This window comes from Collinsella sp. LCP19S3_H3 (genome assembly GCF_052119145.1).
In the GTDB taxonomy this organism is placed as follows: Bacteria; Actinomycetota; Coriobacteriia; order Coriobacteriales; family Coriobacteriaceae; genus Collinsella.
On record NZ_JBQKFW010000014.1, the window covers coordinates 1 to 46,887 of the forward strand.

Sequence of the window (46,887 nt, forward strand, 5' to 3'; positions counted from 1 at the left end):
CCGACAGCTCTCCCGCCCACCACTAGGTCAGGTTCTCGGAGGTGGACTTTTCGATGAAGATGGTGCTCCGTGTTTCTGACTTTCTCGTTGTTGGTTACGGGCGTTTCCCTTACCCTGTAACTATAGTATAGGTGATATGGTGGTGTAAGTCAAGTAAAAAACGAAAAACACTTAAACTTTTTTCCGAACCGCCCTACTGATACCCGCCCGGCGACCACTTCTGATCCATGAACCGGCAGTAATGCAGCACCGGCGTAAGCTCCACGCTTCCCAGCTGACCACTGCGGTTCTTCGCCAGATCAACCGTCAAATCACCACCATCACTCCGCGACAGCAACAGGACCTTATCCGCGTCCTGCTCCAGCGCGCCCGACTCACGGAGGTGGTGCAGCCGCGGCGCGCCATTCATCTCCGCCTGCCGGGACAACTGCACGACCACCACAACCGGACAGTCCAGTTCCTTCGCGAGCATTTTCAGCGCCCGGCTGTACTGCGCAATCTCAATCTGCCGCGACTCAACCTTTCCCACAGCGCTAATCAATCCGATGTAGTCCACGACCATCAACCCCAGGGGGCGCTCGCGAGCTAACCGCCGAGCCTTCGCCCGAATCTCCGCCATTGTGATCCCCGGCGCATCATCCACCCACAAGTGAAGGTTGCTCATATCGTCGGCGTGATCCGCGAGCCGCTGCGCTTCATCATCCATCAGCGTCGAGTGCGTGAACCGCCCGAGGTCGATGGAGCACTCGGCGCTGATCGCCCGTGCTGTCACTTCCTGCTTGCTCATTTCTAGGGAGAACATCAACGCCGCCCGGTCGGTGCGGGCGACGTTGCGGGCGAAGTCCAGGGCGAGGGTCGATTTACCGATACCGGGCCGGGCCGCGACGATGATCATTTGCCCCGCCCTGAGCCCGCCCGTGATGGAGTCCAGGGACTCGAAGCCCGACCATGTGATCCGCCCGGTGTCCTGTCGGTAGTAGTCCCGCGTCGCTTCGAGCATGTCGCCCACCATTGACGGGGCATCGGACACGCTGACCGTCCCTAGGTTGTCGAGCTCGGCGCGGGCCTGCTCCACAACCTCGATCGGTTCGACTTCGGGCGATTCCGATAGCTGCTTGATCTTCGCCGCGGCGGCGTACGATTCCCGGCGTAGGTAACCCGCCCGCACGCGCTCGGCGTGGTACATCGCGGAAATCGGAGTTGGGGCCTTTGAGATCAGGTCGAAGATCAGTTGGGCGACATCTCCGATCGTTCGCCCGGAAGCGGCGTTGATCCGGTCGGCGAGGAACACAGGGTCAATCTGCGCCCCCTCCGCTTCCATCTGCTCGATTGTCTCGAAAACGAGTTGGTGATCCGGGCGGTAGAACATCTGCCGGTTCATACCCGAGGACAGAATCTCGGCGGTAGCATCGCGCGACTGGATCATCGCGCCGAGGACGAACATTTCCGACTCAACCGGTGTGAAAACGTTGTCCGATTTACTTGTCCGCTGCATTCGTGTCCTCGCTTCCGGTGGTGGTGATTTCGAGCCACATTCGCGGCTTCTGGCCTTTCTCGTGGTGATGGATCCTGGGCATGATCTTGGTCATGTACTCGCTCGTATCGTCCGGGACGATGCCCGCATCGACAAGCCCGTCCCAGCACGCTTTCGCCGTGGCGACGAGGTTGTCCTCGTCTCTGCGGCGGTTATCCGGCGGTAGGTAGTGGAGCCGGGTGGTGATGTGGCCGAGGTTCCGGGGGACGGTCGCGCGGGCGCGGTAGGCTGCTTCCTTCCGCACCGCCGCCACCGCCGCCGCCTTCTTCGCCCAGTGACCCCGGTCGTTGAGCGACAGTGGGGGGCGGGTGAACGACATGGGGAGGTTCCAGGACCGCATCAGAACGGCGGCTCGTCGCTGTCGAACCCAGCCGCGCCGGTTCCCCCGCCGGTGTTGCCGGACGGGGTGGAGCCCCACGGGTCGCCCATGTCCGCGCCGGGGGCCGCGCCCGCGCCGTCGCGGGTCTTACGGCACTTGACTCCGATGGATGATGCGCGGCACTCCAGGCGGCTCCGGCGCTCGCCCTGCTCGGTCGTCCACGACCGCTGAACGAGGTTGCCGAACACCATGACGACTGTTCCCTTCCGCACCTGCTGGCCAACTGCTTCCGCGCCGTTGCCGAACAGCGCGACGGGAATCCACGTCGTGGTTCCGTCCACCCACTCGTTCGCTTCCTTGTCGAACCGGCGGGACGTGCTGGCTACGTCGAGGGTGACCCACGGCTTGTTGTCCTGTGTGTACCGGACTTGCGGGTCTTCCTTGACTCCGCCCTCGAAAAATAGGGGGTTCTCTCCCTGCTTCATGTCTACTGCTCCTTGTCGGTTGTGACGGTCTCGCCGTCGATGATGGTGGTGTCCTCGGCGGGCTGCTCGGCCTGCTCCGGGGCCTTGTCGGCTGGTTGCTGCCCGTTCTTGTCATTATCGCCGCTGAACCGGCGCGTGGCGATTTGCGAAATGCGGTTCATCTCACCCACCTGCCGGGCCGCGTTCGCCCGCTTCCACGCCGCCTGCAGTTCCTCGCGAGTGCACGTCTCCGGGTCGAACCCCTCCGGGTGGAGGGAATCGGTACGCGGCGCGGCGGGACGCTCCGGCTCCACAATGTCGGCCTGAACCTCGTCGTTGGTGTAGACACCGGATAGGTCGAGGGGGAACGCGGACCGGAGGGCGAGGGCTGCGGCGCACTTCTGCAGCATCAGGGCGGGCTTCTCCTGCCACATCGTGTTCGGCACCTTCTTGCCAAGCTTCTTATCCCACCGGGTTCCGACGTACTCGCGGAACAGGGCGACGGCGGGGAACCGCTCGCCGTTACGGACCACGACGGACTTCGATGCCACCGGCGGCTCGTCCGCGACCCACACGTCATGCCACACTCCGTCCGGTCCGCACCACAATGGGTCCTCGTATCCGAGCGTTCCGTGCGTCCGCTCGGTGGTGCGCTGCGCGACGAGTCGGAAGCCGTCGATGCCGGTCTGGATCGTCCAGTTGCCCTGGCGGTTGATCATGTAGATCTGCCGGGCGAAGGGGTCCAGGCCGGTCCGCTTGCACGTGTGGAAGAACACCTGAATCTCGGCGGGGGCTGCGCCTTGTAGGCCGATGGATCGGAGTGCTTCGATCTGCACCGGTGTGAAAGTGTCCTGCTCGGCGGCGATGGTGAGGGATCGGCTGCTGTACTGGTCAGTCATGGTTAGCTGTCCTCCGTGTTTTCGACTTCGTCGGCTAGGCGGTGGAGTGAGTCACCGGTGACGCGGGCGAAGCGGGCGAAGTCTTCGGGGCTGTCGAACATGGCTGCGGTGTAGACCATTGCTCGCATGATTTCGTTGCGGCACTGTAGGTCTTCGGTGTTGGTGCCGAGTCCGTTGTCGGCCATAATGTCGGGGAGGTTGTTCCTGACGGTCCCCTCGGGGTCGAGGATGTAGGGGTGGTTGTCTGGGTAGCGCTCGTATGGCGCTTCGGGGTTGAGCATGTTTGCCTTTCTATGCTGGTCACGGTGTTCACCATAAACACCTACTTAAAGTTTACCGGATAGTTGTGGGGAAATCAACCTCAACGCTGCCACTGCTTCGGAACCGGCTTAAACCGCCACCGATCGCCCGACCGCGTCGCCACGACACGACCATCCGCCGTGATGCACTCGCCATCCACACCGGCGACGATGACCCGCGACCGAGCTGCATCCAACTCCGCCGCCGCTTCCTTCTCGCGCAGCTTCGCAGCCGCGTACTCGAAATACACATCGCCCACCTCAACCGCCTGCACCGTCGCCGGGGTCATAGCAGCCAACACCGGCCACTCCGAGGACGGATTCGTCCGCTCCGGCTCCCGCTCGCACACACCCCCCGGAAGCGTCGCGACGAACTCCCCGATCGTGTCCACCGTCATTTCGATATCGAAATCAGTGTAGGTGACCCAATACTCGGTGAGCTCCAGGAACGGGCCGAGGACCACGAACACGACATCGCGCAGCCCAGTGACAGCGCACTGCCACAAGCCCTGGAGCCAGTAGTGCAGCGGGACACCGTTGGTTTCCGGCGTTCCCCATCCGCTCGTGTCGGCCTGGGTCTTGATCTCCATGAGCGCGACGCGGCTCGTGGTTGCCAGCAGCCGGTCGGGGGTTGCGTAGGCCCATGTCCACCGGCGCGACTGGAACGTTCCGCACGTTGTGACGGTCCATTCCGGGTTGTCCTCGGCCCACCAATCAGCGACACCGGCTTCGAGGTGCCGACCGCGCCGGGTCGCCTCGGTATCCGCTTCGGGCGCGTCGAAATGACCGGCGAGCTGGTGCCACATGATCCACGGGGTTCCGCCCCACGGGTCGCAGTCCATGATGCCCGCAATCTTCGACGCGGTGACCCTGCGCCGCCATTCCGCCGTTCCGGGCTCCACGCCCTCCGCGACGGTCGCATGCTCACTGATGATCGCTTGCACATCTACCACATCTGCCATGCCACGTTTCCTTCATCGTCCAGAAGCACAGCCCCGCCGTAGCGGGGAAGCCGTGCCGGTGTTTCCTCGGGTCGCTGGTTCGCTTTCAGCAGCAGCCCATTGTCGTGCGCCCATCCGCGCCGGGACTCCACCCGGTCGTGACAGGCCGCGCATAGAACCAGCCCGTTCGACGGGCGGTTCACGTCCGCATCAGCGTCGCCATGAACCCCGCCCATCCTGCGGGGCTTCCGGTGGTGGTAGTGCCCGCCCGGCTTTTTGTTGCATAGCTCGCACACGCCGTATGACCGGCGGCTCATGATGCGCTTGTCCTCGACGCTGAACCCCTCCTTCACCACACGCCCCCAATGAGGTTGTCGGGGACGAACACCAGCGTGATCGCGTTCGGGGCCGCGTCGCGGGCCATGATCTGCGGGATGGTGTCCGGGGCCGCGTCGCCGGTGATGGTCTGCCCAGAGTCGGGGTTAATGATCACGTACTCGACGCGGTCGTACACGTCGTTGGGGTAGATCATGACGCTGTCGTGCTGCACTAGTTCCCGAGCTCGTTCGAGTTTATCTGGGAACACTGTCGGCATGATTTTGGTGAGATCGGTCAGGGCGATGTCCAGCTCTAATCCGTCATACACGCTGTACTCCGCGCACACCTCATTCACCGCGTCCATCGTGAACGGGCGGGGTGTGACCTCGAACGTCGCCGTCGTGAACGGCCCTCCCTCTATCTCGACTTCCGCCGTCCAGCGGATAATGGTCTGCCCGTCGGTGATCCGAACCTGGTCGGTTCCGAGTAGGCCACGGCACCGGGCCGCGAGCGCTTCGGTGAAATTACGCATAAGCGGGTTCCTCAATCTCGGTAAATGACAATTCGGTTGGGGTGGTGACACCGCTCGTCCGAGACGGGATGATCGTGTCAATCACCCGCCCGCCGCTGCCGCCCCTGCGGATCGCCCGGATGCGCCACAACCACGACATTCGACGCGCCGACAGGCCGACCGCGACGTGCCGGACAGCTCCGATGGCGTACAAGCCACCACCGCCGGATGCCGCGGCTTCCTCGATCAGGTGCAGCGGAACCTCCCCCGTGGCGACGAGGGGGGCGATGCCGTCGAGGAACATGTTCATGATCCTGCCCTCAACCGGGCCGCACTTGCCGACGACGATGGTGCGAGCCACCGACCGCCAATCACCCTCCGGGTCCAGCGTCCACTCACCGGAGCGGATCGTCCGAGGGAGCGGGGACAGGTCCGTGACGATCTGATACTGGTTCGCCCGCTGCGCCGTCTGCTCCACGATGGTGCGCAGTGGCACCCCTTCGTCCTCCATCGCCGTGATGCCAGCTTCGGCGGCGGCGTGAGCCGTCCGCTCGTCAATCCACCCTGCCGACGTGTCCTTCGGTTCTTCGTGGAAGACATCCTCCGACGGGCGCGGAGCGCCGCCCGTGTTGTTAGATGATTTTTTATTAGTTAATTCTTTATTTGGGGTTAAATCCTTACCCCCCGTTTCGAGCAGGGATTTACCCGCCCCCCCGGCTACAGGTTTAACCCCCTTCATGGTCGCCAGGGGGACTGTGAAAACACTCGTTGTCGCTTCCCGGTGCTCGACGCTGATCACTCCGAGCTCGTCAAGACGGCGGAGCGCGTTCTTCACCGACGCGCGGCTCAATCCGGTTTCCTTCGCGATGTACGCCGCGGACGGCCAGCACCGCCCGGATGATCCGTTAGCCATTGATGCGAGGATGTCGAAGACAGTCCACACGCTCCCAGGTTCGCCCCATAGTTTCCGGCGATCTCGGTCGTAAGTTGCGGTCCATGCGGACGTTGGTGTATAGTCGTTCATAGCAGAACGCCTTTCTGTGAGTTGGGACCCCTCGTTAGCGCGGGGGGTCTTTTTAATGCTTCAGGGTGGGGATGACGACGGGGGTCAGTCGGATAACCGATGGGTAGGGGCCACGTCGTTCGCGGGTGATCAGGCCGAGCTGTTCGAGTAGCTGGAGTGGCTGCTGGATCATCGCAATAGTCACGTTGAATACCTTAGTCAGTTGTGACATCGAGACTTCCACGACTCCGTTGTCGTCGGCGTGGTTGATGATCCAATCGAGAATGCTGTAGACGCGCTTGTTCGCGTCGGCTTCGGATAGTCGGTGAAGGGCGGCGGAGCCGATCACGGGGGCTTGCATGGTGCTTGTACTGCCTTTCCTGTGGATATGAATCTTACACGTATAGTTTACCAGAAGTTTCTGGTCTGGTACAACACTCACGACACCTGCCGACGAACATCATCCAACAACCGCTCCGGAAGCGGCGGAAGCAGATCCGCGACCGTCTTGTCCTGATGCGCACGCCGGATGAACCCGATCGCCAGATCATACTTGCTGCTAATCACGCGGAGCTGCTCGCCCTGCTCCGCCACGACACGCTGCACGTCCTCCAGCTTCGCGGTTAGCACCTTGATTTTCTTATCCTGCTCCGCAGCTTTATTGCTCGCGAAGTCCTGAATATCGTCCACCAGGGCTTGATACTGGTCCGCGACCGATTTCCGGTTATCGAATAGGCCGGTGATAAATGCGGTCAGCACGGCACCGGCGAGGCCCACCAGACCGACGACGACCGCGGCTAGGCTTTCGCTCATTCGGAATCTCCCTCACCCTCGCAGTGCGTTGATTTGACGATGATCTGCTCCACCGGGGGGGCGCGAGAACGCCCAGAAGATCGTCGCAGCTACCAGTAGGTACACCACAGACGCCATCGACCCGAGTGGGTAGTTACCGTAGACCTCGGCGATTAGGTACATACCTCCCCATATCAGGTAGATAAAGAACAGGCCCCCGGCGGCGATAGCTCCGCATCGGCGGGTCAGCACCGCGCAGATTGCGAACGCACCGACGATGATCCACACAAATGCCCACAGGTTCGGACCGCCCCACTGCTCGACGGCGGGGAGCCGACTCGGGTTCCCCAGCATCGGCAGGTAGAACAGGCCTTTAATGAGCGTGCCGACTCCGTAGATTCCCAGCCCCGTCCAGGGCGACCCGAGCCCACGGCGGAGCCGGACCAGTGGTGGCTCCTTCTCCTTCTCCAGCAGGGTCATGCCGCCCCCTCCGCCCCGGGGGTGTTCCCGGTGAGGTTTACCCGGTAGCCGCGAGCACAGTAGTCAATCGTCCGTCCATCCCACTGCCGCCAGGACGATAGATGAAGGTAGGCATCCTCCAGCGACGGGGACCACGGATGGATGCTCGGCGCGTACATCGACGGTTCCTGTAGGCGGGTGACGATCTCCCGCGACTTCGTCCACAGCGCATCCGGGCGATCCGCCAGGCGAACAATCACGCCACGCTTCTCGTCGCAGTACGTGAGCACCACCTTCCCGTGGATGTACTGCGCATTGATTTCACCGATCGCGCCTTCGGGCGTGTCGGGGAGAAGGATGGGGGTCGGGTTGATGTGCCGTCCCCACTCCCACCGTGTACCGGTCCAGCCCCAGAACTCCCACGACGCGTCGTTGCATAGGTGCCGCCAGTTCGCCCGGCGGAGGTAGATACCGCTATCCGGGCCGCGCTTCCGCCCCTCCGGCGTGCCGAACACATAGACGTTCTCGTCGCCCGGCAGCATCACCATAGTGTTGTTCTGGAAGTAATGATCGCGTCCGCGATTCACCCACTCGTATAGGGTGCCCAGGTTGTTCTCGTGACGGCATACGTCCCACACCTCGGCGTGCGGTTCATTCGACCAGAACCAGGCTGCGGATAGGGTCCAGCACATCCGCTGCACACCGCCCTGGCCCCACCGCTTCACACGGAAGCCGTTGCCGAGGTAGTTCCCATCGGGGAGCTGAATCACATCATTCGGGATGATGGTAAATGCGTCGAAGTTCCTGCCGTTCACCGTCCCGGACTCGCCCACGTGCCGGTAGGGCCACATCTGGTTCGCGTAGTTGATTCCGTGGATTGCGTTGTCCCACACGATGCCGCGCGTGGTGACATCCCGGTTTGACGAGCGGAGCCCCACGGGCGAGCGCCAATCACCCTGGCCCGGTGTCCCGCCGGTGAAGGTATCGCCGAAGACCCCGCCGACCCATAGTGCCTTCCCGCCATTGACGGACTTGCCGCCCTCGAACAAAAAGCCGAGGTCTGTCCCGCCGATGCCGAACCGCTGCGTGGGCTGGTCAGTCCCGCCGTTGCCCGCCGAGGTGTGGATGAACGTGCCAACCGGCACGTCGGGGACGATGGATGCTGGGATGATCTTCCGCGCCCAGCTGAATACCTGATTAATGAATGACATCATTTCTGCTCCTATCCGGGGTAGATGGAACCGTGCTGCGAACCAGCACGATCAACACTCACCGGGGCTGCGTGCTGACCGTACTCCGCCGACTCGTCCATCGGAGGGTTACTGTCCGCAGCGCCGACCGACTGGTATGGCTGCTTCTTCTCGTTGATGGTGTCGAGCAGTTCCCGGCTCATTTGGTACATCCGCTCCATCGCGGCCACGGTGGCTGCGGTCTGCGCGGCCTGAACATCGTCCTCGGTCGCCGTCGAGTTCGACCCGCGGTTCAGCTTCACCAGCGCTAGACCACCGGCGACCATGCCAGCGAGCTCCGGGGCATAATCCAGCCACGCCTGCGCCTGATCACTCGTCGCTTTACCCGACAGCAGCATCGCGGCCGAGAACACGAACGCCGCGGCGTAGATCACCCCGCGAACGATGATGGACACGTCAATTCCCTTGATTTTCACTTACTTCTCACCCTTCTTGATTCGGTTGATCAGATCTTCGTTAGCGAGGAACAGCAGCTCGACGGGCGTGCACGCGCCCGTGTCCGCTAGCTTCTTCTTCGCGGACGCGATGACCGACTCGGCATCCCACCCGGCGAAGTCGGGGAGCCCGTCCTGCCGGTACTTGTACCCGGCGAGCTGCTCGAACGACAGTCGGGCGTAGTCCTCGGCGGTCAGCTTCGACGCGAAGACTGGAGGGCCGACTTCCGCCCCGGGCGGGGTGGTGTTCCCCTCGCCCTGAAACAGGGCGCGGAGCTTATCCATCCCGCCGCGGAAGGCGTTCGCGTCCACCTTCATCCCGGCGACGACGGCCCGGTCGGTGAACTGCCACATCGCCACCTCCAGACCGCCGTAACCAGCCCAGCCAGCGTCCCCTGCGGTCGAGTACAGCGCCGAAGCGTAACCCGGGGTCGTGGACGGGTAGTTCGAGGACCACAGCGGCGGGAGCCCGGACAGGTCAGGCTTCCCGGCCTTCGTCCAGTACCACCGGGGGAGGTAGGTCAGGATCACCCGGTAGCCCCGCCCGCGAAGCGCGGACACGATGCCGTGCCACAGGCCCGGGTCGTAGCCGCTCTTGTCCTCGATGTCGAGTGCGACGGGAACGTCCTTCTCGGGTAGCTGCGCTTCCAGCGCGGCGGCGTGATCCTCCGGCGATGTTTCCTCGCGCACGTAGATGTAAGCAGCGGCCAGCACGCCGTTAGCCTTCGCGTCGTCCAGGTGCGACCGGAACACCGGGTCGCGCCACGTCCCCTCGGTCGCCTTGATGATGGTGAACGCGAAGCCTTCCTCCTTCACCCGGCGCAACGAGAAGCCGTTCTGATGGTTCGAGATGTCCACGCCGAAGAGCACATCGCCCCCGGCTGGTGATTCGCCGGTGACGGGGGCGCGACCACCACCGGGCGGTGGGTAGGCCGCGTCCTGGAGCCAGGTTTCCGGGTCCACGCGCTTCCCGCCGTAGCCACGTTCCCACACCGTGACGTGGAGGTGCGGGCCCGTGGACTGGCCATTCGACCCGACGTAGCCGAGCAGCTGCCCGACCTCCACCCGGTCGCCCAGTTTCAGCCCCGTGGCGAAGGCGTTCCACATGTGCCCGTACTCGACGCAGCCCCCGCCGTCCGCGTCGGACGAGTCCACGACGATCCACTGCCCATAGCCCGAAGCGGGTCCGATGTACTGCACAGTTCCAGACTGGACGGCGTAGAACGGGGTGCCGTCCGGGGCGGCTAAATCTGTTCCGGAGTGTGATTCTGGTCGGCCCGTCACGGGGTTGATCCTGCCCGCGAACCGGGATGTGATGGTGAATGTGTTCTTCGGCATCGGCCACTGTCTGCTCATAGGTTGAGTCTAACCGGCGCGACCGCCCCGTCCCCTATACATGAGGAAGCCCCCTCGCCATAGCTGCCCACTAGGCGAGGGGGAGGTCGTAGCAACACGGGCCTTAATCCCTTCGGAACCGGCCCCCAATCTGCTGTCTGGAGGTCAGCGGGGACTGGTCCTGCTTGCGGTCTAGAATACCACGCCCCACCCGCTCCGCTTCGTCCCCCGCGTCAGCGACTCCGCAGACTGATATAGCCCCATAACCTCGGAATCTCCGAGCAGCGCTTCCTGGATGATCAGCTCGTCCACCACAACCGCCCCGGCGGACACGCCGACGGTCATGGTACGGGGACGGTCGAAGTTCACGAGGTTGAACAGCCCGCCGCTATACGACTGCACGGCAACCAGCGTGCCGTTGATATACATGCGGGCGCGGCACCCGCCCCATATCGTCGTCCCCTCGACGGTGAGGGTCACGAGGTGCCACCGATCCGGTGATAACTGCTCCGACCGGGCGCGGAGCGCGAACCCGCCCGAGGACAACCGCACCCACCCCTCGACCGTGCCTGGAGGATAAACCGAATTGGCGCCGTACACCCGCGCACCCATGCCGGGAATGTTGCCCCACTGAAACAGCTCCGCGGTCGCGGAACTCGCAGAGTACCGGAACCACAGTGATACCGACACCGGGTAGCCTGCAGCAGCAGCGGACGACACCGGGATAGTCGCACCAGCGTTCGCGGGAATCGACAGCGCCTGACCATCCACGCCCTGCACGTACACCGGGGAGCCAATCATCGCCCCGCCCGTGTTGAGCCGCCCGTCGAATGACTCATGTGTCTGAACCGCCCGCGCCGTCCTGACCCAGTCCTTGATACTCATGCTAGGACTCCTGCACCCGAAGCGTAACCGTCACACCCGCCGAGGACGCGGACGAGATCGCAACCCGCACCGGGCCCGTGATGGGGACGGACATCGCCGACTGCTTCGACACCACCCCATCCCCCACGGTAATAGACCCGGTCGCCCCACCGCGCAGCGTCACAGTCACCGCCGAGCCGGGGGTGCCGACCGCGACACCGATATGCGTGATCTTCAACCCCGCCGCGCCCGTGCCGATCAGTAGGGGCGGGGACACTTCCTCGCCGTTGATCGTGCCCGGCACGCTGAACGGGATAACGTAGGCGGGCTTCGCTTCCGCCTTCGTCGCGTAGGTCGCCCCGGCTTCGGCCTTCGTCAGCAGCGGGGCGATCGCTTCCGCGAGCTGCTTCGGGGTCGTCGCAGCCGCCGCGAGCCGGATGTACTCGTTCGTTTCATCCGACAGGCGGAGTGTCACATCCTGCTCCAGCGTCCCACCCCCGGCGAGCCCGTCCCCGGCGATGATTTTCCGACCGAGGACTTCCGCCGACGCGGTGGCCTGCAACTCGCGGAGCCGCTGCACCAGCCGCTCCACCGTCGCGGAGTCCGCCGAATCGTCATTCTTGATCTGCTCGATGATCTCATTGAGTAGATCGTCGTAGTTAATTTCAGCCATCGTTACGCTCCTGCTAGGAAGATCATGCGGAATTGTGATTCCATTCCTCGGATGTTGCCAGTCGCCCCGGCGTTACCCTCGGTCGTCCAAATCCACGGGTACAACCTTGTCCCTGCGGTGAGGAACTCCACGCCGGTCGCCATACTGATCTGACCGAAGCCAATATCGTTCCACAACACGAGCCCCCGATCACCCGCGTTAATGTCCGTTGTCAGGCCGCAGCCCTTAGCGCCGGGGATGGTGGCGAAACCTTGCCGGGCGTACAGGTTGTACCACCCATCAACCGGGGCGACGAGGTACGGATCATTCGTGGATGCGTTCGCCACGCCACCGTAGTTCTTGCCGACAACGAGCTTCCCGTCCGAGTAGGCGCGCATACGGGTAAACCGTGCTGCTGGCGGGTCGTACTGCGGCCCGGTCCAGCGGAGCACACCGTAGGGCTTCGTGCGGAACGACGGCGCGCCAAACAGCGCGGTCGCCTGGTCAGCCGATAGGGTGCCAGCCGGGCCAGCCGGGCCCTGCGGACCCTGCGGGCCAGTATCGCCGCGGAGTCCCCTATCACCCTGCGGTCCCTGCGGACCGACGAACGCAAACGGGTCCGACCACGACGTACCATTCCACATCACAGCTTTACCGCTATCGGTCATGACGTAGGTGTCACCCACCGCCGCCGATGGGGGCAGTGATGCCGAGGATGCGACCTCCCCGCGAACGATCAACGACCGACCGTCCTTACCGGGTAGGCCGGTATCGCCCTTCGGACCCTGCACACCTTGAAGCCCGGTATCACCCTTCGGACCGGTCGGCCCAACATCGCCCTTCGGACCCTGCGGACCCATCGGACCCTGCGGGCCAGTATCGCCCTTCGGGCCCTGCGTGCCTTGGATGCCCTGCGGGCCGCGCGGACCAGTCTCGCCCTGCGGGCCACGGAACAATGGTGCAGCGCCCTCGGGCGGGAACTTCGCCCCATCCCACACGTAAATCCGACCATCAGCGGTGACAACCCAGCCCTTGCCCTTATCAGACGAGGACAAACCCTTCGGGAGATCAGCGTAAGTCGCGACCATCGACTCGTACGACACCGAAGCGCCGTCCTTACCGTCCTTACCCGCCGCACCAGTGTCGCCCTTCGGGCCCTGCGGACCCTGCGGACCCTGCGGACCCTGCGGACCCTGCGGACCCATCGGCCCCTCCGGCCCGCGTGGACCCTCCGGCCCGGCGACCGTGCCGATGGACTCGACCTGTCGCGTCGCTTCCTCCGCCGCCGTGACGGAACGCTCCGCAGCAGCAGCAGCGAGCGCAGCGTACTGCTCCGCTTCCACCGACACCTGATCCGCCGCGACCTGCGCCGCGTCCTTCACCAGGTTCATCACCTGCTCCACAGCCATTTCCGACCGAAGCGCAGCCGTCTCCGCCTGCTCAACCTGCGCCGACAAATCACCGAACTGTGGAATCACCGCCCGGACTTCGCGGGACGTTTCCAAGTCCCGGCCTACCCGCATCACCAGCGCATCCCCATCCACGCGGATGCCCAGCACCGACTCGCCGGGCAGCGTCTTAGCCCGGTCCTCGATCATCTGGAACACCTCCGCCATAGTGGGGAAGTACTGCGCCGCCGCGGGGAACTCAATGTAGTCGATCAGATCGACCCACCCTTCCTCCAGCAACTGCTTGATGTGCGGGGTGAACCGCACCATCATCTGCTCGTTGTGTCGGAGGAACGGGGTCGGCTTCCCATCCCGGTCGGCGGTGAGGACGGCGTGAGTGCCCTGGATGCGCACCACCACACCGAACTCGGGAACGTTATCCGCCGGGACGGGGATGCGTCCGTAATCCTGTTCAAGTGCCATTGTTGTGTGTCCTATCTAGTCGAGCTATACGGGGTCGGGGAAGGCGAAGAATCGCATGGTGTTCGAGAATGCCCAGACGAACGCGGTCGGCCTACCATCGCGCGGGTGAGCATCGCCCCACGGCACCCGGACGTAAGCGTTCGTCACCAGTGAGACGCGGAACCGAACGTCCAGCGATTGTCCCGCTGGAACGCGAATCTGGTCCAGCGTCGAGGTGGCTTCCGGGGTGGACTGCCACGTCGTAATCGGGGGCCACTCGTCCCCACCCATCCCATTGAACGGTGCGAACAGGCCCGCGCCCCACTCCGTGTTCCACGTCGGCTCCGTCGTCGGCTCCGGGGCCATGATTTGCGTAAGCCCATCGGTCCCGACCCGCGTCGTGTACGACTCTCGGAGAAACACAGTGTGCGGACACGTCGTGCTCATGGTTCGGCGAGCGCGTTGGATCTGAACCTGAACCGTCACAGGAACTCCGAAGTCGTTCTTCCAGTGCCCGCGCTGCTCAATCAGAATCTTCTGGTTATCAATCGGCGAGTGCTCTTTAATCTCCCCGTCATTAACCGAGGGCGTGCGAGTCTCCAGCACCACGCGGGGCATCGCGGCCCGTGATAGATGCAGCACCCCGTTCTCGGTCGAGAACTGACGGGATGTGCAAATGGTGTTAGCCATAACCTCTATGTCTCCTTCTTACCCTGCGGCTCCGACTCACGCCGGGCTACAACGGTTCTCACTCCGGTGTCCAGATTATCGGCGACGAGGTCCCCATACCGGCCCACACTCAACTGCCACGGCCCCAGAGCGCGCTCCAGCCGCCTGACACGCCGCTCCAACTCCGCGATGTACTCCGCATCCGTCCGCGCTGTCCTACCCATGATCCTGCTCTCCTATAACGGCGTTCCGGGCTTGACCCAGTCCGCATCGTCGGCCTTATCCTTCTGCGAAGCGTTGGCCTTACCGGCCTGCTCCTTCTCCCACGGCGACTTGAAGTCGTTCGTCAACGGCGGCGGGAACTCCTCGCGAGCCTCCCACGACACCGACGGAGGAACGAGGGACAGTTTGATCCCATCCGGTGAGAACGCAACCTTTTCGATCATCAGGTCGCAGCCGACCCGCACGCCGGTCTGAACCGACGAGACAGGCACACGCACGCCGGGAACGAGCTCATGCAACGACACCGGCGCGTCGGCGCGTAACCCAGCCCCGCCGACACTCACCGCCACCGGGGCGACCGCGAACTGGTCCAACGTCGCCTGCGCCTTCGTCTCGCACTCCTGAACCGTCACGAGCTTGTTCCCCTTCACGATGGACTGGAGGACGATCCGGTCATCCTCAATCGCCCGCTGCGCCCACACACCCTCACCCTTGACGAGCACGTCAGTAACCACATCCTTGCCAACCTTCGTCACAACGACATCATCGCCGAGGTGCCGATCCGACAGTGGTGCGGTACGATGCCGAGCCCCGACCGGTCCGACCATCAACGACCCGCCGACAAACGTCCACTCCAACCCAACCTCGGTCAGATCATCGACCACATCATCCACGAGGACACTGTTAGCCGTCTCGTTCACCACGACCCAGATTCGGGAGTCCAGGGCGTGAATGTGATCAGCGATGTGCAGCGGGTCGGACGGGCCCATCCCATCCACCACGAGCTGCTGCATCACCTGCGATGCGTCGCGTTGATCCCAGAACCGCCCGGACGGGAGCCGACGGCGCTTGAACAGACAGGCACCATCCGACGCGGTGACGGTCAGCGACCCCTTCGCCGCCTTCGTCTCCGTCACCAGACCGTGCCACGCGACCTCGCTACCCGCCCAGAATGTGAGGGTGTGCAGCCACGGCTCCACGCGGGAGCACAACACCGGCGATGCCGCGATTTTGATACTCGCCTTCGAGATGTCGCACAGCACCCGGTCGAAGTCCCAGTCGCTAATGTCCTCACCGGACTGCCAGATGATCCGCCCGGAAGGCTCCGCGATGGTCGCGCCCCACCTCGGTTGTCCCAACGTCGGCATGGCTACACCTCCCACGTCACGCCGGTGACTTCCACCGTCGCGATCGTGTCCTGCCCAGCATCAACCACGAGGGTGTAGGGAGCGCCGCACGTCATCACCGGGGGTCGCCACGGCCCACCGGCACGCCCGACCATCACCGGCGTGGCATCAACACGCCGACCATCCGGAAGGTCAGCCCACGCCGCCCCGGAACGCCCGTCGAGGGTGAGGACACTATCCGCGGGGAGGTACGTTGCCATAGCTTCGCCGACGGTCTGGCAGTCCAGCGCCGCCCCATCATCGACCACAAGCCCACGCGCCCAGCGGATGCGGATGTTCCTTTCTTCCCGCCCCGTGGAGCGGACCACGACGGTCGGCAGCATCTCACCGGTCAGGGGGATAGCGCCCTCCCTGATTGTGAACACGGATCGTCGCGAATCAATCGGCATGCAACCGATCTCAACGCCCGGCGCGGTCGGGCGGGGCAGCGTCCACAGGTCGCCCATCTTCGGATCTAGTAGCACGCCCTCGTCGTCATCACAGTTCGCCGGGCACGTCCCATCCGCGTCGAGTTCTTGGAACCTAGCGGTCATCACCTCGCCCGCCGACAGGCTCCGCGGCCCGAGCAACACAACGGGGCTGCGCCATACCCTCGGCACCAGCGCCGTCAGCTCGAACTCCACCACCGCCATACACGGCGCGTAGTCCCCACGGTCATTCGACACGCCGTAGCGGTTCGTCACCTCCGGGGTCTTCGTCACCACCACGCTCGTCAGCATCCGGGTCAGCTGCCCGGCACGCTCCCGGACATCAGCCGGGCGCTCCCACTGCCGATAATCCGGGCACGATTCGAGGAACACCAAATCACGCGGGCCGCTATCCCCCCCGCACCCATCCGCGAGCAGAGAACGGGTCAGCCACCGCAGTCCCCACTCCAGGCCACGGGAAGTCGCCGCCATAAGCAAGCATTCCACCTTGACCTCGCGAGTGGGGAGCCTACGCCTGCCGACCGAACCGCCGTCGCCCGTGGCTTCGGTGACATCCTGATCAATCTTCGTCGTGTCGAGCCCGTCAATATTCAGGCCGTACACCCCGCCGAACTCCAACGACTCCGGCCTGCCCGCCTGAACCCACGGGGCCCCGGTTTGCTCCGGGGTGATGTAGTCCTCGTCGCCGAGCCACACGTGCTGCTGGCCCCACGAATCATCCCAAATCAGCTCAAACGAGCGGGAACAGATACCGTGGAGGGCGTGCCCAGCCGCCCGGCGGGAGTTAATCAACTCCGCGCTTCCGAGACTCAAATAGCCGTTGTAACTCACCACGCGCTCCTAATAAGTCGCTGCTCGACGGCATCGGCCACGTCCTCACCGTCGCCGCTCCCGTAGTAGTTCAGGGTCACCTCAACCGTCCTCACGCTCCGCCCGCCGCTGTCGCCGGTAATGGTTGCACCAGCGTCGCGGAGGGACTGCCAATCAGCCGACCCGAGGAACCCGACGAGCTCCTCAAACGCGCCGGTCTGCCTAGGCGACAGCACCCGCTCCGCCTGCGTCGTCTGCTTCGAGAACAAGCCCCGATCCGTGATCAACCCGCCACGGTCGTAACCATGCCCGTGACCCCACATAGTCGTAAGGTCCATGCCATAGCGGGACTTGTAGTACCGCAGCGCCGCGACCATGTTCGCGAACGGGTTCGTGCGGTCGTTCGGCAGCTCCGGGTCACGGTGCGCCGCGAACGTCGTCGGAATGATCTGCAGCAGGCCAAGACCCGCCGACGCGCCGGTGCCGTTCACATCCACGATTTCCTGCGCCCGGTTCGGAATACCACCGGACTCGGACTGAATCTGCGCGATCATGGCATCGACTTGGCGTTTATCCTGCCAGTTGAAGCCGACGCGGGCCATGGCACGCTTCGCCATAGGTCGCCACCGCTCCGCGCCGACACCGCCGGGGTCGCCCATCATTTCCTCGGACAGCTTCGTAATCTTGTCGCGGGTGATCTTCCCCAGCGTCTCCGACAGCTTCTGCGGATACGTGTTGATGATGCCAGCGTGCGACTGCGCCCACCCGGCGGCTGCGGAACTCATGCGTTCCTGGAATGGCTTCGTCAACCCGCCGATGATGTCCACCATCGACGCGCCGCCGCCCATGCCGGGCACGAACGCGCCGGAATCAGTCACAATGAGCGAGAATCTACGGTTGAACTGCGAATCATTCGCACCAGCAGCATCCGAGGTACCGAACTTTACACGTGAGTTGATGCCACCGGACTCGACGTTCACCGCGGGGATGCCCGGCGCTCCGCCGATCGTTCCGGCGGTGTGGACATCCGAGATGCCGACGGCGAAGCCCGCCGCCAGGCCGGGCTTCCACGCGCCCTGCTGCGAACCGGGGAAATTGCCTGTAGCCCATTGACGTGCGCCGGACCCGCCGAGGATCACATCCGCGATGCCCGACATGAAGCCAGAACAGTCCGTACCACCATCGCCATGCGCCGAGCCGCCCCACACGTAGGGACGACCGTTGCGCGACCGGGCCCAGTTGTATCCGCGGAGCAGCGCCTTCCACGCCGGGGTTCCCTCCGCCAGACTGCCGCCCTGATACCGCGCCGCAACGTTCGTGAACGTCTTGTCGCGCAGCATCGCCCGGCGCTTCTCCGGGTCGCGGAGGACCTGCGGGGCGACGCGGTACGAACCCGAGTTTAAGGCGTTGAGGTTATCCACGCCGATGTTCCGAACGGCCTTAGCGTTGAGGACGTACTCGTGGTTCGACAGCAGCGCGGGGATCTTGTCGTCCTTCGGCCCACCCGGGCCTCGCACCAGACCGCCCGTGGCGAACCGTACGGGGTACGGGGCCATCTTCTGTGTCCCGAGCAACTCGGACGCGGAGTTCCACATCCCGACGATGCCGTCGTTAAACACCGACTGGATCGCGAAGCGGACGGGGCGGGCGGTGGCTTCACGCACCTGATTCCACTGCTGCGCGATGTTGCCAGCAGCCCACCCGAACGTGTTCGCCGTGTACGTCAGCGCCCCGCGGATACCAGCCATAGCGGGGTTCACGCCCGTGTTGAGAACATTCCACGCGGTGTTCGCGATGCTGAACAACGCGGGGTTCACGACACCGTAAGCATTCCACGACGTGTTAGCGCCAGTAGCGTTCGACGCGGCCTGCATCCCCAGCATCGCCGGGGTCCACGCCATGCTCGTCATAGCCAACACCGCCGAGCCGGTCGCGGACATTGCGGTCTGCATACCCAGCATCACCGGCTGGAATTGCGTGTCGTTCATGGTCTGCGCGGTCGTGCCGACGCTCGCGAGGGCGGGGTTCACCACCTCGCCGGTCTGCTGCTGCGCGGTGGCTCCCCACGCCAGCATTGACTCCTGCTGCTGCTGCATCATCGCGCCCAGGGCGGCACCATCACCGGGCATCTGGGCGACACTGTCTACCGCGATTCCGGGCACCGGGGCGGGAACCACCGGGGCGGCGACCGTGGGGGCCGCGACCTCCGGCAGCGACACATCAGCCGCCGAGTTTGCCAAGCTCTGCGCCGCGCCCTTCACGCTCCCAGCCATAGACTGCACGCCATTGATTAGGCCCTGCCCGATGTTCTCGCCGTAGCCCGCGAACACGCGCGACGGGGAGTGAATACCCAGCGCCGACTCGAACGGCTTGCGGATCCACCCCGGAATCTTGTCGAGGAAGTAGCTGCCGATCTTCCCGGCGAGGGAAGTCATGCCGTTGATCAGACCTTGGACGATGTTCTTGCCGGTGTCGATTAGCCACGACCCAGCATCCGACAGGGCTCCGCGGATACGCCCCGGCAGGCCCTTGAACCAATCAATTACCCCGCCGATAGCCTGACCCACCCGCCCCGGCAACGGCGCGACGTGATCACGCCACCACCCGGACACGGCATCGCCCATTGCCGCGAACTTGTCCTTCGTCCACTGCCACGCCTGGCCGAACCAGTCCTTGATCGCGGTGACGGCCTGGCTAATCCACCCGGGGAGCTGCACCAGCACGTAGATGAGCCCGGTGATGGCACCAATGACCACACCAACGATCGTCACGACCGCGACGATCGCGCCGACGACCAGACCAAGACCAATGATGATAGGCGTGAGCAACACACCACCAATGATCATCAGCACCTTCTGCAGAACAGGCCAATGATCCGAGATGAACCCGCCGACCGCTTCACCAATCCGCTTGAAGAAGTCCACGACCTGCGACACGATAGGCCACAGCGTCGTGTTCCAGAAGTCCATGAACCACGACCCGAACGCCGCGACCTTCTCGGTGATGGTGTCCCACACCGGGGCGATGATCTCCGCGATGCGTCCCCACGTGTCAGCAATCCAAGTGTAGATGGGCGATAGGACGGACTCCCACACCCACATAAACGCAGTACCGATGACGTCCCACACGGCGCTGAACGCGGTTGCGAGTCCAGAGAAGATCCCGCCGAAGAAATCAACCAAGCCGCCCCACACCGCCGTGATGATGTTCCACGCGGCCTGCGCCCCATCCACGAGGGTCTGCCACACTGCCTGCACCCCGCCGGACTGGAACCAGCCGACGATCGCGTCCCACGTCCCGACGACGATGTTCTTGATCCACGTCCACGCGGTAGCCACCACATTGACAAGGCCGTCCCACACGCCCTGCCAGAACTCGCGGAACCCGGCGACGTTATCCCACAGAAGTTTGAACACACCGATGATGCCGACGATAGCGGCGATGACGAGGGCCACCGGCCACATAGCAACGAGCCACGACCCGGCGATAACAGCGGCGTTCGCGACGGCGGCGATGCCCGCGCGGACCCACCCACCGGCTATCATGCCCAACGCCTTGACACCGGCTCCAAGATTCTTCGGGGCGGCGATGATCCACGCCCCGGCGATGCGCCCAGCGTTCACGATAGCGGCACCGGCGGCTTGTCCCCACCCGGCGATCATCGCGCCGAACGCACGGGCGTACGTACCCAGGTTCTTTGGTGCGGCTATGATCCACGCGGCCCCAGCCTTGATCGCCTGAACCGTCGCCACCGCAGCCATGCGCACCCACCCGGCGATGATCTGAACGAACGCTATCGTGTACTGCACCAGGTTCTTCGGCGCGGCCATGATCCATGCGGCGGCGACACGCCCGGCCTGCACAAGTGCCTGACCGCCCAGCATGACCCACTGACCGATCATCTTCGCCACCTGAATCGCCATAGCACCAGCGGCCCTAGCCCACCCAGCAACGGTCGTCCACGCCGCCGCGACCATCTTCGCCCCGGTGATGGTGGCCTGCAGTCCGCCCAGGACAAACCCGCCGATCATGCTCCCTAGCGAAGCCAACGCGCCGACCGCCATAAGCGACACGGCACCCGCGACGACACCACCAACTACGATCATTACACCCTTGAAGGCATCCGCCGCCAGCGACCCCTCGCCGAGCCACGTCACGAAGTCCTTAATCGGCTGGTTCAGCCCCTTGAACACGCCGGTGAGGAACTCCACAGCCTTCGTCATCGGGCCGATCATGGGTTCCAGCAGCGTCGCGCCGAACGCGGACAGTGAGGTCTTGAAGTTCGCAATCTTCGCCGGGAGGGTCTGCCCCATATCCTTCGCCAGCGACCCCGTGCCCTTATTGATAGCCGTGACGAAGTCCTCGAACGAAATCTTGCCGTCCGAGATTGCCTTCTTTACATCAGCCTGGGACATGCCCATGCTGTCCGCGAGGTACTTCGTCGCATTGACACCAGCGTCGGCCATTTGCGCCATGTCCTCGCCCGTGACCTTGCCCTGGGCGCTGATCTGCTGCATCACACGCCCCACGTCCACGCCCGAGCCCTCCGCGATGGACGATAGGGCCGTGAACGCTTGGATCGCGGAGTCCATCGGCTTGCCGAGCTCCACACCAGACTGCGCGAACATAGCGGAGTACTTCGCCGCATCCGCCAAGGACACCGACGTTCCCGTCACCTGCTCGGTCAGCTTCGCCATTTGATTCTTCGTCTGCTCCGCCGACAGGCCCACGGATTTGAACATCACCTCGGCACGCTGGATGTTCATCAGGCGGTCGAACCCGCCCTTTAGGATCGCCATAGGCCCGGCGATAGCGCCCACGGCCACGCCGATCCTGCCGATAGCGCTCGGAACGCGATCAGCGGTCTGCTCCGACTCCTTCAGTGCGTTGGTGATGGACGTTTTAATCGACTCCGCCGCGCCGCGTGCCGAGGAAGCCACGCTACCCATCGTCGCGGACACGCGACTCACCATCCCGGACGCAGCCGACGCGACACCGCCGAAGCCGTTCGCGAAGGACACGCGGATACCAGAAGCGGCACCCGACGCGGCCCGTCCCACACCATCCAACGAGGACGACGCAGCCGACGCAGCCGAGGATGTCGAGGACGCAACACCACTAATGTTCGATGCCCAGGACGACGACACCCGGCTCGCCGCCGACGCGCCCTTACCCGACAGATCAGTCAGCGCCGAGGAAGCCACCGCCGCGGACTTCTGCGCCGACGTGCCAACCTTCCCCATCTCCGCCGCCCACGACGACGACGCATCACGCCCCGCCGAGGACGCGGACGCAGCAACATTCTGGAACTCCGTGCCCACGTCCTTCACGGACTTCTGCGCCGCATCGGCACCCGATTTCACGCCCCGGTTGAGGGCATCCCCCGCCGCTTTGCCGCTGCGGTTGAAGAACGTCTGAACGTCCTGCTCGAACCTGCTGAAATCAGCCTCAATCGTCACCCGCGCCGTGCCGACAGTCGCCATACCATGAACCTCCCGATCCTACGCCCCATACTCTACCGTGCTAAGCGTCCAGCGCTTCCAGCATCGCCGCCTGCGCCGCCATGTCCGACGGGTCGAACCCCGCGGGCTTCTCAATTGCCCCGGTCTTGACACGCGGCTTGTAAACCTTCTGCCGATACCGCGCTCTCTCTTTGTCGTCCTTGTGGGACTCTAGGATCATGAACTCTACCGCGTCGAGCATCGACCCGAGTTGCCGGATCTGCACCATCGGCTCCGGGATGCCCGACGTGATTAACCGGCCCCGAACCTGCGCCCAGCTCTCCACCAACGCCGACGACAACGCAGCCACCGCCGAGAACGGCTTACCCGTCGCCGCTTCCAGCCATTCGATCAGCAGCTCCGCCGGGGCATCCTCCGGCAGTTCGTATTTACCCCGCGCGTCGAACCAAACCGCATCGTCGTCTGATAGGTGCTCCACGACGATGTCCACTATTTCTAGGTACTGGTCATTCGGGCTCATGCCCGCCAGCTCGTGGATACGTAGAGCGACAGCCGGGCCGGGAGACGAAAACTCCCAGTCCCGGCTGTACGCGCGAACGATCAGCGCCACGGCCTAACGCTTACGCAACTTCGCTTCGCGGGCCTTCTGACGAGCCGCCTTCTCCCGCTCCGCCTTCCGGCGTTCCTGCCGGTTCGCGAACGACTCCCACTCCTGCTCCGAGTCGTTATCCACGACGAGCTCTTCGAGCATGTCCACCATCGCCGCGATGGACTCATAAAAAAACAGGGACGAACCGCGGCGTAGCACCTCGTCACGCCACGCTAGGAAATCCTCCGGGTCGATATGAGTCTGGCAGAAGTCCGACATGATCGCGGTGCGCTGCACATCATTGATCAGGCGCGAAGACACATCCGATGCGAACAGCGTCATCTCGGCCGAGGTGGGGCGGGTCACCAGCAGCGTCCGGCCCAGCATCTTCGACTCCACCTCGACCGTCTCCGGGTCGATGCCGTCAAACGAATCGACGCTCAAATCTCCATGTTCCGCAACCGGGGCATCCGCATCACCGTCGAGCTCCGCGAGCTCGCGTCGAAGCTGCTCCCGACGATCCTCCGCGGACTCCACATCGGCCTTGAACGCCGCTGCCTTATCGTTTGCCATGATTCCTCCATTAGGGGATATGTGTGGTGTGTTTCCACACCAACTTATCACGATTTCCGGAAGGTGAACCCGTTCCGGCTCGCTGCGAGCTCCGCCGATTTCGCGAGCCACGGCTGCGCCTTCGTCCCCGGGTGATGCACCCGCTTCGCGAACCGCACCGTCCCGCCACGCGGCACCCACGCGAGGACGCGTTTATTCCTCGGCTCAATCACATGCGCCCGCGTGCCCTCATGAACGAACATTGCGTACGACGTCTTGTTCTCCACCCCGGCGACGACCTTCGTTCCCTGCACCACAATCGGCGTGGTCTCATTCGCGCCGCGGAGACGACCAGTATCCGTGGGGGTAATCCGGTTCGCGACGAGTTGTGTTTCCGCCTGGGCTTTACGCACCAGCTTGAACACCGGCCCAGCCGCGCCCGCCGTGACCTCCGCTATGCCGGCCCGGTTCGGGGTGAAAACGATACCGCTACTCGGCATCGGACGGGTTCCCATCGTCCACCGCAGCCGGGGCGGTGCGGTCATCCCACATGCGGATTAAATCACGGCGCGGGGTCTGCTCGTGGAAGTCAATCCCCATCTTCGTCAGGAACTCCGCCCACGCCGCCCGGGTCGCGTTCTCCGCCGGGGGCTGCGGAGCGAAATCCTCCACCACAACCACCATGCCATTAGCGATTAGGTTGTCAATATAGGCCGTGCGGGTAACGGTCGTCTCGTCTCCACGCTGCCAGCCCATGACGTTGCGGACCCAGCGGATACGAATGTTGAAACTGTTGCTCATGATTGATCTCCTACATCAACTCGAAAATTATGGACCGGTACACGGCCACGGTGCCACCCTCCGGGCCGTACACCTCAACCGGGTACAACGCCGACGAGCGGACGTGATGCTCCATTTCCAGCTCCTTCGCCGCCCGGCACGTCGCCGCCCACAACCGGTCCTTGTCGTCCTCTTGGATCGCGAACTCCCGCTCCATCGTCTCAATCGACGGGAGGACACCACCATCACCCAACGCTTCGGAACATCGGGCGATGCCGACGGTGAACTCGACGGCGAGCCGCCCACCGCACTGCGGAATCTCCGCGGGCGACGGGAACGTCTCCGTCCGGAACCTAATGCCGGACATGACCCACGCGAGAACGCACGTGTCGAAATTGTCCAACGCGGGGAGACTCACGCCGGGGCGGAGCTCCGTCCCCCCGGACACGCCACCGACCGGTGGGGCCTCGGAATCGTTGAACGCTTTATCCATCCACCGCACCAGCGCGGCGGACACCTGATCGGTCCTCGCCATTATCCGAGCACCTCCGAGTCCTCCGCTAGTGCGTTAGGGTTCACCGACCGTATCCACGAATCAACCTCCGGCAGGCCGGTGAGCCCCTCCCCAATAACCTCCGCCGGGTCGGCCATGTGCACCGACACTCCCTGCCGGGTCACCTGCGTGGCGTATTTGGGGAGTCGGCACCGCCCGGAATCGACACATTGTAGATACCGCTCCGCCGCGAGCCTGCCAACCATGAACCCCGCCGAGGGGGGCGCGGGAATACCCCGCTGGTAGTGAATCGCCGTCGGGCGAGCCCCACGCACCACCACCGCATCCCCCGACACCGCGAACTCACCATCGGACCCGTCCGAAAGCTCCACCCGAGTCACCTCGAACACCGGGCCGGGCAGCACGATCCGCATACACTCCGCTGTGGACACATCCACGTTGAACCACTCGCCCCGCCACAGCGTCGGCTCGCACCGCAAACACTGCTCAACCCCCGGGTGATACACCGCCGGGCACACCCCGAACTGCCGACCCGTCAGCGCCCACAGAATCTCCGTAGCCGTATCCACAGCCAGGCGGGCCACATCCTCTTTACCCTCCGGGATAGGGGGGAAGCACGACATGTCTACCGGCCACTCGCAAAGGTCACTCATACCGGTAATGCTACCAACCACGACACCCCTCCCCGGGTCGGGAAACGAATAAACCCCGCCCCCGGGTAATGATGGTCCTCCGCACCCATACGCCGGATCAATCGCTGCTCACCACAAGACAACGAGATCACAAGGCCACAAGGGGCGACGGTCTCCACACCATCATCAACCAGGAACGGGGCTCATTCGGACAATCCCTCATTCTCGGCGCGATACTGCCCACCAGCCGGGCGGCAAACTCCCCGCCGAGCACCACAGCGGTTGAAAACACCCGACGGTGAAGCAGCATCGCACCACCAGCATACAACCACGAATCCCCCGCCGTGAGTGGACAGCGGGGGAATCATGGGTACGCGCAAGAAAAAATGGTTTCTTGTCACCACCGCAACATCTGGAAGCGGAGGCAGCGACCCTAATCGGTAGGGCCACCACCCACCACTATACCGGATGATTAGGCAGCGGAGAAATACGGGGACGGCACGGTAAGCTCCACCGCGCCCTTCGTCACCTCCGGGGGTGCGATGGTGGTGCGCTGCATCAACAGGTGGGTGCGAGCAGGCACCGGGGCGAGCAGGCGACCCGCGCTACCATCCGCACCCGGCACGACGTTATAGGGACCCTGGCCCCAATGAGCACCGCTGCCGGTGTACGCCGACACGGTAACCTCCGCCGCGTCGGTGCCGTTGATGGTCAGGTCGCCCAGGGTAGCACCACGCACCCAGGGGAGCAGGATGTACCACCACTGACCGCCAGTCTTACCACCCTCAACAGACTTGAAAATGTCGTCGTTTTCCGGCACCTCGCAGTCATCACCGCCGCCAGTACCGGCCCACAGCTCCAGCGCCACGGAACCGGAAGTGTTGCCACCGGTCTGCTGTAGGAAACCCGCGGTGTCGCCGTCAGCGTCGAGAACCGCCGCCTGGTCGGTGAACATCGTCAGCAAGTCCGGCTGAATGCCGCACAACTGGAGGGTGAGGTTGTAGCGCTTGAACTGGTCTTCGGTGCGGTCGGTCGCGCACACGACACCGGACGCGTTCTTCTGCTCGATGTCGTCACCATCGGAGGTTTCGCGCTCCATGCCGAACTCGATGAAGCCGTCGGTGACGATCTGGTTCTTCGGGCCCTTTAGGGGGAGTCCGCAGCGGCCCACGCGGGTCGCGCGCATCCGGAAGCCCTTAATAACCGGGAGTGCTTGGTTGATTGCAGCCATTGTTTAGCCGTCCTTCTTAGTAGTCGTTTTCTTGGCGGACCGAGCCGCCGGTTTATCCTCTTCGAGGACACCAGCCGCCACAGCGGTATCGCGGGTGACGCGGAGCGCCACGCCACGCGATGCGGTGACCGTCTGAACCTCGCCAGCGGCGACGAGCTTCGCCGCTACATCTTGGAAATCCTGCTGCCGACCCATGATGGGCGACACCGTCACCACATCACCGTCAGTCTCGAAAATTACGCCAGCCACCGCTAGCTCCCTTCGTTGATTTTGATAGAAGTACCCAGCCACACCACGGCGAAGGCACGCTCCGCCACGGTGAACCGGAGGTTCGTCGCCGGGGTGAAACTGTTATGAGTTTCGATCTGGTTCCGGTACACCGTCACAGATCCGGTGACGTAGGTGCCGTCCAGGTCAGTCTCATACCCCGCGCCCGCCGCCACGGGGCTCCCCATGATCGTGCGGAGCACACCAGCAGTCGAGATGACCTGCCGGGACTCAATCAGACGGGGAAGGTCCGACGGGCGGACATGCACCGTCGGGGTCAATCCCTCGGCCAGCATCGTCGCTTCGGCCTGCGGGATACTCGACGCGGTGTTCGGCTCCTTTTTCAGCAGCGCGGCGAAATGCCGCTCCACATCAATCGGTTCAACCGCCTTAAGTTTCTCCACCGCCCGGGCGGACAACTCCGCTTCGGAAAGACCCACGGCGGCGCACTCTTCCGCAGCCCACACAGCGTTACCGGGGAACTGCATCAACGTTGCGGAATTACCGCCGTGCTTCGGCCCCTGGCCGGGGTTGCACGGCTCCGGCCATAGACCATGACCGCCGATGGATGGGACGCTGACCTCCACCCCGTGAATGACGGGGCGCTCCACGTCCACGAATTGAGCTACCGCGTACAGGCCAGATCGCGACGGGGTCGGCAGCGGGGCGCGTCCGACGAACTGCATCGGCTTCACAACTGTTGCCATGCCGACACCTCCTTTCTACGATCCGGTTAGGTTACTCTGCGGGGACGGCGGGGTTTGTCGCGTGACGCAGGCCAACCTGGCCGTTGATCGCGACGGGGATGGTCAGCTCGCGGGACTCGTAGCCACGCTGGCCCACGGCGAAACCATCCTCCAGGAACATTTCGGTGCGCTGGTTCTTGGACAGGCCAGTGCTGTCGTAGATAGCGCCGAGGTTCACGACGTTCTGGACGGCGGAGAAGAACGTGCCAGCGGGGTACAGCAGCACCTTCACCTCGGCGGGGTAGCCAGCGGATGCCGGGTCGCCGTTGAGCGGCTGGTAATCATCGACCCACTGGAAGCGCACGCCACGGTCCGCGAAGTGCTGGTCGAGGATCTGGTCAGTCACACGCTCCGGGAGGACATCATCGCGGTACGCCAAATCGGCGCGGAGGATGGATCGCAGCCATGCGGGGGCGACACCCTCCAGGGTGGAGGTGCCCAGGCGGAACTTCTGGCGCAGCGTCTCCGCGTGGAGCTCGATGCTGTTCAGCACCGTGCCCGCGGTGCCCAGGGCAGGCACACCCACGGCGACCTTCTTTGACAGGGCGATGACCTTCGCCAGACGGGCGGCGGATAGGCGGTGGAGGTGACCCTTCGTGGCGTTCTCCAGGAACTTCGCGGTCAGCTCCGGCCAGCCGGTGTTAGCCAGCAGATTCGACGTGACACACGTCCACAGGACATCCATGCGGACTTCCTGCATCTCGGCGCAGGGAATCTCGATGCAGTCCTTGGTCTGGCCGCTGATCGCCTGCGCTTCGGTCATGGTGCCGCGGTTGGTGGCGTACAGCGTCGAGAAGTCCGGCTCCACCGGGTAGCGCAAACCACCGCGGGACAGGCTGATCTCCGGGAGGGAGAACAGGTTCGCCGCAGCCGGGGTGGGCAGGAAATCATAAATGGTCTCGGATGGGGCGCACCATCCAGCAGCCGCGACGAGGGAACCGCCGTCAAGGCGGGACTCGTCGGTGGCGTGGTCAATCGCGGCGACCAGGCTCGCCTCGTCGGATGCGACGAGTTCGGTCGGGAGGTCGCGGCGGATGTGTCCGAAGTGAGATTGGGTCTGCTGGCCGACGGTCGTGGCGCGCAGGGCGCGACCGGACGAAATGCCGTTGAACGCTTCCGCGAAGTCGAGGAAGGTTGCTTCGCCGGACTTGAAGTTCGGCGCGGCGGGGTCGAGGGTGAACGGGGTGGTGGACTTTGCTTCGCCCCGGTAACCGGCGGTGGCTCCGCCGTAGCGTCGCTTCACAGCGAACTCCTTCTCGTCAGTATCGGTGTCGTCGGAATCATCCTCGTTGGTGGACTCGCCCGCGTCGTCATCCTCGGACTCGTCGGAGTCGTCGGAATCATCGGTGCTGTCCTGCTCGCCGTCGGCCCCTTCGGACTCTTCGGAATCGTCGGAACCACCCTCGTCGCTATCATCCGCGAACGCGGCAGCAGCGGCGGCGGCGCGGTCCCGGCGACCTCGGATAGCGGCCTGGGCATCCGCCTTAGCGGCCTCGGCCTTAGCAGCACGCGCCTGCGTCACGGCTTCCGCGAGCTTCTCCAACGCGGCGACCTGCTCCTCGGTAGGGTTATCGCCCGCGTCGGCGGTCAGCTTATCGTAGACCGCCTTAGCGGCGGTGATGATCTTGTCAATCTCCGCCGGGTCGGTAGGCATGTTCGCCACGGCCTTGAGAATGTCATCCAGCGTGTTCATCTGGTCTCCTTGTCGGTCTCTCGTCCCTCTACGTCGGGAGTGTACAGGGCGACATGCCCCTCACCTCCCACAGTCTAGCTACGGGCTTCGCCCCTATTCGTGATGATCTCCCCACCGCCGTTCCGCGACGCGAACATCACCGCCTGCGTCTTAGACAGGAATGTTTGCTCCTGCACCTGACCATCCGCGTCGGTTGAGCGGACGGTGTACGTCGCCGGGGTGAAGCTTCCTCCGCTGCCACATGCTCCACAAGCCATTGTTAGTCCTCCTTGCTTTCCATGATGTCCCGCACCGCCTGATAGCGGGCGGGCACGTCCGGCTCCACGTCGAAGCCGATGACGCCCTGCGCGGCCTTGAACCGTTCGCGGAGCCCCGGCGCGTGCGCAAGCTCACCGGGGGAGTTCCCTTCGGCGCGGAGGGCGGCGAACACCTCACGCACCGCATCCATAGCAGCCACGCGGGCGGCATCCACCGGGGACAATTCCTCGACAGCGGGAGCAGCCCACCCGGACGCGCACAACGCCAGGGCTTGACCATCCGCGACGTACTCCCGCCGCACGGGGAAGCCCGGGGTGGACACGGACAAGGCAGCGACGAGCTCCAAGCTGTTGCCGACGCGCCGCCAGTCACCAGATAGGGGTGCGGTCGCGGCTTCGCGGAGCTTCGCGGCGGGCGCGTCCTGATTCACCTCACCAGCGACCCAGATGCCGTGCTCGTCCTCACCGGCGCGGACGAACGCCCAACACGACCCGGTCGTGTCGTAATGCTCCGCAGCGGCACGCACACCAGCGCGCACACCAGCATGACCACCACCCACAGTCAGACGGCCCACCGCCACCGGACCATCATCGGTGAGCACCGTGGACTGGTGGAAATGCGCGTACCCAGCCGCCGAACGGGGCGGGGTCACGCACTTACCGGGCTGACCGACGTGACACGTATCCCACAGCGCGAGGTGCCCGAACACACGCCCTTCCGGGGTGACGGTAATCGGAGTCGGCCCGTCCAGGCCAGGGTCAGCGAACGCCGCCGAATCATATTTCGGCAGGTCCAACACCGCACCAGCCGACGCGACCAGGCCGTCGGTATCCACCTCCGACTCGTCGCCGGTGAGTTGAATACCCACGTTTTCGAACGCGGGCTTCGCCACCAACGTCGCCGCCATGATCGTCGCCGAATGCACCTCCAGCCGAGGACCATCCTCCACCTCAAACGTGTCGGCAAGCATGTCGCACAAATCAACCGACGGGCGGATCACGCCCTTCTCCAGCAGGGCGATGACCTTATCCTCATCCGAGAAGATTGTGCCTTCCGCCGTGAACCCGTCCGGGGTGACCTCGCCCCGGTCGATGGTTCCGACGATACGGGACGAGTCGTGGCCCTCGCTCGTCGTTTCCTGCCACAGCAGTGGAAGGGGAAACTTCCGGAACCGGAACTCACCATCGGTCGTGAAAATACGACCATCACCGGTCGGCTCACCCACCGGGGCGAGACGGCCCTTCCACTCCAGGCCCTTCGCGCCACTAGCTGCCAACGCATCCATATCTAACTCCCTGATCTGTCGCTCTACGTCTCTCATACTATTGATCCGCGTCGCCCACGGTATGTCCGCGCCGATTTCATCCTCGACGTAGGTCGCGGTGCAGCGGCACTGGATCGTGTTCTTCGCCGAGCCGTTAGCCCGGTCGCCGGGGTAGCGCAGCAGCTCCCCACCCACCTCGAACGGCTCGTCCACCGGGCGGGTCTGCCCGTCCGCTTCGGCGTGCGCGACCCGCGTCCGCTCGTCATGAGCCGCCGACCACACTTTCACCATCGGGACACCAGCATCGGCGGTCATCGTCGCGGAAGCGTGAACCGCCGCCGTGCGGGCCTGATGAAGCTCCGTCCGGGCGATCCGCTCCGCCCGGCGCATCCACCCCTCATAGCCCCCTTCGGCATCCCACGATAGGAACTGCCTAACCAGCTCCCGCTGCTCGAAACTCCCGCCCGTCCCAGCCTTCGACAAGATACCCTGCATCGTCTGGAACACCGTGTCCTGCATTCCCACCACGAGGTTCTCGGTCGTGCGCATGTAGTCCGCGAACAGGTGCCGCCACGACGGGGATGCGATGATGAAACTGATCTGCGACGGGTCCACACCCGCGAACGTCGCGGGGAACTCCGCGAGAAGGTCAGCGACCGTCGCCGGGCCGGACACACCCGACGGCCAGGGGATAGCCACGTCCGGGGACACGAACCCCGTGTTCGGCGCGTCCGCCGCCGCCGTGGCGATGAACTCCGCACCCAGCGCGGGCATAACGTTCACCGTCACCTCCCCAGCCCATTCCTCACCGGCTGCGGTGATCATATCCACATCCTCCCGGACCGTGGCGATCCACTCCTTCACAGCAGCGGTGACGATACCGACGAGCTCGTCAGTCCCCCGGTTCGGCTCCGCGCTGAAACGACTACGCGCCACCATGATCACCCCCCGCCGTAACGGCCCGCAGCGGGGCACCAACATTCGAGCTAATCGGACGGTCCAACACGTTCTGCGGGAGGGTGAAACCCAGCACCTCCGCGAGGTAGGGGAACAACGACGGTGCCTTCGTCACCAACCGTTCCGCCAGGGCGCGGCGAGCCACATCCGAGTCCTTGTCGTCCGCGTCGTCCTCGCTGAACCCGAGTTCCCGGCGGAGCGCGGCAGCGGACAACACGCCACGGTCGAACGCATCCAATGCGGCCTGCGATTTATCCTGCTTCTGCGCCAACGCGGACATATCCGCCGCGACCGCGACACTCCCCGCTTCGCCCTCCGGCATGAACGGGCGCAGCACCGACTCGGTGAGACTGTCGCAAATGACCTCCACAAGCGGGCTAATGTGCTGCCGCAGCGCCGACTCGTCCACCAGGCCAGCGTTCCAGTGCGTCGAGTCGCCCATGCCGAGCAGCACCTCCGGGGGCACATCCAACGACAACGCTAGGCGGCGGATCGCCCGCTCCCGCGTGTCCACCGCCTTCGCTTCGATACCGGTGTCCAACGTCAAGTGACGGAACTGCGCCGCGTGCTCCGACGGAACCTTCACCACGATAGGGGTCACAGCGGCGGGCGAGTCCGGGTCGTCCTGCGCCGACTTCATTGTTGTGTAAAGACTCTTCGAGAACGAGGTCGCGTCGTCCTCTTGGGTCGGCATGGCCGGGCGTGGGGGAAGCCCCGGCGCGTCGGCGGCGCGGGGCGGTCGGCGGCGGGGGAGCTCCGCTTCGGCGGGGACAATCAGAATGCCGTTACCCGACACGCGCGACCGAGCAGCAGCCGCGATGATCCGATCCATCGCCCTGATCTCACGAAGCACCGGAAGAGCCGCCCGCACCGACGACCGCGATTCCGTCGGCTCGTTCGGGGACTTGATCCACACTTTGAACAACGACTCGGTGTCGTCGTTGATGATGTGCTTCTTCTCGCCCAGCTTGATCTCCCACTCGCCACGGATCGTTTTCGACACGTGATTCGTGGGGATCACCAACCACTGTTCCTCGCCCGTGTTGTCGTCGGTGATGATCGCGATGTAGAACTCGCCAACGACGGTGAGCAACGTCGCTGCGTGGCGCAGCAGCTCCGCTGTTCCCTCCGCACCGCCGCCGATATCGCGGACGATCTGCCGAGCCAGGCGGTTATCCGACGGGGAGTTGGTACGCCCAGTGTCGGGGTCCACATCCGCGGCGTACAAGCCCACCCGGGCGGCGGATGATCCGATCCACTGACACACCGCCGATAGCTCGCCGACGGTGTTATACATCTCCCAGGCTTCGGCCTGCCACGCGGTCTTTTTCTTATCGTCCTGAAACCCGCTGCTGTTGCTTTGCGGCACTCCGACTTCCATTTTCTTCACCGATGCGGTGAGACTGTTCAGGATGCCCACGGCTTACTCCCCCTTAGCGGTGTAGGCGGTGAACCCGTTGAGCCACGACATACCTGCGGCCATGCCGGGGATGCCCCACCACGCGGTGACGGGCCAGTCGCCGGGGACGGTGAGCCACGCGACGACGGCGAGGATGATCGCGACCCACACGCCGACGCACCAGGGGCAGTGGACGAAGTACGTCACTTGGGACTCGACTCCCCACCGGCGGAGGACGAAGTCTCGGAATGGCTGGAATATCTGGTCAGCCGTGATTAGCCGGGTGATGCGAGCGCCGAGCAGTGCGGCGCACACGATGATGATGACGTGGGCCATAGGGGGTCACTTCCTCTGATGATGGGTGAATGTAGCTCACGCTTAGACTATCAGCACCGGTCAGCCCACCAGTCCGCGTTGAACGTCGGCTAGGCGGCGGCGGAGTCGCCTATTCTCCGCACGGAGCTCGTCGGTGGTGGCGAGGATGTCCTGCAGCACCTCGAAGCCTTCCTCGTCCATGATCTTGCCGATCCGCCCCCGGTCGGCGGAGGTGAGCCGAGCATCCTCGGTCAGTGGTTTGCCACGGTTCATCCACGCGGCGGCGACGATACGCTTCGCCGTGGGGGACAGATCCGTGAACCGCATCTGCTCCCACAAGCCGATCGTGTAATGCGCCATGATCTCTCCCTACCTACCACTCGCCGGGGAAGGCAATGCTCGTGGTGACACCGATTGTTTTCTGGATGTGTTCGTACCCATTGACCATCGCATCTACCCGGTCGGGTGATGCCTGGCCTTGTTGCCATGTCCGCATCTGGTTCTCCAACACGCGGTGCTCGCCGAGCATCCGCAGCCTGCCGGTTTGCGATGCCTGCCGGGCACCAGCCGCGCGGGCGGTCTTATCGCCCCTGGCTCGCCACGGAACCAGCCGGAACGGCATCCTATCCTCCACAGGCACCAAATCGAGAATGCCCAATGTTTCCTGCATCGCGCCGAGCCCATCGCCGCCACGCCCCTCGTCGTGCCATAGTTGAGCAGCCGCGACGGTATCCCCGCCGGTCTGGCGGAGCAGTTCCGCCTGCCGGTGAATATCATGCCACGCGTTCTCCAGCACCGCCCGGTAAGTCGCCTCCGCCGTGAACGCCTCGTACACGATGTCGCCCGCCCCGGTGCTGATCGCGAGCGACACCGCTTCCTTCGACCACGTCGCCGAGGTCATCGGGGCCGAGTGGTCTTCCTCCACGATTACGTTGCCGTAGTCGTCCCAGCCCATGATTAGGATGCCCGCTTCGTCGCCCGTGCCGGAGTCCGAGGGGTCTACCGACACCACACGCCCGATGATGTCCGACGACTGGCAGCGGTGCTTGTTCAGATCCTCGGCCGCGAACAAACCTCCGGTGGTGGGGGTCGGCACGCCCTGATATAGGGCTGTCCACACGCGCTCGCCGACGCTCCGCCGGATCGTCTCGAAGTCCCTGCGGGAACGACCACGCGCCGACACCAACGCTTCGCCCGGTTGTCTACCGAGCGCATCGGGCACACCTTCCTCCGCCACCGCGGGAATGTTCACCACCCGCCATAGACGGTTCTCCGGAGTCTGTCTTAAATCATGTTGGATCAACCGCCCGGCGAGGTCGTCCTCATGCCAGCGGGTGTTATGGCTCACGAGCCCGTTGGCGATGAAGTTCTCCGTCCGGTCGATCTGCACATCGAACACGTCCTCCACCCCGCAGGGGGTGATGGACTCCACCTCGTCAGGAGTGACGTTGTAGGTAGTCAGCGGACCGTCGGAGGACGTCTGGTGACTTCCCGTACCCGACGGCGAGGTTGCAGTCGTTGCAGAGCAGGCCACGGACTCGACCGGTCTCGTGGTCGTGGTCGATGCACAGCTTCCCGTCCCAGTGGGCGCGAGTGTTCCCGGGCGTAGGGTACTCGCCGCAGACCGCGCACCGTCCCCCTTGCTGTTGCAGGAGTGCGTTGTACTCGTCGGCAGTGATTCCGTATCGGTGCTTGACTCGGGCGGCTCTACGGGATTCCGGGTTGGCAGACGGGGGCCGGTGTCCGTCTGCCCACCGTTTCCGGTTGTAGTGGGACATGCACATGCCCTTGCATTTCGCGGGCTTGTCACACCCTTCTGCGGAGCAGGTGACTCCTCGCCACTTTCCCCAGTAGCCCTCCGGATGATGTCGCCCGGCTTCAGGTCTCTTAGTCTCGTCCATGTTTCGTTGCCGTCCTTCACGGTCAGGAAGGGGTGCCGTGCGTTTGCGCGGACTTCTACACCCGATTTCATTCTAATCCGGTAGATGGAATCAGGGCCATTGTTTCGCCAGTTTTTCACCGTGGAGGTAGTCAACCGTCCCCCCTCATACGTCGCCACCTCATCACCCGGTCGAATATCCCGCAGTGGTCGCTCGCTCCCGTCCGCCATGAGGACGGGAGTGTCCCCCGTCATGCACATGATCAGGATCACAGCAGCGCCGGGGGCGAGACGAGTCTGCGCCACCGAAGTCCACCACTCCCAGACTTTCTCCCGCTCGCGGGCGGAGTCGGCCTGTTGCTGGTTCTTGAACGGGTCGTCAATCAGCAACACATCAGCCGCCCTACCCGTCAGGGAACCGGACACGCCGGATGCGTACACGCCGCCCTGCGCCCCGAGGACCGACCACGATGTCGCCTGCCGGTGGTTCGGGTTCAGCGCCAGGCCAAGGCGGTCAGGCATCGCCGCGCCCGACAGTGGATCAATAGCCCCCGAACCGTACTGGGCGATGATCTCACGCGAAGCCATGGCGTTACGACGAGCCAGCGAAGCCGCATACGATGCCACGACGATACGGGAATCGGGGTTCCGCATCAGCGCCCAGATGGGTGTCCAGATTGCCACGCGGGTTGATTTGCCTTCCTGCGGCGGCATGGTGATGATCAGCCGACCACCATCGCGGAGGGCTTTAGCGATTTCCTTGTCGATCAGCTCCAGGGCCGGGGTCTGTCGCATCTTCCGGTCCACGCTCATAGCCAACTCGCCGGGCGTGCGGAACCTCATGCGGTTGTTCTTGTTCCGCAGGGCGGTGACGGCGCGGCGCATCGCCATGATCCGCGCTTCTCCACTTAGCCGGTCGAATGCTCCGAGAATCTCCGACCGGGTTGGCTCTCGAACCACCGTTACACCTCCGACTCCGACTCCGTGTCGTGTTCCTCATCCTCCCGCGCGGCCCGGCGGAAGTCCTCCAGGAACTCCTCGACCAACTGATCAGCCAACGCCTCTTCCTCCTTGCTGACCGTGATTTCATGCTGCTGCGGCATGTCCAGCCCCATCATGCGACACCGACGCTCCGAGATGCGGATAGCGGTATTAATCGCGGGCACATCGCCCTTGTTGATGTCGGCCTGGAGTTTCAACTCGTAGTGGTCTAGCTTCCGGCCCTCGATGACACGCAGCTGCGCCGCCTCGTGCTTCGGTGTCTCTTTAAGGTAGGTGTCAATCTTGCCCCACACAGTCCGAGCGGTCAGGCCGAACTCACGACCGATCGCCTCATAGGACGCGCCCATTCGGCGTAGGCGGAGCATCTCTTCGATTTCCTGCAGCCGTTCTTCCTCGGTCATGCCGACGCGCGGGCCGGGGCGTTTCTTAGCCACGGCGACCACCGCCCACGTGCGCCGCCCAGAACGCATCCACATCCGCGCTGTCCCGCACTCCCCACTCGTTGAACGTCATGGTGTCGGAGCACTCGTCGCGGACTCCGCGGAGGGTCATACACCCATAATCGGCGGTGATTGCGCACGCGACCCACAGCGGGTTCAGCCGATCGGCGATAGCGTCCACGACTTGCGCGGTGATGTTCTCTTGGACTTGGAGCCGACGCGCGTACCCGTCCACCAGTCGGTTGATCTTCGACAGGCCGACGACCCGCTCGCCGGGGCGGGGCCGGTACGCGACCGTCGCCGTGCCGGTGATGGGCAACAGGTGGTGGGCACAGGTTGATTGCATGCGGATGTTCCGAACCACCACCAGCCCCGGGTTCTGGGGGGCGGTGAATGTCGTGGCGAGGTGATCCGCCGGGTTCTCCGTGTACCCGCCGAGCACATCCGCCCATGCTTTCGCCACGCGGTGCGGTGTGTTGTCGGTGTGGTCGCCCTCGTCAATGTTGAAGGCTGCGAGCAGCCCACTGATCGCGGACTCTGCCGCCATGATCTGATCCTCGGTGTAACTGTGCATAATCTAGTGTCCTTTGCTGTCGCCCCACGCGAGGGCGTGGAGTCGGTGCGAAACGTTGATTCCCTGCTCGGCTGCTGCGTCGCATATCGCGGTGAACCGGCGGGCCAGCAGCTCCGGGGTCGCGCCCTCCGGCATGACCCACACATCCCCACGGTCGCAGCCGTGCTCTAACGACAGATCAACCGCCCGCGTAACAGCTTCGGGAACGTCCTCGTCCCGGCCCACGTCGATAACCCACTTGAAGCAGAACGGGGTCTCCCACGTATCCCACTGCCCGAGGGTGGGGTTATGGTGCTGGTTCCGCATCGGAGCGCCGAGCTTCGGGGACACGGTGATGTGGTCAAACAATGGGGCGAGCTCATGGGGAACAATCGTGCCGTTCGTCTCCACATGCACCTCGCACCCGTGATTCTTCAACCGGACGAGCAGCGCCCTAAACCCGGCGCGGCGTGCGTGCATCAGCGGCTCCCCACCGGTGAGCACCACCATCGCTCCGTGGGGGATCTGCGCAACCACATCGTCCACCATCACCCGGGGAACGGTTGAAAGCGGGATGCCGTGCTGCCCCGTCGAATACGGGGTGTCGCACCACGAGCAGGATAGGTTGCAGCCGCCCAGGCGGATGAAGTGGCACGTCCGCCCGGCGTGCGGTCCCTCGCCTTGAATTGTCGGGCCGAACACTTCCGACACGGGTAGGCGCTCCACATTCGCTTCGGGATGCTGGTCGAGCCAGTCGAGCATTGCGGTCATGTAGTCGTAGTCCATCACAGCGTTCCCTTCGGTCGGTACGTCGCTCACGTCTTCGGAGTCTCCGACCACGACACCGCTATGGCGGGGAGCCCCATGTTCCGCGCGGTCTCGTACAGCAACCGGGTCATGTTCTCCGCTGTTGGGTTGAAGCCCACCCGGTCGTTCAGGTGCTGGTGGTCGAACTTCTCGTCCAACCACGCGCCGAAGCCCGCGAGAGCACGGTAGTCCAGGACGAAGCCAACGTCGTCCAACTCGTCGCCCAGGGTTTCCAACAAGGCCAGCAGCTCCTCGTTATCGTACGAGCCAATGTCTGCCGTGCGGTTATCCGCCAGGACGATCCGCGTTGCCTGATCCTCGTCCACGTCCACGACGTAGCAGTCCAACTCCGCGAAGTCCGACACCCCCTCTTCCGCCAAATCACGCGCCGCCATTAACGTGTGATTCCCAGCCAACACCTCCATCGGACGGCCCGTATGCGTCCCCCGGTTCACAACGATGGGTCGGAACTGCCCATTGACGCGCAGGGAGTCGGCGGTCGCTTGGACGTCGCCGCGGCGTGGGTTCTTGTGGTGGGTGTGGAGTTGGTTGGTGGGGATGGTTTGTGTGTGTCCGAGTTTTGTCATGGTTTGATGTTATCTTAATTTTTTGTTGTTTTGGTTTGTTGTTTTTTTGGGTGGGTATGGGTGAACCCCCGCGAGGTTTTGCCGAACCTTGTCGCGGGGGTTCTTGGTGATGGACTTGGTATCTCTCTGATGTGCCCCTTTATGGTGGGTCCTTGCGTTGCAGCGCGTTGGTGGACTCACCTGTGTGTGATTGTAGCAGGTGTGGTTGTGGTGTCTCTTCTGGTTGTCCGACGAGGCGGCGGACGATGCGGGCGGTAGGGTCTGATTGCTGCGCGATCTCGACTCCGTCACGAGCGCTGTCGAGACTCTGGCACCACATCGTCAATCGGCATCCGTTTGGATGGTCGATGTGGTTGCACTGTAAGTTTTCTCGATCGATGCCGTACTCCCACTGCATTCCGGCGATTTGCTCGGCCATGACCGGGGCGGCTGCGACTAGGGGTGCGATGTCTTCGTCGTAGACGATGGCGGGGCCTGCGTACCAGGCATCCTCGTAGTCATCCCATGGGTCGAAGACGGGCACTTGGCCGATTTCCCACGGGCGGGGGTAGTCGTCGCAGCTGAGGGTCTTTGCTTGGTCTGGCGTGATGGTCATTCTGTTTCCTGTTCTTCCATGCGGTTGAGGGCGAGGGCGAGGAAGGCGCGCCCCAAGTCTGCGAGGCGTTCCGGGGTGCTGTCTGTGTACAACTCGGCGACGATGTTTTGGTCTGCTTGTGGGGTTTCGGCGATCCAGCCGGATACGGCTGCGGCCTTGTGGAGGTCGGCTGTGGACACGGGGTGGCCCTCGACGATGTCGTGGAGGATGCGGGAGGTGTGGGCGATGATGTTGAGCCAGTCGGTGTTGGCGGTCATTTGAGGTCTTTCAGTAGGTCGTTGGGGACGCAGCCGCTTAGGCCGTGTGGGTTCTCTTCGGCGTACACCTCGGTTTGCCCTGGCGGGCATTGCAGTGTATCTGTCGTGTATGCCAGGCATCCGCCGAAGCTTCCTAGTATTAGAGCCCCGGCTATGGCGGCGGTGATGGTGATGCGTAGGATGCGGGATCGGCGCTCGTCCCAGGTCGCTGCGGTTCCGATTGCGATTCCCGCTCCGATGCCGATGAGCGTGCCGTAAATTGCGAAGCTCATTCGACTACCTCCGGTTTGGATACGAGTCTGCGGACGATGCGGTATTCTGCCCAATCTGGCGGTGGCGCTATCCGTCGCGCTTCTTCTTCGCTGTTGAACCAGCCGACCTCGAATGTGTGCGCTGGCGTGTTGAATGGCGGCTCCGGTCGCCTACGGTTGCCCCATCCGGTGTAGTGTTTCCAGGCTCCGTTGAGGTGGGCTTGCGGGGCGTACTCCCACTGCATCCCGGCGATAGTGCGGTAGGCGCGGCGCTCGATTCGGTTAGCGTCCGGTTTCTGTTCCAGGCGTGCGCGTGCCTGTTTGGGTGTGATGGTCATGATTGATCCTTTGCGAGGTTGTAGATGTGCCCGGCTGGGCGGGGTACGAGCTGCGCAGCGCCGCGCTGCTCGAGGATCGTGATGGGCGACTGTAGTCGGGCGTAGACGCGCCACCCACGGTCGCCGTGGTGGTGGGCAAGGTCCTTGAATGCTTCGGCGGCTTCGTATGTGGATTTGGGGATGGTTACCCGGCTGCGTTCTGGTTGACCACCCCGGGTGCGGGGCAACCACAGCTCGGCGCGGTACGCGGGCATGAGGTCGCCGTCCGGGGCGATGGGGCCATCTACTGGCTCCCATGGGGTCACTTGGCGGGACATGAGCGCCGTGAGCCGATCGGACGGTCCGCCTACGATGTCGGCGTAGATTTCGCGGGCTTCCTGCTCGTCTGTGTACCAATGCCAGTACTCCGGCGACTGCCACTGGAGGTTCCCGTCCTGGTCGACACCAAGCGCCGTCGTGGCTCGATACTCGGTGTAGATAGTCACTCGATTTCCTCCCAGTCGCTCACCCAGCGGCGGACTCGGGTGCCGGGCGGGAAGGCGACTTTCTCAATGCCCTCGAAATAGACTCGACTACGCCCGTCGGCGGTGTATTCCTCCGGGTCGGCCACCACGGGCGTGCCGTCCGGGGTCCAAGCACGGGGCAGATCGAAACGGGGGGTTACTGCTGTTGCGGGCACGCCTTCTAGCAATTCGCCGTCTACGGGGTCAAGCAGCACCACCAGTGTCTGCTTGTATTGCTCGGAGTAATAGGCACTAACCACGATCCAGGCTTCTATGGATAAGTCGCACCACATACCCCGGCATTGTTCGAGCTCTTCGGATGTCATGTCCGCAAGCGTGCGGGGTTGTTTGTCGGTCATTGGTTGTTCTCCTTGTCTGTCCACTTTTCGGCGAGTGTGGGGATAATGTCTTCGTGGTCTTGCATGTGGAGGTCGCATAGGGTAAGCGCGGCTTCGATGTAGGGTCGGCGGCGGGTGATTTCGTCGCCTTCGGCTTCTGGCCAGCCTTGGTCCTTTGCGATGAGGTCGCGTAGTTGGTCGGGGGTGCCGTTCCAGCAGCCGAGGGTTATTCGCCAGCCTTCGGGGGTGGGGGTGAGGTGGAGGGTGCCGCTGGGTAGGTGGTTGATTTCTAGTCCGCCCCATCTAGCGTAGTGCAGGTTAGCGCCGTACAGGTCAGCGCCGTACAGGTTAGCGCCGCTCAGGTCAGCGCCGTACAGGTCAGCGCCGCGCAGGTCCGGGAGCTTATTGTCCTCTCGTGCGCTTTTCACAATGTCAAGCACTTCTTCACGATTCATTTCTGGTTCCTCTCCTGGTGGTGAGCAGTAGCAAGTAGGGCGAGGGCGATGGTCTTTACCGAGCTGGGAGTGATGTCTATTTGTTCTATTTCCCGTGGGCCGTAGAAGGTCCCGCCGTATTCGGTGCTCGTGACGATGACCTCTTCGACCTTGCGCTGTGGTCGGTACGGCGGGAGTGTGATGGTGATGGTGCGGGCGATTTCGTCGGCGTGGTGAATGGCTTGGGCGTGGGTGCGGAAGTTGGTGGCGGTGCCGTCTGGTTCGTGGACGGTCCAGCGGCCGAAGCCTCCTCGGCGGATTGTGGGTCTCATGAGAAATCTTTCAGGGTTATCCAGGATGTGAGAGCCATCCCAGCGGAAAACATGGTTAGTAAGTTGAGGTCATCGTGGAGGTCGGCACCGCTGCATACTGTCTCGGCGATGATCGCCAAGGCAATGGTGAACACGAGGTGCACCGCGAACCTGGAGCGGTACCGCACGCGGAGTTTGCGAGGGTCGAGGTACGTCACTTTCCACACCTGGCCTTCACGGCGCGGGCGATGACGTTCGCGAGCATCGCGGTGGCGAGCTCGGCGGATGCTGTGTGAGTCTTGGTCCCGGGCTGTGCCTTCACGGCGATAATCGCCGCCGTAGTAGCGATGGTGATGTAGGTGGCCATTCGGTGTCGGTTGATGCTCATTGCTTGTCTTCCTGTTCTGGTTGGTGATTCATGATTCGGATGTACGTGCGCTCCTGGATGGACTTCACCCGCCCGGTAAGGTATGTACGGACCCGGCTCCCGTCCCACCCGAGATGCCGCGCCGCTTCGGCCATGCTGCCGTAGTGTGCGACGAGTTCTCGGAGCTTCGCGAGCAGCTGGTCATCCACCGGGATGCGGGTCTTGTCGATGTTTCCCGGGTTGTCGTCGCCCAGGGGCGGGCGGTCGCGGTGCTCGTTGGGGTCGTCGATGTTGTCCCACTCCATCGGGAGCGCCCAGCCCTGTCTCGCGACGCGGTAGTGCGGTTTCTTCACCGGGAGGGACGATAGACGGCTGTAGGTGTCGCGCAGGCTGATCGCCGTGCGTCGCTGGACCGTGGGCCACCTCTCATGCTGGATGTGGAGGATCGTGGGGAGCGATAGGCCGCTGTCGGTGGCGATGTCGCTGACCGTCCACCCGGCGGCGCGGAGGGCGCGGATACGCCGGGCGAGCTGCCACGTGCTGATCTTCTGAATGGACCGGCTCGGCGGGGTTCCCAGGACCGCGTTGTGTGTGCGCTGCTGGATCGCCGTGGTGTTCTCGTTGAGGATGCGGTCCACGGTCTCGGTGGATAGACCGGATGCGGTCGCGACTCCCGTCCGGGTCGAGCCGGTCTGTAGTAGCCAGTTGATATGGTTGCAGGCCATGACGGGCGAGACTTTGTGGTGAACCGCGCCGTGGAGGTAGGCGTGCTTCTTGCAGTACCCGACTTCGCGTAGGGCGTGGTTCGGGCACTTGGGTGATGCGCAAATGTCGGCATGGGGCGGCTGTTCGGGAGTGGCCTTCTTGGCTTCCATAATCACTGCTCCTTCCATTTGGACACTGTTGTTTCGAGATCATCCGCGTACGACAGGTGGTGTGCTGCGGCGAGCTGGTGAATACCCTCAACCGCGGCAGTTTTCGCCGGTTCCTCCTTGAACGTCAGTTCCGCGAACTCGTCCAGTGTGAGGTGCTTCCCGAGCGCGTCTACCACCAGACCGCGGCCCGTCGGCATCAGGTACACCGTGCCCAGGGGCGTGTTGGAAAGCACCGAGCCGCACCACGACAGTCCGGACAGGTTCGAGTCCGTGAGGTTCGTCATCGTGAAGTTCGCATACGTCGCGCTGGAGTTGCGGAAGTTGCACTTGATAAATCCTGCTTTTTTGAGGTTCGCGAGGGTCATGGTCGCGCCGTACAGCTCGCAGTCGAAGAACATGGTGTTCTCCAGATTCGTGTTGATGAACACGGTGGTTTGGAGGGTGCAGCCCTCAAACTGACTTCCGGTGAAGTCCGCGCGGAGCGCGTCGAGCCCCCGGAAGTAGCAGTCCTTGAAATCGTTCTCGCGCATCTCCGCGTCGGTGGCTCCGAGGAACTCGAATCGGCATTCGGTGAAGGCGGTGCGGGTGAACCCGCCGTCGGCTAGGTCGTTTCCGTAGAAGGTGCAGTCGACAAACTCGCCGCCGGTGATGGTGATGTCTCCGAGGTTCACGTCGGTGATGGTGTAGCCCTGGAGGGTGAAGGTCCCATCGGTGAGCCGTGCTTTCTTGATTGCTTGGTTGAATTGAACAAGCCCGTCGATGACTTGTTTCATGGTGGTGCCTTTCTGTGGGTGGCCCGCCCCGGATGGGGCTTTGGGTTAGTGGATGATGATTTCTTCGCCGGTTGCGGTGTCGAAGAACGCATCGTCGATTTCTGGGTCGAGCTTCAACTCGGCCATGCGGTCGTTGATGGTCCAATCGGTGCCGTCGGCGTTGGTGATGTCGAGGATGGTTCCGAGTACGGTGTAGGTATTCACCCCGTTCTTCTCAACGATGGTTCCGCGTTCTGGGTTGTTTGGGTCGGTGCTCCACTTGATTTGTGCTTTGGTGCCGTGGAGTCGGCGGGCGATGGTCCAGGGGGTGTGTCCTCGGTAGGTTCCGGTCTTGGTAACCATGGTGATCATTGTGGGCTGTCCTTTCTGTGGTGGTGGTTAAGGTGTTTCCTTAACCTGTAACTATAGTATATACCATCTAGTCATGTCGTACAAGTTATTTTGCAACTTTTTTTAAAAAACTTTGACATTTTTTCGCGACCATCAAACACGCAGGTCACGCACACAATTATGCAAACACCTCCCGACCGAACAGCAGCATTTGCAGCACATCATCCGCCTGCGCCGAGTCCGAACACATCCCATACAGACCCTCGTAGTCCCGGTCAGTCAACCGCTGGTTAAACTCGTCCACGAACCGCCCCTCACCCGGCAGACTAATCTCGTTGAGCCGCTCAAATAGCCGCTCGAAAGTCACCACGACAGTCCGGTCCACAAGCTCGAACCGCACCGTGTTCTCGTCCTCCATTGTCACCAGCTCCCACCACGACCAGTAGACCCCGGTGGAAATCAGCGACTCCAGCAGTAGGCGGGCATACACGTCACCCAGCATGTCGATGGTCCCGACCGCCATTCCATCGGCGATATGCTCGGCGTGCCACCGAACCAGCTCGTCCTCGTCGCGCTTATCGCTCGTCATCGTCGCGAGGGTCGTTATATAGGGCAGTTTCGGCAGTTTCATTGTGATCAGTCCTTCCTAGAACTTGTTGGTCTTCCTGTATTGCATCTTCTCGATCGTGGACAAGCGGCTCCACATCCATTCGCGGGCGGGGCGCTGCGTCTTGTCCGTCTCCGGGTGCGCGAGCATGATGTGTCGGAGCTCGACGGCGCACTGCGGCCACCGCTCGAATGGCGCGTGGCACAACTCGCTCAACACATCCACCATGCGGCTCCGCAGCACGCCAGGGTCATCTGGCGGGTTCATCAGGACGGTGCGGAGCTCGTCGCGGGCGCGGGACTCCGCGGGGTGCGGGCTAGTCATCCTCGCCCCCATTCCGCTCGTCCTCTGCCCGGTGGTGCGCGATAGCCGCGACCAGGATCGCCAGCAGCTCCGGGCCAGCGACGTGGAACTCGTCCTCCGCTTCCTTGATCGCCCAGCTAACCGTCTCCGCGAGCATCGCCAGCAACTCGCTCGGGCTCGTGGTGGTCCAGTGGATAGACCCAGTAGACTCGTCTGCGGACATATCCAGGTGATAGGTCATGACCAGCGACGGGCCAACGTTCGCGGCCATAGCGCGCTCGCGGTCGTTGCGTACCCACTGGCCGTTCAGCATCTCGCCCACGATGATCGTCGCGAGGTCCTTCGCCGGGGCGTTCTTGTTCTCGTCGCGTCCGATGATCTCCGCGATGATGTCGCGAAGCTCGTTCGCGCGGGGAGCGGGTTTGGTGGTGATTTTCTTGCTCATGGTGGTATGTCCTCCCTCTCTTAGTTCATCCACAGTGGGCTGAACCAGTGGAACAGCAACCAGCCGAACGTGCCGCCGATGATGATTAGGGCGATGAACACGACCCAGTCCATGATGGTGACGGGTTCGTCGTAGTAGTCGTCTATCAGTTCGTAGTCGTAGCTGCTGGTGTGTCGATCTTCTGCGCGGTGCTTACCGGCCATGATGTTTTCCTTTCTGGAGTCCCGCCCCGGGGGGGCGGGGATGAATGGGGGGTTAGTCGTCTTGCATGATGGACTCGAACATGCGGGCGATGGTTTTGACCATTTGCACGTTATTGAGGTGTGTGTCGATGTCCTGGAGTGGGGTGTCGAGGATGTGGAACTCGATGGTCTTGGTGAAGTTCTTGACGGTCATCTCGATTCGTGTGTTGTCGATGTTCCGGCACGCGATGCGCCACATGACCGGCGGTTCGCCTGGTTCCATGTAGTCGGGGTCTAGCTCTTCGCGAATGAGGACGTAGCCGTAGGTTTCGAATGTTGCGACGTTGTCGAACTTGTCGATCTCGATGGTCATGGTGTGCTTCTTACTGTGTTCCCGCCCCGGGGGGCGGGGTGAGTGGAGGGGTTAGTTGGTGGCGATGATCTGCTGGAAGGCTTCGGCGATCTGCTTCACGTTTTGCAGTTCTTCGATCAGCTTGTCCATGTCCTCGACCTTTGCGGTGGTGCTGGCTGCTGCGTAGCGCAGTTCGTTGGTTGCGAGGTCGATGTGGAGGGTGCAGTTGGTGTTGAAGTTGCTGGTTACCCGCCATTCGACGCTGCCGTTGTCGTAGGTGTTCTTGGTGAGGGTGTGGTCTCCGGCGGTCCAGTTGGTCTGGTTCTCGGTGGTGGTCTTTTCGATGATGATGGTGCTCATTGTTTCTGCCTTTCTGGTGGTTGGTTACGGGCCTTTCCCTTAACCTGTAACTATAGTATAGGTGATATGGTCTGTCTCTTATACACATCTGACGCTGCC

60 protein-coding genes are annotated in these 46,887 nt (G+C 63.5%); all 60 read right to left on the reverse strand.

Annotated features, from left to right (window positions below):
- Positions 1–193 precede the first annotated feature (193 nt).
- Positions 194–1,495: a replicative DNA helicase gene (locus ACTQZF_RS07600; protein WP_441031727.1), complete on the reverse strand. Its 1,302-nt coding sequence runs from the start codon at positions 1,493–1,495 to the stop codon at positions 194–196.
- Complete coding sequence (locus ACTQZF_RS07605; RefSeq protein WP_441032680.1) at positions 1,479–1,853, reverse strand: hypothetical protein; 375 nt, start codon at positions 1,851–1,853, stop codon at positions 1,479–1,481. Before ACTQZF_RS07605 ends, ACTQZF_RS07600 begins: the two co-directional genes overlap by 17 nt.
- Before the next feature lie 20 nt (positions 1,854–1,873).
- Positions 1,874–2,338, reverse strand: coding sequence for a single-stranded DNA-binding protein (locus tag ACTQZF_RS07610; RefSeq protein ID WP_441031723.1), 465 nt, complete (start codon positions 2,336–2,338; stop codon positions 1,874–1,876).
- Between the two features lie 2 nt (positions 2,339–2,340).
- Entirely contained in the window at positions 2,341–3,216 is an 876-nt protein-coding gene (bet, locus tag ACTQZF_RS07615) for a phage recombination protein Bet (protein WP_441031721.1), read from the reverse strand.
- A 2-nt stretch (positions 3,217–3,218) separates the two neighbouring features.
- The gene (locus ACTQZF_RS07620) at positions 3,219–3,497 is read right to left on the reverse strand and encodes a hypothetical protein (protein WP_441031719.1); all 279 of its coding nucleotides are present in this window, start codon (positions 3,495–3,497) and stop codon (positions 3,219–3,221) included.
- 80 nt (positions 3,498–3,577) lie between these two features.
- Positions 3,578–4,477 (reverse strand): YqaJ viral recombinase family protein, encoded by a 900-nt coding sequence (locus ACTQZF_RS07625; RefSeq protein ID WP_441031717.1) that lies wholly within the window; start codon positions 4,475–4,477, stop codon positions 3,578–3,580.
- Positions 4,462–4,809 carry an HNH endonuclease signature motif containing protein gene (locus ACTQZF_RS07630; protein ID WP_441032685.1) on the reverse strand — a complete coding sequence of 116 codons (348 nt, stop codon included), beginning with the start codon at positions 4,807–4,809 and terminating at the stop codon, positions 4,462–4,464. Before ACTQZF_RS07630 ends, ACTQZF_RS07625 begins: the two co-directional genes overlap by 16 nt.
- Entirely contained in the window at positions 4,806–5,306 is a 501-nt protein-coding gene (locus tag ACTQZF_RS07635) for a hypothetical protein (protein WP_441031715.1), read from the reverse strand. The genes ACTQZF_RS07630 and ACTQZF_RS07635 overlap by 4 nt, the downstream gene beginning before the upstream one ends.
- Positions 5,299–6,198: a helix-turn-helix domain-containing protein gene (locus ACTQZF_RS07640; RefSeq protein WP_441393990.1), complete on the reverse strand. Its 900-nt coding sequence runs from the start codon at positions 6,196–6,198 to the stop codon at positions 5,299–5,301. Before ACTQZF_RS07640 ends, ACTQZF_RS07635 begins: the two co-directional genes overlap by 8 nt.
- A gap of 163 nt (positions 6,199–6,361) precedes the next feature.
- A complete protein-coding gene (locus tag ACTQZF_RS07645; protein WP_441031712.1) occupies positions 6,362–6,649 on the reverse strand; it encodes a hypothetical protein in 288 nt (95 codons plus the stop codon).
- Positions 6,650–6,726: 77 nt separating this feature from the next.
- Positions 6,727–7,101: a hypothetical protein gene (locus ACTQZF_RS07650; protein ID WP_441031710.1), complete on the reverse strand. Its 375-nt coding sequence runs from the start codon at positions 7,099–7,101 to the stop codon at positions 6,727–6,729.
- Between the two features lie 12 nt (positions 7,102–7,113).
- Positions 7,114–7,560, reverse strand: a complete 447-nt coding sequence (locus ACTQZF_RS07655) for a hypothetical protein (protein WP_340034933.1) — start codon at positions 7,558–7,560, stop codon at positions 7,114–7,116.
- Positions 7,557–8,753, reverse strand: a complete 1,197-nt coding sequence (locus ACTQZF_RS07660; RefSeq protein ID WP_441032689.1) for a DUF4185 domain-containing protein — start codon at positions 8,751–8,753, stop codon at positions 7,557–7,559. The genes ACTQZF_RS07655 and ACTQZF_RS07660 overlap by 4 nt, the downstream gene beginning before the upstream one ends.
- An 8-nt stretch (positions 8,754–8,761) precedes the next feature.
- Positions 8,762–9,205 carry a hypothetical protein gene (locus ACTQZF_RS07665; RefSeq protein ID WP_441052914.1) on the reverse strand — a complete coding sequence of 148 codons (444 nt, stop codon included), beginning with the start codon at positions 9,203–9,205 and terminating at the stop codon, positions 8,762–8,764.
- Positions 9,206–10,579, reverse strand: coding sequence for a peptidoglycan DD-metalloendopeptidase family protein (locus tag ACTQZF_RS07670; RefSeq protein WP_441032695.1), 1,374 nt, complete (start codon positions 10,577–10,579; stop codon positions 9,206–9,208). It lies immediately after the preceding gene.
- A gap of 171 nt (positions 10,580–10,750) precedes the next feature.
- Positions 10,751–11,443: a LamG-like jellyroll fold domain-containing protein gene (locus ACTQZF_RS07675; RefSeq protein WP_441031703.1), complete on the reverse strand. Its 693-nt coding sequence runs from the start codon at positions 11,441–11,443 to the stop codon at positions 10,751–10,753.
- Between the two features lies 1 nt (position 11,444).
- Positions 11,445–12,095, reverse strand: coding sequence for a hypothetical protein (locus ACTQZF_RS07680; RefSeq protein ID WP_441031701.1), 651 nt, complete (start codon positions 12,093–12,095; stop codon positions 11,445–11,447).
- A 2-nt stretch (positions 12,096–12,097) separates the two neighbouring features.
- Positions 12,098–13,945, reverse strand: coding sequence for a hypothetical protein (locus tag ACTQZF_RS07685; protein ID WP_441031699.1), 1,848 nt, complete (start codon positions 13,943–13,945; stop codon positions 12,098–12,100).
- Between the two features lie 24 nt (positions 13,946–13,969).
- A complete protein-coding gene (locus ACTQZF_RS07690; protein WP_441031697.1) occupies positions 13,970–14,614 on the reverse strand; it encodes a DUF7172 family protein in 645 nt (214 codons plus the stop codon).
- Positions 14,615–14,829: 215 nt separating this feature from the next.
- Complete coding sequence (locus ACTQZF_RS07695) at positions 14,830–15,963, reverse strand: hypothetical protein (protein ID WP_441554979.1); 1,134 nt, start codon at positions 15,961–15,963, stop codon at positions 14,830–14,832.
- 2 nt (positions 15,964–15,965) lie between these two features.
- Positions 15,966–17,261 (reverse strand): hypothetical protein, encoded by a 1,296-nt coding sequence (locus ACTQZF_RS07700; RefSeq protein ID WP_441554980.1) that lies wholly within the window; start codon positions 17,259–17,261, stop codon positions 15,966–15,968.
- Positions 17,258–22,723 carry a tape measure protein gene (locus ACTQZF_RS07705; RefSeq protein ID WP_441554981.1) on the reverse strand — a complete coding sequence of 1,822 codons (5,466 nt, stop codon included), beginning with the start codon at positions 22,721–22,723 and terminating at the stop codon, positions 17,258–17,260. The genes ACTQZF_RS07700 and ACTQZF_RS07705 overlap by 4 nt, the downstream gene beginning before the upstream one ends.
- 40 nt (positions 22,724–22,763) lie before the next feature.
- Entirely contained in the window at positions 22,764–23,312 is a 549-nt protein-coding gene (locus tag ACTQZF_RS07710; protein WP_441031780.1) for a DUF7240 domain-containing protein, read from the reverse strand.
- A 3-nt stretch (positions 23,313–23,315) separates the two neighbouring features.
- Positions 23,316–23,864, reverse strand: coding sequence for a hypothetical protein (locus ACTQZF_RS07715; protein ID WP_441031778.1), 549 nt, complete (start codon positions 23,862–23,864; stop codon positions 23,316–23,318).
- A 47-nt stretch (positions 23,865–23,911) separates the two neighbouring features.
- Positions 23,912–24,343, reverse strand: coding sequence for a hypothetical protein (locus ACTQZF_RS07720; RefSeq protein WP_441032707.1), 432 nt, complete (start codon positions 24,341–24,343; stop codon positions 23,912–23,914).
- Positions 24,333–24,644: a hypothetical protein gene (locus ACTQZF_RS07725; protein WP_441031775.1), complete on the reverse strand. Its 312-nt coding sequence runs from the start codon at positions 24,642–24,644 to the stop codon at positions 24,333–24,335. The genes ACTQZF_RS07720 and ACTQZF_RS07725 overlap by 11 nt, the downstream gene beginning before the upstream one ends.
- Positions 24,645–24,654: 10 nt before the next feature.
- Complete coding sequence (locus tag ACTQZF_RS07730) at positions 24,655–25,158, reverse strand: hypothetical protein (RefSeq protein ID WP_441031773.1); 504 nt, start codon at positions 25,156–25,158, stop codon at positions 24,655–24,657.
- Positions 25,158–25,811 carry a hypothetical protein gene (locus tag ACTQZF_RS07735; RefSeq protein WP_441052903.1) on the reverse strand — a complete coding sequence of 218 codons (654 nt, stop codon included), beginning with the start codon at positions 25,809–25,811 and terminating at the stop codon, positions 25,158–25,160. The genes ACTQZF_RS07730 and ACTQZF_RS07735 overlap by 1 nt, the downstream gene beginning before the upstream one ends.
- 430 nt (positions 25,812–26,241) lie before the next feature.
- Positions 26,242–27,000 (reverse strand): hypothetical protein, encoded by a 759-nt coding sequence (locus tag ACTQZF_RS07740; RefSeq protein WP_441031769.1) that lies wholly within the window; start codon positions 26,998–27,000, stop codon positions 26,242–26,244.
- Between the two features lie 3 nt (positions 27,001–27,003).
- Positions 27,004–27,249: a hypothetical protein gene (locus tag ACTQZF_RS07745; protein ID WP_343095443.1), complete on the reverse strand. Its 246-nt coding sequence runs from the start codon at positions 27,247–27,249 to the stop codon at positions 27,004–27,006.
- Positions 27,250–27,251: 2 nt separating this feature from the next.
- Positions 27,252–27,974, reverse strand: a complete 723-nt coding sequence (locus ACTQZF_RS07750) for a hypothetical protein (protein ID WP_441031767.1) — start codon at positions 27,972–27,974, stop codon at positions 27,252–27,254.
- Between the two features lie 31 nt (positions 27,975–28,005).
- Positions 28,006–29,706: a major capsid protein gene (locus tag ACTQZF_RS07755; protein WP_441031765.1), complete on the reverse strand. Its 1,701-nt coding sequence runs from the start codon at positions 29,704–29,706 to the stop codon at positions 28,006–28,008.
- A gap of 74 nt (positions 29,707–29,780) precedes the next feature.
- Entirely contained in the window at positions 29,781–29,963 is a 183-nt protein-coding gene (locus ACTQZF_RS07760; RefSeq protein ID WP_441032713.1) for a hypothetical protein, read from the reverse strand.
- A 2-nt stretch (positions 29,964–29,965) separates the two neighbouring features.
- Positions 29,966–32,167, reverse strand: a complete 2,202-nt coding sequence (locus ACTQZF_RS07765; protein WP_441063942.1) for a phage head morphogenesis protein — start codon at positions 32,165–32,167, stop codon at positions 29,966–29,968.
- The gene (locus tag ACTQZF_RS07770; RefSeq protein WP_441031761.1) at positions 32,154–33,605 is read right to left on the reverse strand and encodes a hypothetical protein; all 1,452 of its coding nucleotides are present in this window, start codon (positions 33,603–33,605) and stop codon (positions 32,154–32,156) included. Before ACTQZF_RS07770 ends, ACTQZF_RS07765 begins: the two co-directional genes overlap by 14 nt.
- A gap of 3 nt (positions 33,606–33,608) precedes the next feature.
- Positions 33,609–33,920 (reverse strand): hypothetical protein, encoded by a 312-nt coding sequence (locus ACTQZF_RS07775; RefSeq protein WP_343095454.1) that lies wholly within the window; start codon positions 33,918–33,920, stop codon positions 33,609–33,611.
- 60 nt (positions 33,921–33,980) lie between these two features.
- Entirely contained in the window at positions 33,981–34,259 is a 279-nt protein-coding gene (locus tag ACTQZF_RS07780; protein ID WP_417935921.1) for a hypothetical protein, read from the reverse strand.
- A gap of 13 nt (positions 34,260–34,272) precedes the next feature.
- A complete protein-coding gene (locus tag ACTQZF_RS07785; protein WP_441031759.1) occupies positions 34,273–36,669 on the reverse strand; it encodes a terminase large subunit domain-containing protein in 2,397 nt (798 codons plus the stop codon).
- 71 nt (positions 36,670–36,740) lie between these two features.
- Positions 36,741–37,214 carry a hypothetical protein gene (locus ACTQZF_RS07790; protein WP_441031757.1) on the reverse strand — a complete coding sequence of 158 codons (474 nt, stop codon included), beginning with the start codon at positions 37,212–37,214 and terminating at the stop codon, positions 36,741–36,743.
- Positions 37,207–37,794 (reverse strand): GTP cyclohydrolase I, encoded by a 588-nt coding sequence (folE, locus tag ACTQZF_RS07795; protein ID WP_441031755.1) that lies wholly within the window; start codon positions 37,792–37,794, stop codon positions 37,207–37,209. The genes ACTQZF_RS07790 and folE overlap by 8 nt, the downstream gene beginning before the upstream one ends.
- A gap of 3 nt (positions 37,795–37,797) precedes the next feature.
- Positions 37,798–38,559, reverse strand: coding sequence for a 7-carboxy-7-deazaguanine synthase QueE (locus ACTQZF_RS07800; RefSeq protein ID WP_441031753.1), 762 nt, complete (start codon positions 38,557–38,559; stop codon positions 37,798–37,800).
- 29 nt (positions 38,560–38,588) lie between these two features.
- Positions 38,589–39,167 (reverse strand): 6-carboxytetrahydropterin synthase, encoded by a 579-nt coding sequence (locus ACTQZF_RS07805; protein ID WP_441031751.1) that lies wholly within the window; start codon positions 39,165–39,167, stop codon positions 38,589–38,591.
- A 139-nt stretch (positions 39,168–39,306) separates the two neighbouring features.
- Positions 39,307–39,762: a hypothetical protein gene (locus tag ACTQZF_RS07810; protein ID WP_441031750.1), complete on the reverse strand. Its 456-nt coding sequence runs from the start codon at positions 39,760–39,762 to the stop codon at positions 39,307–39,309.
- Entirely contained in the window at positions 39,759–40,019 is a 261-nt protein-coding gene (locus tag ACTQZF_RS07815; RefSeq protein ID WP_441031748.1) for a hypothetical protein, read from the reverse strand. The genes ACTQZF_RS07810 and ACTQZF_RS07815 overlap by 4 nt, the downstream gene beginning before the upstream one ends.
- Positions 40,016–40,291 carry a hypothetical protein gene (locus tag ACTQZF_RS07820; protein WP_343095450.1) on the reverse strand — a complete coding sequence of 92 codons (276 nt, stop codon included), beginning with the start codon at positions 40,289–40,291 and terminating at the stop codon, positions 40,016–40,018. The genes ACTQZF_RS07815 and ACTQZF_RS07820 overlap by 4 nt, the downstream gene beginning before the upstream one ends.
- The gene (locus ACTQZF_RS07825) at positions 40,288–40,608 is read right to left on the reverse strand and encodes a hypothetical protein (protein ID WP_435546304.1); all 321 of its coding nucleotides are present in this window, start codon (positions 40,606–40,608) and stop codon (positions 40,288–40,290) included. Before ACTQZF_RS07825 ends, ACTQZF_RS07820 begins: the two co-directional genes overlap by 4 nt.
- Positions 40,605–41,093, reverse strand: a complete 489-nt coding sequence (locus ACTQZF_RS07830; protein WP_441031747.1) for a hypothetical protein — start codon at positions 41,091–41,093, stop codon at positions 40,605–40,607. The genes ACTQZF_RS07825 and ACTQZF_RS07830 overlap by 4 nt, the downstream gene beginning before the upstream one ends.
- Positions 41,090–41,470: a hypothetical protein gene (locus ACTQZF_RS07835; protein ID WP_441031745.1), complete on the reverse strand. Its 381-nt coding sequence runs from the start codon at positions 41,468–41,470 to the stop codon at positions 41,090–41,092. Before ACTQZF_RS07835 ends, ACTQZF_RS07830 begins: the two co-directional genes overlap by 4 nt.
- Entirely contained in the window at positions 41,467–41,877 is a 411-nt protein-coding gene (locus tag ACTQZF_RS07840; protein WP_441554982.1) for a pentapeptide repeat-containing protein, read from the reverse strand. The genes ACTQZF_RS07835 and ACTQZF_RS07840 overlap by 4 nt, the downstream gene beginning before the upstream one ends.
- Positions 41,878–41,900: 23 nt before the next feature.
- A complete protein-coding gene (locus tag ACTQZF_RS07845; RefSeq protein ID WP_441031741.1) occupies positions 41,901–42,215 on the reverse strand; it encodes a hypothetical protein in 315 nt (104 codons plus the stop codon).
- Positions 42,216–42,408: 193 nt separating this feature from the next.
- Positions 42,409–42,582, reverse strand: a complete 174-nt coding sequence (locus tag ACTQZF_RS07850; RefSeq protein ID WP_441032671.1) for a hypothetical protein — start codon at positions 42,580–42,582, stop codon at positions 42,409–42,411.
- Entirely contained in the window at positions 42,579–43,436 is an 858-nt protein-coding gene (locus ACTQZF_RS07855; RefSeq protein WP_441031738.1) for a helix-turn-helix domain-containing protein, read from the reverse strand. The genes ACTQZF_RS07850 and ACTQZF_RS07855 overlap by 4 nt, the downstream gene beginning before the upstream one ends.
- Positions 43,437–43,438: 2 nt before the next feature.
- Positions 43,439–44,209 carry a pentapeptide repeat-containing protein gene (locus ACTQZF_RS07860; protein WP_441031736.1) on the reverse strand — a complete coding sequence of 257 codons (771 nt, stop codon included), beginning with the start codon at positions 44,207–44,209 and terminating at the stop codon, positions 43,439–43,441.
- 45 nt (positions 44,210–44,254) lie between these two features.
- Complete coding sequence (locus ACTQZF_RS07865) at positions 44,255–44,560, reverse strand: hypothetical protein (RefSeq protein WP_343100140.1); 306 nt, start codon at positions 44,558–44,560, stop codon at positions 44,255–44,257.
- 157 nt (positions 44,561–44,717) lie between these two features.
- The gene (locus ACTQZF_RS07870; RefSeq protein WP_441032675.1) at positions 44,718–45,170 is read right to left on the reverse strand and encodes a hypothetical protein; all 453 of its coding nucleotides are present in this window, start codon (positions 45,168–45,170) and stop codon (positions 44,718–44,720) included.
- A gap of 15 nt (positions 45,171–45,185) precedes the next feature.
- Positions 45,186–45,470 carry a hypothetical protein gene (locus tag ACTQZF_RS07875; RefSeq protein ID WP_435546638.1) on the reverse strand — a complete coding sequence of 95 codons (285 nt, stop codon included), beginning with the start codon at positions 45,468–45,470 and terminating at the stop codon, positions 45,186–45,188.
- Positions 45,463–45,927, reverse strand: a complete 465-nt coding sequence (locus ACTQZF_RS07880) for a hypothetical protein (RefSeq protein ID WP_441393991.1) — start codon at positions 45,925–45,927, stop codon at positions 45,463–45,465. The genes ACTQZF_RS07875 and ACTQZF_RS07880 overlap by 8 nt, the downstream gene beginning before the upstream one ends.
- Positions 45,915–46,097 (reverse strand): hypothetical protein, encoded by a 183-nt coding sequence (locus ACTQZF_RS07885; protein WP_428280620.1) that lies wholly within the window; start codon positions 46,095–46,097, stop codon positions 45,915–45,917. Before ACTQZF_RS07885 ends, ACTQZF_RS07880 begins: the two co-directional genes overlap by 13 nt.
- 52 nt (positions 46,098–46,149) lie before the next feature.
- Positions 46,150–46,449: a hypothetical protein gene (locus ACTQZF_RS07890; protein WP_441031730.1), complete on the reverse strand. Its 300-nt coding sequence runs from the start codon at positions 46,447–46,449 to the stop codon at positions 46,150–46,152.
- Between the two features lie 51 nt (positions 46,450–46,500).
- The gene (locus tag ACTQZF_RS07895) at positions 46,501–46,788 is read right to left on the reverse strand and encodes a hypothetical protein (protein ID WP_343095466.1); all 288 of its coding nucleotides are present in this window, start codon (positions 46,786–46,788) and stop codon (positions 46,501–46,503) included.
- Positions 46,789–46,887 lie beyond the last annotated feature (99 nt).

Excerpts from the sequence above, each read along its gene's own strand:
- ACTQZF_RS07750 (WP_441031767.1), bottom strand. The coding sequence starts at position 27,974 with ATGGCAACAGTTGTGAAGCCGATGCAGTTCGTCGGACGCGCCCCGCTG.
- ACTQZF_RS07715 (WP_441031778.1), bottom strand. The coding sequence starts at position 23,864 with ATGGCAAACGATAAGGCAGCGGCGTTCAAGGCCGATGTGGAGTCCGCG.
- ACTQZF_RS07655 (WP_340034933.1), bottom strand. The coding sequence starts at position 7,560 with ATGACCCTGCTGGAGAAGGAGAAGGAGCCACCACTGGTCCGGCTCCGC.
- ACTQZF_RS07820 (WP_343095450.1), bottom strand. The coding sequence starts at position 40,291 with ATGAGCTTCGCAATTTACGGCACGCTCATCGGCATCGGAGCGGGAATC.
- ACTQZF_RS07705 (WP_441554981.1), bottom strand. The coding sequence starts at position 22,723 with ATGGCGACTGTCGGCACGGCGCGGGTGACGATTGAGGCTGATTTCAGC.
- ACTQZF_RS07725 (WP_441031775.1), bottom strand. The coding sequence starts at position 24,644 with ATGAGCAACAGTTTCAACATTCGTATCCGCTGGGTCCGCAACGTCATG.
- ACTQZF_RS07815 (WP_441031748.1), bottom strand. The coding sequence starts at position 40,019 with ATGACCGCCAACACCGACTGGCTCAACATCATCGCCCACACCTCCCGC.
- ACTQZF_RS07675 (WP_441031703.1), bottom strand. The coding sequence starts at position 11,443 with ATGAGTATCAAGGACTGGGTCAGGACGGCGCGGGCGGTTCAGACACAT.
- ACTQZF_RS07660 (WP_441032689.1), bottom strand. The coding sequence starts at position 8,753 with ATGATGTCATTCATTAATCAGGTATTCAGCTGGGCGCGGAAGATCATC.
- ACTQZF_RS07645 (WP_441031712.1), bottom strand. The coding sequence starts at position 6,649 with ATGCAAGCCCCCGTGATCGGCTCCGCCGCCCTTCACCGACTATCCGAA.
- ACTQZF_RS07680 (WP_441031701.1), bottom strand. The coding sequence starts at position 12,095 with ATGGCTGAAATTAACTACGACGATCTACTCAATGAGATCATCGAGCAG.
- ACTQZF_RS07640 (WP_441393990.1), bottom strand. The coding sequence starts at position 6,198 with ATGGCTAACGGATCATCCGGGCGGTGCTGGCCGTCCGCGGCGTACATC.
- ACTQZF_RS07695 (WP_441554979.1), bottom strand. The coding sequence starts at position 15,963 with ATGCCGACGTTGGGACAACCGAGGTGGGGCGCGACCATCGCGGAGCCT.
- ACTQZF_RS07765 (WP_441063942.1), bottom strand. The coding sequence starts at position 32,167 with ATGGTGGCGCGTAGTCGTTTCAGCGCGGAGCCGAACCGGGGGACTGAC.
- ACTQZF_RS07865 (WP_343100140.1), bottom strand. The coding sequence starts at position 44,560 with ATGATCACCATGGTTACCAAGACCGGAACCTACCGAGGACACACCCCC.
- ACTQZF_RS07785 (WP_441031759.1), bottom strand. The coding sequence starts at position 36,669 with ATGGCGATGCGCCGCGCCGTCACCGCCCTGCGGAACAAGAACAACCGC.
- ACTQZF_RS07845 (WP_441031741.1), bottom strand. The coding sequence starts at position 42,215 with ATGAGACCCACAATCCGCCGAGGAGGCTTCGGCCGCTGGACCGTCCAC.
- ACTQZF_RS07825 (WP_435546304.1), bottom strand. The coding sequence starts at position 40,608 with ATGACCATCACACCCAAACAGGCACGCGCACGCCTGGAACAGAAACCG.
- ACTQZF_RS07890 (WP_441031730.1), bottom strand. The coding sequence starts at position 46,449 with ATGACCATCGAGATCGACAAGTTCGACAACGTCGCAACATTCGAAACC.
- ACTQZF_RS07810 (WP_441031750.1), bottom strand. The coding sequence starts at position 39,762 with ATGACCATCACGCCAGACCAAGCAAAGACCCTCAGCTGCGACGACTAC.
- bet (WP_441031721.1), bottom strand. The coding sequence starts at position 3,216 with ATGACTGACCAGTACAGCAGCCGATCCCTCACCATCGCCGCCGAGCAG.
- ACTQZF_RS07875 (WP_435546638.1), bottom strand. The coding sequence starts at position 45,470 with ATGACTAGCCCGCACCCCGCGGAGTCCCGCGCCCGCGACGAGCTCCGC.
- ACTQZF_RS07620 (WP_441031719.1), bottom strand. The coding sequence starts at position 3,497 with ATGCTCAACCCCGAAGCGCCATACGAGCGCTACCCAGACAACCACCCC.
- ACTQZF_RS07730 (WP_441031773.1), bottom strand. The coding sequence starts at position 25,158 with ATGGCGAGGACCGATCAGGTGTCCGCCGCGCTGGTGCGGTGGATGGAT.
- ACTQZF_RS07605 (WP_441032680.1), bottom strand. The coding sequence starts at position 1,853 with ATGTCGTTCACCCGCCCCCCACTGTCGCTCAACGACCGGGGTCACTGG.
- ACTQZF_RS07870 (WP_441032675.1), bottom strand. The coding sequence starts at position 45,170 with ATGAAACTGCCGAAACTGCCCTATATAACGACCCTCGCGACGATGACG.
- ACTQZF_RS07670 (WP_441032695.1), bottom strand. The coding sequence starts at position 10,579 with ATGAGCAGACAGTGGCCGATGCCGAAGAACACATTCACCATCACATCC.
- ACTQZF_RS07850 (WP_441032671.1), bottom strand. The coding sequence starts at position 42,582 with ATGAGCATCAACCGACACCGAATGGCCACCTACATCACCATCGCTACT.
- ACTQZF_RS07755 (WP_441031765.1), bottom strand. The coding sequence starts at position 29,706 with ATGAACACGCTGGATGACATTCTCAAGGCCGTGGCGAACATGCCTACC.
- ACTQZF_RS07800 (WP_441031753.1), bottom strand. The coding sequence starts at position 38,559 with ATGGACTACGACTACATGACCGCAATGCTCGACTGGCTCGACCAGCAT.
- ACTQZF_RS07895 (WP_343095466.1), bottom strand. The coding sequence starts at position 46,788 with ATGAGCACCATCATCATCGAAAAGACCACCACCGAGAACCAGACCAAC.
- ACTQZF_RS07625 (WP_441031717.1), bottom strand. The coding sequence starts at position 4,477 with ATGGCAGATGTGGTAGATGTGCAAGCGATCATCAGTGAGCATGCGACC.
- ACTQZF_RS07775 (WP_343095454.1), bottom strand. The coding sequence starts at position 33,920 with ATGGCCCACGTCATCATCATCGTGTGCGCCGCACTGCTCGGCGCTCGC.
- ACTQZF_RS07610 (WP_441031723.1), bottom strand. The coding sequence starts at position 2,338 with ATGAAGCAGGGAGAGAACCCCCTATTTTTCGAGGGCGGAGTCAAGGAA.
- ACTQZF_RS07685 (WP_441031699.1), bottom strand. The coding sequence starts at position 13,945 with ATGGCACTTGAACAGGATTACGGACGCATCCCCGTCCCGGCGGATAAC.
- ACTQZF_RS07760 (WP_441032713.1), bottom strand. The coding sequence starts at position 29,963 with ATGGCTTGTGGAGCATGTGGCAGCGGAGGAAGCTTCACCCCGGCGACG.
- ACTQZF_RS07855 (WP_441031738.1), bottom strand. The coding sequence starts at position 43,436 with ATGGAAGCCAAGAAGGCCACTCCCGAACAGCCGCCCCATGCCGACATT.
- ACTQZF_RS07780 (WP_417935921.1), bottom strand. The coding sequence starts at position 34,259 with ATGGCGCATTACACGATCGGCTTGTGGGAGCAGATGCGGTTCACGGAT.
- ACTQZF_RS07600 (WP_441031727.1), bottom strand. The coding sequence starts at position 1,495 with ATGCAGCGGACAAGTAAATCGGACAACGTTTTCACACCGGTTGAGTCG.
- ACTQZF_RS07635 (WP_441031715.1), bottom strand. The coding sequence starts at position 5,306 with ATGCGTAATTTCACCGAAGCGCTCGCGGCCCGGTGCCGTGGCCTACTC.
- ACTQZF_RS07690 (WP_441031697.1), bottom strand. The coding sequence starts at position 14,614 with ATGGCTAACACCATTTGCACATCCCGTCAGTTCTCGACCGAGAACGGG.
- ACTQZF_RS07885 (WP_428280620.1), bottom strand. The coding sequence starts at position 46,097 with ATGGCCGGTAAGCACCGCGCAGAAGATCGACACACCAGCAGCTACGAC.
- ACTQZF_RS07650 (WP_441031710.1), bottom strand. The coding sequence starts at position 7,101 with ATGAGCGAAAGCCTAGCCGCGGTCGTCGTCGGTCTGGTGGGCCTCGCC.
- ACTQZF_RS07805 (WP_441031751.1), bottom strand. The coding sequence starts at position 39,167 with ATGACAAAACTCGGACACACACAAACCATCCCCACCAACCAACTCCAC.
- ACTQZF_RS07835 (WP_441031745.1), bottom strand. The coding sequence starts at position 41,470 with ATGACCGACAAACAACCCCGCACGCTTGCGGACATGACATCCGAAGAG.
- folE (WP_441031755.1), bottom strand. The coding sequence starts at position 37,794 with ATGCACAGTTACACCGAGGATCAGATCATGGCGGCAGAGTCCGCGATC.
- ACTQZF_RS07860 (WP_441031736.1), bottom strand. The coding sequence starts at position 44,209 with ATGAAACAAGTCATCGACGGGCTTGTTCAATTCAACCAAGCAATCAAG.
- ACTQZF_RS07720 (WP_441032707.1), bottom strand. The coding sequence starts at position 24,343 with ATGCCGAGTAGCGGTATCGTTTTCACCCCGAACCGGGCCGGCATAGCG.
- ACTQZF_RS07740 (WP_441031769.1), bottom strand. The coding sequence starts at position 27,000 with ATGGCTGCAATCAACCAAGCACTCCCGGTTATTAAGGGCTTCCGGATG.